The 57,671-nt window shown below is 43.9% G+C and carries 48 protein-coding genes and 1 riboswitch; of the genes, 28 read left to right on the top strand and 20 right to left on the bottom strand.

Going from position 1 to position 57,671, the window contains the following annotated elements; all coding sequences use genetic code 11:
• Positions 1-17 precede the first annotated feature (17 nt).
• The 6 genes from M1L62_RS10875 (at position 18) to M1L62_RS10850 (ending at position 10,003) form a co-directional block, all read left to right on the top strand.
• Positions 18-1,835, top strand: a complete 1,818-nt coding sequence (locus M1L62_RS10875) for an ABC transporter ATP-binding protein (protein WP_254413060.1) — start codon at positions 18-20, stop codon at positions 1,833-1,835.
• Positions 1,835-3,649, top strand: a complete 1,815-nt coding sequence (locus tag M1L62_RS10870; RefSeq protein WP_254413059.1) for a MutS family DNA mismatch repair protein — start codon at positions 1,835-1,837, stop codon at positions 3,647-3,649. The genes M1L62_RS10875 and M1L62_RS10870 overlap by 1 nt, the downstream gene beginning before the upstream one ends.
• A gap of 195 nt (positions 3,650-3,844) precedes the next feature.
• Positions 3,845-5,170, top strand: coding sequence for an RIP metalloprotease RseP (rseP, locus tag M1L62_RS10865; RefSeq protein WP_254413058.1), 1,326 nt, complete (start codon positions 3,845-3,847; stop codon positions 5,168-5,170).
• A 118-nt stretch (positions 5,171-5,288) separates the two neighbouring features.
• Positions 5,289-5,738 carry a DUF6702 family protein gene (locus M1L62_RS10860; RefSeq protein WP_254413057.1) on the top strand — a complete coding sequence of 150 codons (450 nt, stop codon included), beginning with the start codon at positions 5,289-5,291 and terminating at the stop codon, positions 5,736-5,738.
• 170 nt (positions 5,739-5,908) lie between these two features.
• On the top strand, positions 5,909-8,386 hold the full coding sequence (gene lon / locus M1L62_RS10855; RefSeq protein ID WP_254413056.1) for an endopeptidase La: 2,478 nt from the start codon (positions 5,909-5,911) through the stop codon (positions 8,384-8,386).
• Positions 8,387-8,512: 126 nt separating this feature from the next.
• Positions 8,513-10,003 (top strand): tagaturonate reductase, encoded by a 1,491-nt coding sequence (locus M1L62_RS10850; protein WP_254413055.1) that lies wholly within the window; start codon positions 8,513-8,515, stop codon positions 10,001-10,003.
• Between the two features lie 159 nt (positions 10,004-10,162).
• On the opposite strand, the gene M1L62_RS10845 is transcribed toward M1L62_RS10850, so the two are convergent.
• Together M1L62_RS10845 and M1L62_RS10840 are read right to left on the bottom strand one after the other, a co-directional pair.
• Positions 10,163-10,885: a DUF3784 domain-containing protein gene (locus M1L62_RS10845; RefSeq protein ID WP_254413054.1), complete on the bottom strand. Its 723-nt coding sequence runs from the start codon at positions 10,883-10,885 to the stop codon at positions 10,163-10,165.
• 119 nt (positions 10,886-11,004) lie between these two features.
• Positions 11,005-12,405, bottom strand: coding sequence for an alpha/beta hydrolase family protein (locus M1L62_RS10840; protein ID WP_254413053.1), 1,401 nt, complete (start codon positions 12,403-12,405; stop codon positions 11,005-11,007).
• A gap of 179 nt (positions 12,406-12,584) precedes the next feature.
• On the opposite strand from M1L62_RS10840, the gene M1L62_RS29515 reads away from it, so the two are divergent.
• From M1L62_RS29515 to M1L62_RS10810, 4 genes are all read left to right on the top strand, one after another.
• Positions 12,585-15,020 (top strand): helix-turn-helix domain-containing protein, encoded by a 2,436-nt coding sequence (locus M1L62_RS29515; RefSeq protein ID WP_305882360.1) that lies wholly within the window; start codon positions 12,585-12,587, stop codon positions 15,018-15,020.
• 45 nt (positions 15,021-15,065) lie between these two features.
• Positions 15,066-15,659: a Uma2 family endonuclease gene (locus M1L62_RS10820; RefSeq protein ID WP_254413052.1), complete on the top strand. Its 594-nt coding sequence runs from the start codon at positions 15,066-15,068 to the stop codon at positions 15,657-15,659.
• A 126-nt stretch (positions 15,660-15,785) separates the two neighbouring features.
• Positions 15,786-16,535 carry a hypothetical protein gene (locus M1L62_RS10815; RefSeq protein WP_254413051.1) on the top strand — a complete coding sequence of 250 codons (750 nt, stop codon included), beginning with the start codon at positions 15,786-15,788 and terminating at the stop codon, positions 16,533-16,535.
• A complete protein-coding gene (locus M1L62_RS10810; RefSeq protein ID WP_254413050.1) occupies positions 16,529-16,795 on the top strand; it encodes a hypothetical protein in 267 nt (88 codons plus the stop codon). Before M1L62_RS10815 ends, M1L62_RS10810 begins: the two co-directional genes overlap by 7 nt.
• An 81-nt stretch (positions 16,796-16,876) precedes the next feature.
• Here M1L62_RS10810 and M1L62_RS10805 read toward each other — a convergent pair whose 3' ends face one another.
• The 5 genes from M1L62_RS10805 to M1L62_RS10785 all read right to left on the bottom strand — a co-directional run bounded on the left by M1L62_RS10805 (position 16,877) and on the right by M1L62_RS10785 (position 22,405).
• Positions 16,877-17,551, bottom strand: a complete 675-nt coding sequence (locus tag M1L62_RS10805; RefSeq protein ID WP_256527672.1) for a bifunctional 4-hydroxy-2-oxoglutarate aldolase/2-dehydro-3-deoxy-phosphogluconate aldolase — start codon at positions 17,549-17,551, stop codon at positions 16,877-16,879.
• A gap of 127 nt (positions 17,552-17,678) precedes the next feature.
• On the bottom strand, positions 17,679-18,674 hold the full coding sequence (locus M1L62_RS10800; RefSeq protein ID WP_254413049.1) for a sugar kinase: 996 nt from the start codon (positions 18,672-18,674) through the stop codon (positions 17,679-17,681).
• A 161-nt stretch (positions 18,675-18,835) separates the two neighbouring features.
• Complete coding sequence (gene uxaC, locus M1L62_RS10795) at positions 18,836-20,263, bottom strand: glucuronate isomerase (protein WP_254413048.1); 1,428 nt, start codon at positions 20,261-20,263, stop codon at positions 18,836-18,838.
• 96 nt (positions 20,264-20,359) lie between these two features.
• Entirely contained in the window at positions 20,360-21,550 is a 1,191-nt protein-coding gene (gene uxuA / locus M1L62_RS10790) for a mannonate dehydratase (protein ID WP_254413047.1), read from the bottom strand.
• A 243-nt stretch (positions 21,551-21,793) separates the two neighbouring features.
• The gene (locus M1L62_RS10785; RefSeq protein WP_254413046.1) at positions 21,794-22,405 is read right to left on the bottom strand and encodes an RNA polymerase sigma-70 factor; all 612 of its coding nucleotides are present in this window, start codon (positions 22,403-22,405) and stop codon (positions 21,794-21,796) included.
• 284 nt (positions 22,406-22,689) lie between these two features.
• On the opposite strand from M1L62_RS10785, the gene M1L62_RS10780 reads away from it, so the two are divergent.
• On the top strand, positions 22,690-23,724 hold the full coding sequence (locus M1L62_RS10780; protein WP_254413045.1) for a LacI family DNA-binding transcriptional regulator: 1,035 nt from the start codon (positions 22,690-22,692) through the stop codon (positions 23,722-23,724).
• Here the strand turns inward: M1L62_RS10780 and M1L62_RS10775 are convergent.
• Positions 23,710-24,990, bottom strand: a complete 1,281-nt coding sequence (locus M1L62_RS10775; RefSeq protein ID WP_254413044.1) for a DUF349 domain-containing protein — start codon at positions 24,988-24,990, stop codon at positions 23,710-23,712. The genes M1L62_RS10780 and M1L62_RS10775 overlap by 15 nt on opposite strands.
• Positions 24,991-25,061: 71 nt before the next feature.
• Here M1L62_RS10775 and ettA point away from each other — a divergent pair, with 71 nt between their 5' ends.
• From ettA to M1L62_RS10745, 6 genes are all read left to right on the top strand, one after another.
• Positions 25,062-26,729: an energy-dependent translational throttle protein EttA gene (gene ettA / locus M1L62_RS10770; protein WP_254413043.1), complete on the top strand. Its 1,668-nt coding sequence runs from the start codon at positions 25,062-25,064 to the stop codon at positions 26,727-26,729.
• Between the two features lie 226 nt (positions 26,730-26,955).
• A complete protein-coding gene (locus M1L62_RS10765) occupies positions 26,956-29,232 on the top strand; it encodes a T9SS type A sorting domain-containing protein (protein WP_254413042.1) in 2,277 nt (758 codons plus the stop codon).
• A gap of 132 nt (positions 29,233-29,364) precedes the next feature.
• Positions 29,365-30,747: a UDP-N-acetylmuramate--L-alanine ligase gene (locus M1L62_RS10760; protein WP_254413041.1), complete on the top strand. Its 1,383-nt coding sequence runs from the start codon at positions 29,365-29,367 to the stop codon at positions 30,745-30,747.
• Positions 30,748-30,788: 41 nt separating this feature from the next.
• Entirely contained in the window at positions 30,789-31,391 is a 603-nt protein-coding gene (locus M1L62_RS10755; RefSeq protein WP_254413040.1) for an LOG family protein, read from the top strand.
• Between the two features lie 46 nt (positions 31,392-31,437).
• Positions 31,438-33,015, top strand: coding sequence for an OmpA family protein (locus M1L62_RS10750; RefSeq protein ID WP_254413039.1), 1,578 nt, complete (start codon positions 31,438-31,440; stop codon positions 33,013-33,015).
• Between the two features lie 110 nt (positions 33,016-33,125).
• Positions 33,126-34,337, top strand: a complete 1,212-nt coding sequence (locus M1L62_RS10745; RefSeq protein ID WP_254413038.1) for a TCR/Tet family MFS transporter — start codon at positions 33,126-33,128, stop codon at positions 34,335-34,337.
• Here the strand turns inward: M1L62_RS10745 and M1L62_RS10740 are convergent.
• Together M1L62_RS10740 and ispE are read right to left on the bottom strand one after the other, a co-directional pair.
• On the bottom strand, positions 34,334-34,960 hold the full coding sequence (locus M1L62_RS10740) for a cytochrome c oxidase subunit 3 (RefSeq protein ID WP_254413037.1): 627 nt from the start codon (positions 34,958-34,960) through the stop codon (positions 34,334-34,336). The two genes, M1L62_RS10745 and M1L62_RS10740, sit on opposite strands and share 4 nt — an antisense overlap.
• A gap of 100 nt (positions 34,961-35,060) precedes the next feature.
• Positions 35,061-35,870: a 4-(cytidine 5'-diphospho)-2-C-methyl-D-erythritol kinase gene (gene ispE, locus M1L62_RS10735; RefSeq protein WP_254413036.1), complete on the bottom strand. Its 810-nt coding sequence runs from the start codon at positions 35,868-35,870 to the stop codon at positions 35,061-35,063.
• Between the two features lie 123 nt (positions 35,871-35,993).
• On the opposite strand from ispE, the gene M1L62_RS10730 reads away from it, so the two are divergent.
• Together M1L62_RS10730 and M1L62_RS10725 are read left to right on the top strand one after the other, a co-directional pair.
• Positions 35,994-36,557: a Crp/Fnr family transcriptional regulator gene (locus M1L62_RS10730; protein WP_254413035.1), complete on the top strand. Its 564-nt coding sequence runs from the start codon at positions 35,994-35,996 to the stop codon at positions 36,555-36,557.
• 119 nt (positions 36,558-36,676) lie between these two features.
• Positions 36,677-36,994 (top strand): DMT family transporter, encoded by a 318-nt coding sequence (locus M1L62_RS10725; protein ID WP_254413390.1) that lies wholly within the window; start codon positions 36,677-36,679, stop codon positions 36,992-36,994.
• 42 nt (positions 36,995-37,036) lie between these two features.
• Here M1L62_RS10725 and M1L62_RS10720 read toward each other — a convergent pair whose 3' ends face one another.
• Positions 37,037-38,500 (bottom strand): M20/M25/M40 family metallo-hydrolase, encoded by a 1,464-nt coding sequence (locus tag M1L62_RS10720; protein ID WP_254413034.1) that lies wholly within the window; start codon positions 38,498-38,500, stop codon positions 37,037-37,039.
• Positions 38,501-38,817: 317 nt separating this feature from the next.
• Here M1L62_RS10720 and M1L62_RS10715 point away from each other — a divergent pair, with 317 nt between their 5' ends.
• The 3 genes from M1L62_RS10715 (at position 38,818) to M1L62_RS10705 (ending at position 42,793) form a co-directional block, all read left to right on the top strand.
• The gene (locus M1L62_RS10715; RefSeq protein WP_254413033.1) at positions 38,818-40,299 is read left to right on the top strand and encodes a xylulokinase; all 1,482 of its coding nucleotides are present in this window, start codon (positions 38,818-38,820) and stop codon (positions 40,297-40,299) included.
• 266 nt (positions 40,300-40,565) lie between these two features.
• The gene (locus M1L62_RS10710) at positions 40,566-41,720 is read left to right on the top strand and encodes a T9SS type A sorting domain-containing protein (protein ID WP_254413032.1); all 1,155 of its coding nucleotides are present in this window, start codon (positions 40,566-40,568) and stop codon (positions 41,718-41,720) included.
• A gap of 185 nt (positions 41,721-41,905) precedes the next feature.
• On the top strand, positions 41,906-42,793 hold the full coding sequence (locus tag M1L62_RS10705; protein ID WP_254413031.1) for an aldo/keto reductase: 888 nt from the start codon (positions 41,906-41,908) through the stop codon (positions 42,791-42,793).
• On the opposite strand, the gene M1L62_RS10700 is transcribed toward M1L62_RS10705, so the two are convergent.
• Complete coding sequence (locus tag M1L62_RS10700) at positions 42,790-43,215, bottom strand: hypothetical protein (protein ID WP_254413030.1); 426 nt, start codon at positions 43,213-43,215, stop codon at positions 42,790-42,792. The two genes, M1L62_RS10705 and M1L62_RS10700, sit on opposite strands and share 4 nt — an antisense overlap.
• A gap of 129 nt (positions 43,216-43,344) precedes the next feature.
• On the opposite strand from M1L62_RS10700, the gene M1L62_RS10695 reads away from it, so the two are divergent.
• Positions 43,345-43,626 (top strand): hypothetical protein, encoded by a 282-nt coding sequence (locus tag M1L62_RS10695; protein ID WP_254413029.1) that lies wholly within the window; start codon positions 43,345-43,347, stop codon positions 43,624-43,626.
• Positions 43,627-43,697: 71 nt separating this feature from the next.
• Here M1L62_RS10695 and M1L62_RS10690 read toward each other — a convergent pair whose 3' ends face one another.
• The gene (locus M1L62_RS10690; protein WP_254413028.1) at positions 43,698-44,627 is read right to left on the bottom strand and encodes an SAM hydrolase/SAM-dependent halogenase family protein; all 930 of its coding nucleotides are present in this window, start codon (positions 44,625-44,627) and stop codon (positions 43,698-43,700) included.
• Between the two features lie 171 nt (positions 44,628-44,798).
• Between M1L62_RS10690 and M1L62_RS10685 the strand changes: the two genes are divergently transcribed.
• Positions 44,799-46,319 carry a GH3 family acyl-acid amido synthetase gene (locus M1L62_RS10685; protein WP_254413027.1) on the top strand — a complete coding sequence of 507 codons (1,521 nt, stop codon included), beginning with the start codon at positions 44,799-44,801 and terminating at the stop codon, positions 46,317-46,319.
• On the opposite strand, the gene M1L62_RS10680 is transcribed toward M1L62_RS10685, so the two are convergent.
• Both M1L62_RS10680 and M1L62_RS10675 read right to left on the bottom strand, forming a co-directional pair.
• On the bottom strand, positions 46,314-46,919 hold the full coding sequence (locus M1L62_RS10680) for a hypothetical protein (protein ID WP_254413026.1): 606 nt from the start codon (positions 46,917-46,919) through the stop codon (positions 46,314-46,316). The two genes, M1L62_RS10685 and M1L62_RS10680, sit on opposite strands and share 6 nt — an antisense overlap.
• Before the next feature lie 49 nt (positions 46,920-46,968).
• Entirely contained in the window at positions 46,969-47,541 is a 573-nt protein-coding gene (locus M1L62_RS10675; RefSeq protein WP_254413025.1) for a hypothetical protein, read from the bottom strand.
• A gap of 203 nt (positions 47,542-47,744) precedes the next feature.
• Here M1L62_RS10675 and prfA point away from each other — a divergent pair, with 203 nt between their 5' ends.
• On the top strand, positions 47,745-48,818 hold the full coding sequence (gene prfA / locus M1L62_RS10670; RefSeq protein ID WP_254413024.1) for a peptide chain release factor 1: 1,074 nt from the start codon (positions 47,745-47,747) through the stop codon (positions 48,816-48,818).
• 116 nt (positions 48,819-48,934) lie between these two features.
• Here the strand turns inward: prfA and M1L62_RS10665 are convergent, their stop codons facing one another.
• Positions 48,935-49,495, bottom strand: coding sequence for a thioredoxin family protein (locus M1L62_RS10665; RefSeq protein ID WP_254413023.1), 561 nt, complete (start codon positions 49,493-49,495; stop codon positions 48,935-48,937).
• A gap of 149 nt (positions 49,496-49,644) precedes the next feature.
• On the opposite strand from M1L62_RS10665, the gene M1L62_RS10660 reads away from it, so the two are divergent.
• Entirely contained in the window at positions 49,645-50,010 is a 366-nt protein-coding gene (locus M1L62_RS10660; protein WP_254413022.1) for a glyoxalase superfamily protein, read from the top strand.
• 14 nt (positions 50,011-50,024) lie between these two features.
• Here the strand turns inward: M1L62_RS10660 and M1L62_RS10655 are convergent, their stop codons facing one another.
• Positions 50,025-50,942 (bottom strand): DMT family transporter, encoded by a 918-nt coding sequence (locus tag M1L62_RS10655; RefSeq protein ID WP_254413021.1) that lies wholly within the window; start codon positions 50,940-50,942, stop codon positions 50,025-50,027.
• 91 nt (positions 50,943-51,033) lie between these two features.
• Positions 51,034-51,237, top strand: a riboswitch (cobalamin riboswitch).
• Between the two features lie 60 nt (positions 51,238-51,297).
• Here M1L62_RS10655 and M1L62_RS10650 point away from each other — a divergent pair.
• Together M1L62_RS10650 and M1L62_RS10645 are read left to right on the top strand one after the other, a co-directional pair.
• A complete protein-coding gene (locus M1L62_RS10650; protein WP_254413020.1) occupies positions 51,298-53,226 on the top strand; it encodes a TonB-dependent receptor plug domain-containing protein in 1,929 nt (642 codons plus the stop codon).
• 85 nt (positions 53,227-53,311) lie between these two features.
• Positions 53,312-54,388 (top strand): YncE family protein, encoded by a 1,077-nt coding sequence (locus tag M1L62_RS10645; protein ID WP_254413019.1) that lies wholly within the window; start codon positions 53,312-53,314, stop codon positions 54,386-54,388.
• A gap of 80 nt (positions 54,389-54,468) precedes the next feature.
• Here the strand turns inward: M1L62_RS10645 and M1L62_RS10640 are convergent, their stop codons facing one another.
• From M1L62_RS10640 to fbp, 3 genes are all read right to left on the bottom strand, one after another.
• Positions 54,469-55,209, bottom strand: coding sequence for a tetratricopeptide repeat protein (locus M1L62_RS10640; protein ID WP_254413018.1), 741 nt, complete (start codon positions 55,207-55,209; stop codon positions 54,469-54,471).
• Between the two features lie 70 nt (positions 55,210-55,279).
• Positions 55,280-56,623 (bottom strand): DEAD/DEAH box helicase, encoded by a 1,344-nt coding sequence (locus M1L62_RS10635; protein ID WP_254413017.1) that lies wholly within the window; start codon positions 56,621-56,623, stop codon positions 55,280-55,282.
• A 38-nt stretch (positions 56,624-56,661) separates the two neighbouring features.
• The gene (gene fbp, locus M1L62_RS10630; RefSeq protein WP_254413016.1) at positions 56,662-57,657 is read right to left on the bottom strand and encodes a class 1 fructose-bisphosphatase; all 996 of its coding nucleotides are present in this window, start codon (positions 57,655-57,657) and stop codon (positions 56,662-56,664) included.
• Positions 57,658-57,671: the final 14 nt, after the last annotated feature.

Raw genomic sequence — 57,671 nt, 5'->3', positions numbered from 1 at the left:
TTGAATAGATTTTTGCAATGGCCAAAAGAAGAATGAGTGATGAGGGGGAATCGGGATCTCCGTTTGCAGTAAAAAAAATTAGTTGGGAAGGGCTAAAAAAAACCTTCGCTCTTTTTCGTTACATACTTCCATATAAGTGGCTTTTCATAGTTGGGATGATATTCCTGACACTCTCAACCTTCACTTCACTTGCTTTCCCAAAACTTATTGGAAGCATTGTTGAAGTGATCGAAGGAAAATCAAAATATACCATCAACCAGATCACCGTCTTTCTGGTTTTTGTTCTCGTTTTTCAGGCTGTTTTTTCCTTTCTGAGAATATTCCTGTTTACCCGTGTCAGTGAAAGGGCCATGGCCGATCTGCGCCGGGATACTTACGCCAAAATTATAACACTGCCACTGGGATTTCTGGAACAACGCCGTGTCGGGGAATTAACGAGCCGCGTAACTTCCGATGTTTCTCAGCTGGAAGGCGTTTTGTCATTCACGATTGCTGAATTTTTCCGTCAGGTCGCCACGTTGGTGGTGGGTATTGCCATTATTTCCTATACTTCATGGAAACTGACGTTATTCATGATGGGGACATTCCCGATTCTGGTGGTTGCGGCCATGTTTTTTGGAAGATATATCCGTCGTTTGTCAAAAAAGGCACAGGATGAATTGGCTGCCGCTAACGTAATTGTGGAAGAAACCCTCCAATCCGTTAATGTTGTGAAGGCTTTTACCAACGAGCATCTGGAAGTCAACCGGTATCAGACAGCCTTGGGACGCGTGGTAAAACTGGCGCTTCATGCCGCAACGTATCGTGGCGGATTTGTTTCCTTTATCATCTTTGCAATTTTTGGAGGTATTGTGGGCGTAATCTGGTTTGGAGCGGGTCTGGTGCAGTCCGGTGATATGAACCTGTCCGATTTGTTCACTTTCATCTTATATACCACGTTCATTGGAGCTTCCATCGGCGGTCTGGGTGACTTGTATGCACAGATCAACAAAACCGTCGGAGCCTCGGAACGTATTTTCGAACTACTTGCGGAAACATCCGAAGTATCCATACAGGAATCCGCGACACCTTCGGTTTCGCCTGTCAGGGGTGATATCACCTATAAAAATGTACAGTTTGCTTATCCGTCAAGAGCTGACCTGCCGGTATTAAAAGGTATTTCTTTCCACGTGAACGCCGGAGAGAAAATTGCTTTGGTTGGATACAGCGGCGCCGGAAAATCGACGATCATTCAACTGCTGATGCGGTATTACAATAACCAGTCGGGTGATATTCTCGTGGATGGCAAATCGATTTCGGAATACGGAATTTCAGAATTAAGGAAAAACATTGCGATCGTTCCGCAGGAGGTTATGCTTTTTGGAGGTACGATTTATGAAAATATTGCATACGGCCGTCCTTCCGCAACAAAAGAAGAAATTCATGAAGCAGCCCGAAAAGCTTATGCCACTGAGTTCATTGAGTCATTCCCTGAGCGTTTCGAAACGATTGTTGGTGAGCGTGGTGTGAAATTATCAGGAGGACAACGCCAGCGTATCGCTATTGCTCGTGCAATTTTGAAAGATCCAAAAATTCTTATTCTCGATGAGGCGACAAGCTCGCTGGACGCAGAGTCTGAAAAACTGGTTCAGATTGCCCTTAATGAATTGATGCAAAACCGAACCACCATCGTGATTGCACACAGACTGGCGACCATCCGAAAAGTAGATTCCATTTATGTCATTAAAGATGGTAAAATTGCCGAGTCGGGCTCACATCAGGAATTATCTCTGCTCGACAACGGCTTGTATGCAAGTCTGATTAAATTACAGTTTGAAACAGCAGAAGCCCATTGATGGACAATCACAAGGAAATTACAAACCCACACACTTTTTTCGAAACTGAACTTCAGAAAGCAAAAGCAGCGGAACAAATTGCACAGGACCGCTCCAATCTGCTTTCTATCGGAAGAGTGGTAGCTTTCCTGAGTATTTTCGGGACGTTATGGATTGGAAATAAAACAGGACAATCCGAATGGGGAATCGGTGCGCTGATCGCACTGGTGCTGTTTCTGATTCTGATGCGGTTACAACAAACGGCCAAGAGGAAGCGTAATTTCCAGCGAAATATCCAGACTATCAATGACGATGAAATCGAGCGGTTATCGTTCCGGTTCAAAAGAAAAGATACGGGAATACATTATCAGGAAAAAAATCACGCATTCGCTACTGACCTTGATATCTTCGGAGAGTACTCGTTATACCGGGTCTTAAACCGGACTCGTACCGCGGAAGGCAGCCGCAGACTGGCAAACTGGCTTAAAAATCATGCTCCGCTGGAAGAAATTCTGATGAGACAGGAGGCGGTTGAGGAATTTAAAAATAATCCGGAGTTCCGGCAGACCTGGGAAGCCACTGCTTTGTTACATGAGCATGCGGCACAGCAGGTCAGCGCATTCCGCGACTGGGCCTCGGAAACTTTACCCGATTCATTACAAACATCTTTACGCTGGCGGTTCTGGTCTCTGGCCACGTTATTGATAGCCGGACTGACTTTTGCAGGATTGATCCCTGCCTGGGTACTGATCCTGAGTCTGACCTGGCATCTGCTGATCCTGAAACGTTACAAGGAAGTTTTACAGGGGCTTACGTCCCGCACCACCGCCCTGGGACTTACACTGTCAGCCTACGCCGATCTTCTGGATATTGCCGATGCGGCAACTTTCCGCTCCCGCTGGTGGAAACAACGGCAGACCTTAATCCGCGGCGCTGCCCATTCTTTGAGAAAATCCGGTGTTTTGTTTGAACGGCTGGATTACCACAACAATCCTTATTTTCTCGTGTTTGTATCTATCCCGACACTCTGGGATCTGTATTGCCTGGCCGGGCTTGAAAAATGGAAAAAGTCGCATAAAGATGATTTAAATACGTGGCTCAATGTCCTCGCCGATATAGAAGCGATGAACAGTCTGGCGGGAAATGCTTTTGCCTATCCGGAACATACGGTTCCTCAGGTAACCTGGCAGAAAGACGTTTATATTGAGGCGACGCAGATGGGACATCCGCTTATTCCCAAGGAAAAACGGGTGAGCAATCATTTCAATATGAACGGATTGGGCCATACCATTCTGGTTACCGGCTCCAATATGTCTGGTAAAAGTACCTTTTTACGAACGATCGGACTCAATCTTGTGCTGGCTCAAATGGGCGCGGTCGTTTCTGCTGCCAAGTTTGCATGTGCGCCGGTCCGTGTGTTCAGCAGCATGCGTACACAGGATTCTCTGGAAGAAAGTACGTCGTCATTTTATGCTGAATTAAAACGATTAAGACAACTGCTGGAACTGGCTGATGAAAAAAATCAATCGCCGGTTTTCTATCTTTTGGATGAAATATTAAAAGGAACAAATTCAGCCGACCGCCATAAGGGCGCCGAGGCACTGATCCGTCAGCTGCATACGAAAAGTTCGGCAGGACTGGTTTCCACGCATGATCTTGAACTGGGGGAATGGGGCGCTACCGAATCTTATGTGCACAACTTTCACTTTCGCTCTGATGTGGAAAATGGCCAGCTAAAATTCGATTATCAGCTGCATGATGGCATTTGTAAATCTTTTAATGCTTCTGAGCTGATGCGGATGATGGGCATTGATATCGATATGCAAAATTCATAACCCATACCGTTCATAAAAGGTTTTTAAACGAAATTGTGGCTTTTGCGTAACTTTACTGTTTGAGTTTACGTTTATTTGTATTAACAATAAAAGTAAAAGTTTAATCTTTGAAATGACAAACTCTTGATCGCCTCGCGAAAAGTGGTTTGATTTTCAATTTTCCATTATCAATTTTCAATTACCTCAAAGATCTGAATGGAATACTTAGAGTACTTAATTATGGCGGGACAGCTCATTTTGGGTTTGTCTATTTTGGTGGGATTGCATGAGTGGGGGCATATGTTTGCCGCCAAGATGTTTGGTATGCGTGTGGAAAAATACTTCATCGGGTTTCCTCCCAAAATATGGAGTATACAAAAAGGAGAAACTGAATATGGAATTGGCGCCATTCCACTGGGTGGCTTTGTGAAAATATCGGGTATGATTGACGAATCCATGGATACGGATGCGATGAGCAAAGATCCTCAGCCATGGGAATTCCGTTCAAAACCAGCATGGCAACGATTAATCGTAATGCTTGGCGGTATCATTGTGAACGTAATCGTTGGGGTGATCATTTTTATAGTCATTGCTTACAATGAAGGTGAGAAGATTCTTTCCAAAGAAGAGGTTAACAAATACGGAATCATCGCCGGCGATCTTGCACAGCAGATCGGTCTGCGTACGGGAGACAAGATCATTAAAATCAACGGAAAGTCTTTCAGCGATTTTAATGAGGTGATCAGTTCAGATGTCTTTTTGGGCAGTAACAGCTCTTATACGGTAGATCGTAACGGAGAAGAAATTGATATCGATATCCCGAATAACTTTATCGAAAAACTGTCGGATCCGGAAGAAAAGGGCAATTTCATTCGTCCTGCCATGCCGTTCAAAATTGGTGAGCTTTCTCCGGGAGATCCTGCACAAAAAGCAGGTCTTAAAGTAGGAGATAAAATTGTCTCGATCAATGGTTCTCCGATTCGTTTTTACACCGAATTACAGGCTCAGCTTCCGCCATTGAAAGGACAGGTCGCTAAGATCGGTATCGACCGTGCGGGCCAGCAGCAAATCATCGATGTTAAAGTTTCTGACGAAGGGACCATCGGTATTGGTGCAGAAAATCTGCTTGTTTTTACCACAATAAATTACACTTTGGGCGAGGCTGTGCAGGAAGGTACTAAAAATGCCTTTGCCGTGGTGTTTAATAACATCAAGGGTTTTGGTAAAATTTTCCGCGGTGAAGTTTCTGCTTCCAAAGCACTAAGCGGCCCGATCGGAATTGCCAGAATGTTTGGCGGTGTTTGGGACTGGGCGCGTTTCTGGCAGCTTACAGGTCTGCTTTCGATGGTATTAGCCTTTATGAATGCGTTGCCGATTCCTGCTTTGGATGGTGGCCATGCTGTTATTCTTTCATACGAAATCATTTCAGGCCGCAAACCATCAGACACTTTCCTTGAAAATGCACAGAAAGTAGGGATGGTTTTACTTCTGGGCTTAATGGCTTTTGCAATTTTCAACGACGTTTGGAAAGCTGTTTTCTAGAAAATATTCATTGACCGGCTTATATGATGTAAGCCGGTCAATTCAAAATACTGTTACATCTTCTTAAAGGTTTGCATTGAAGATCAACCATCTCCTCTTCCTGATCATTATCTTTTGCTTGTCCAGCTCATTTGCGCCCAAACATCAATATCATGTCAGCGTAACGCAGATGCAGTATAACAAGCCTGCCAAATCTTTTGAAATAAGCATACGAATTTTTACTGACGACCTTGAAAAAGGTATTTCGGAGGATAACAGCAAGCGTATTTTCTCGATCAAAAATAATGATCAGAATAATCCGTTTGTAGAACGTTACATCCGGAAACATTTTGCGTTAAGCAGTGCGCAAAAGAAAGCGGAAGTTCATTACCTTGGCAAGGAAGAGGAAGCAGATGCAACCTGGATATATCTTGAAGTTCCTTTTTCCGATAATCCGGAAGGCTGGAAACTTAAGAATACGATCCTGATGGAAATCTTTGACGACCAGGTCAATATGACAAATCTCAAATATACATCGGGGCCTAAAACATTTTTGTTTAAGAAAGGACAAACCGTTCAAACGCTTTAAAAAGGATTTATTTACAAATAGCCTGACAATAATTCCATTGGCACGGCAATTTTGTTTATATATTCCCTTTCTTTTGAAAGTCATTATTTATAAATTGGGAAAAGATTATCTGTCATTATGACAGAATGCCTATGAAATTTGAACCTTCTGACCTCTATAGTCGGCTACTTATGTCCGATTCGGATTTAGATAGCCTAGAAATTGTCCCCCTTGGTGGTCCTGAGGGCTCCGATGAACCTTTTGAAGTACCTAATGAACTTGCCATTTTGCCAATCAGGCAAACTGTACTTTTTCCGGGCATGGTAATTCCTGTCACCGTTGTGCGCCAAAAAGCGATACGGCTGGTGAAGAAAATCTACCGGAATTCGGATATAAACATGCGAATTTTAGGCGCTGTAACCCAGGCCAAACCCAATAAAGAAGATCCTACTGCCGACGATCTGCATAAAATCGGGACGGTTGCGCATATCCTGAAAATGATAACGCTTCCTGATGGAAACGTGACAATCATCGTACAGGGACGCCAGCGTTTTGAAATCAAAAAGATTTTAAGCGAAGATCCTTATCTAACTGCGGAAGTAGAGGCCATCGAAGATTCGTTCGTGGCACCGACTAAGAAAGAGTCAAAAGCACTTTTGCAGTCACTCCGTGACGGAGCGCATAAAATTATGCGTTTGAACCCAGAGATCCCTCAGGAGGCAAGAATTGCGCTGGACAATATTGAAAGTCCTGTATTCCTGATCCATTTTCTTTCTTCAAATATTAACGTTGAAGTTGCCGACAAGCAGAGATTACTGGAAGAAAGAAACGGACATAAACAGGCTACGCTTCTGCTTCAGTACATGATGCGGGAAATTGAAATGCTTGAATTGAAACGTGAAATCCAGTCGAAAGCAAGTTCGGATATCGATCAGCAGCAACGTGATTATTACCTGCGTCAGCAAATCAAAGTTTTGCACGACGAGTTGGGGATTGATAGTCCGGAGCGCGATATGGACGACATTCGTGCCAAAGCAAGTCAGAAAAAATGGTCTGACTCTACGCGTGCCCATTTTGATAAGGAACTTGCCAAATTGCAGCGTATCAATCCGATGGCACCAGAGTATCCGGTAACACTGAATTACCTGGAAACACTGGTTGATCTGCCATGGGGTGAATATACCAAAGACAATTTTGATCTTGTAAGAGCTCAGAAAGTTCTGGACTCCGACCATTTCGGTTTGGAAAAAGTGAAAGAGCGGATTATTGAATACCTGGCTGTTTTGAAACTGAAAGGTAATTTAAAAGCGCCGATCCTTTGTCTGTACGGACCTCCCGGTGTTGGTAAGACTTCTCTAGGAAAATCCATTGCAAAGGCGTTGAACCGTGAATATATCCGTATGGCCCTTGGTGGTGTGCATGATGAAGCCGAAATACGCGGACATCGTAAAACATACATTGGTGCTATGCCGGGAAAAGTGATCCAGAATATCAAAAAAGCTGGTTCTGCCAATCCTGTTTTTATTTTAGATGAAATTGACAAAGTAAGCTCCGACTACCGCGGCGATCCTGCTTCTGCTTTGCTGGAAGTACTGGATCCGGAACAAAATTCTTCTTTCACAGATAACTATCTGGAAGTGGAATACGATCTGTCGCGTGTATTGTTCGTTGCAACAGCCAATGCGCTTGATACGATTCATCCGGCGCTTCGCGACCGTATGGAGATCATCGAGATGACGGGTTATACGATTGAAGAAAAGTTACAGATTGCCAAGCGTTATCTCGTGCCTAAACAGCGTAAAGATCACGGACTGAAAGCAACGGATGTAAAAATTGATGACGCAGCGTTGCTTCGCGTGATCGAAGGATATACCCGCGAATCAGGTGTGCGTAATCTGGAACAAAAAGTAGGAACACTGGTTCGGAAAATCGCTAAATCGGTGGCGATGGATCAGGAATATCCTAAAACGATAAAAGTTGAGCATGTAGAGAAATTCCTGGGCGCAGAGATTTTTGATAAAGACCTGTATCAGGATAATGACTTTGCCGGTGTGGTTACAGGCCTGGCCTGGACTTCGGTGGGCGGAGAAATTCTGTTTATTGAGACGAGTTTGAGCCGTGGAAAAGGCGGACTCACCTTATCAGGACAACTTGGAGATGTGATGAAAGAATCGGCCATTACGGCACTTTCATACCTTAAAGCACATTCCGACGAACTGGATATTGATTACAGGATTTTCAACCATTACGATCTGCACGTACACGTACCAGCAGGCGCGGTTCCAAAGGATGGTCCATCTGCCGGTATCACGATGGTGACGTCGATGGCTTCAATCTTTACCCAGCGCCGAATTCGTCCGTTTTTGGCAATGACAGGAGAGATTACTCTACGTGGAAAAGTACTTCCCGTTGGAGGTATCAAGGAGAAAATCCTGGCAGCAAGAAGAGCGGGTGTGAAAGAAATCATCATGTGTGTGAAAAACCGCAAAGATGTTGAAGAGGTACCAGCCAACTACATTCAGGATTTGAAATTCCATTATGTGGATAAAGTCGATGAAGTACTGGCGATTGCGCTTTTACCGGAAAAAGTTAACAATGCTACCACCTTCGTTTTTCCTGACGAAAAGAAAGAAAAAGAAGAAAGCGGATTTGTTACATTGAACGCATAAAAATAATTTCCCTGATTTCAGGATCAGGAAATACAATATCAAAAGAGGCATCCTAATCGGTGCCTCTTTTTTTAGGGGTTGGATTCGGGAAACGGCGTCATGATTATAAACAAGAACCTTACAAAAATGACTGTATCTCAGCTTTCTCCGGAATTACTCGAACAACGTCCTGAATTATATCCTGACCACAAAAAACTTCTGGCTTTACCTGAAAAAATTATTCAGTTTGGTACCGGCGTGCTTTTACGCGGGCTTCCTGATTTTTTTGTCAATAAGGCCAATCAGCAAAATATTTTTAACGGCCGGATTGTTGTTGTAAAATCAACGTCACAGGGTGGTGTTGATGCTTTTGGCATTCAGAAAAACATTTTCTCACACAGTATCCGTGGTATTGAAAATGGAAAACAAATTGACGAAACGGTTATTAACAGCGCCATCAGCAGAACACTTTCAGCCAGCAACAACTGGTCGGAAATACTGGAATGTGCCCATAACCCGGAAATGAAGATTGTTATTTCCAATACCACCGAGGTAGGAATCCAGTTTGTGGAAGATGATTTACAGGCTTCCCCACCCGTTTCTTTCCCTGGAAAACTGACAGCCTTTTTATACGAACGTTTCAAAGCCTTTGACGGCTCTGCCGAATCGGGTCTGGTGATCGTACCTACTGAATTAATTGTTGGCAACGGAACGAAACTGCGTGAAATTGTACTAAAACAGGCCGTACAACATGCGCTGGGTGATGATTTCATCGGTTGGCTCGAACAGTATAACCAGTTCTGCAATTCACTGGTAGACCGTATTGTTCCTGGAAAACCGGACGCCGAAACAGTTGCCGAGCTGGCCGAAAAGTCAGGTTATAAAGACGACTTGTTAATCGTTTCAGAAGTTTACAGTCTGTGGGCCATTGAAGGCGACGCACATGTGAAATCGGTGTTGAGTTTTGCGCAGGCTGATAAAGGTGTCGTCATTGAACCAAACATTGATCTTTTTCGCGAGTTAAAGCTGCGTTTGCTGAACGGCACGCATACGCTGGCTTCCGGTTTATGCTTTTTACACGGACTGAATACCGTGCGTGAGAGTATGGAAAATGCTGAAACGGCTGATTTTATCGCTGGGGTAATGTTAAACGAACTAGCTCCGGCAATTCCCTATGAAGTAGACCCGGCGCGCGCGCAGGAATTTGGAAATCAGGTGCTTGACCGTTTCAGAAATCCGTTTATCCGCCACCAACTGATTGATATCACGGTGCAGTACACGGCGAAAATGAAAATGCGTAACATCCCGACGCTGCTGAATCATTACCAGAAAACCAGTGAAGTTCCGGCGCTCTTTGCCAAAGGATTTGCCGCATTTTTATTGTTCATGAAACCGGTTCAACTGGTTGACGGAATTTATTCTGGCGAGCGCAATGGTGAAACGTATCCGATTCGCTGCGACTCCGCTGCCTATTTTGCAGAAAAATGGGAGAAAGCAGAGTCTTCAACAGATCTGGTTCAAAAAGTATTAGCGGACGAAACGCTTTGGGGCGCTAATCTTGCAACGCTGCCTGGGTTTGAAAAGGCGGTTACAGAAAATATCAAATTGTTGTCAAAACAGGAAACGGTTATTGGTTAACCAGCTCCAAATGAAGTTAAAAATCCCTTTTCAGATTATTGGAAAGGGATTTTTATTTTCGCTACGATTTCTGTCGCCCTTATTTCATAAGGCCGGTTTTTAATCAACTTTAATTTAAGCTCCGGTACAACGATGACGCAGTCGAACGGGATTATTGATTTATAGTAATCCCCGCCATTTTTGAATCTCCCGCAACAGATCTTCCGAAGACTTTTCTGATGAACTAAAATATATTTCACCTTCCGTTGTATTAAGCAGCAGCATCGGAGTTTCCTGTTTGTTGACAAAAAGCCGCACAGTTTTTCGATCCTTCGTTCGAAAATAACCTTTACTAAAATCACCTGCGGCAAACCCATCTGACTTCATCGTTATTTCCGGTAAACTGTTCACCAGTTTCACATCCAGGATTTTCGCCCGCTCAAATTTCTTGCCATACATTCCCGTTATTTCGAGGCTGTTTTTGTCAAATACGATTTGGCTGTTCTTAAATCCTGCATAAGATAATGCTCCTACGAAAAGTACAGTGGCCCCCAGAATCGCAAGAGCAATGACCGTACTTTTCTTTTCATTCCTCACTTTCGAAAAATATTTCCGGCTCTTGACTATAAAATAGCCATAGGCCAGCAAAGGATAGGTTCCCATGATAATGCCTGCCAAATTTTTACTGATCAGGCCCGTCAGCAAAACCAGCAGCAGAAGCGAGGAGCTCAAAATGAGATGAAACCGCTTAAAAAAGTGTAAATAACCGTCAATGTCCACCATGGCGCGCTGCGATTCAGACATGGTATTATAACCGGACAGCAGGTACCTCGCATTTTTCTTTGTGACGGTAAACGCAATTAAACCAAATACACCAGAAATGAGCAGTGTTGGAATAAGCATAGCAGTTTTTTTTAAAAATTATTAGTGTTGTGTTTTACAACTTTAAAATACACAAAATCCCGGATCTCACTATGGTATGGAGAATCCGGGATTTTAGTGCAGCTATATTTGTGAATCTGCTACTTTGCGATATTCTTCACCCAATCTGAAATTTCGACCAATGCGGTTGGTGAAAACGTTTGTTCAATTTTTCCGTACTCGGCTGGCGAGCCAGTAGTGCATTCCTGAAAAAGATGGTTTAACCCTGGCAATTCTTTCACCGTCACGTTTTTATTCCCACCCTTTTCCAGGGCTCTTTTTATTCCTTCCAGGTCTTCCTTGGGAGGAACCTGCAAATCTTTTTCTCCATTTAAAGCCAGCACAGGGCATTGGACTTTTTCCAAAGCCAGAGTCGGATCATAAGTAATAAAAAACTGGTACCATGGCGTCGCCACCGAATTGATCATCTGTGATATAACCGCCTCCCGCTGTTCAGCGGGCAGCTGCTGCTCTACCGGCGCTTTATTATGGTTTTCTTCGAAAATTACTTTCAGCTTCGCTTTCGTCTCGGTAAGACTGGATTGTTGTTTCAATACCGAGTAAATCTCTTTATTCATCTCCTCCGTTTTATCCAAATCGCCATCGCTTATCCCATTGGCTCTTCCAATCAGACGTCTCTGTCTGGTCAAAATTTCGTCACCCGGAAGACCAGGACCAGCAAGCAAAACGATAAAAGCGATGTCTTTCGAATCCGCTGCAACCATGGGCGCTATCAATCCGCCCTCACTGTGGCCAACCAAACCGATCTTCCTGGCATTAATTTCTTTCCGGGTTTTCAGGTAAGCAACCGCCGATTCCACATCCGAGGCTAATTCCTTTGAGGTGGCCGCATTAAAATCACCAGTCGATTGAGCCGTGCCCCGATCGTCATATCTCAAAACCGCTATTCCATTCCGGGTTAAATGATCTGCCAAAACAAGAAATGGCTTATGATCCATGATCGCCTCATCACGATCCTGCGGTCCGCTGCCCGTAATCAGAATCACGGCGGGATAATTTCCTTCCTTCGCCGGCAATGTCAATGTCCCGGCCAGCGAAATTTTATCTTTTGTATTATCAAACTTTACATCCTCCGAATAATAAGGATATGGTTTCACAGGTTCCTGCGGCCTTACCACTCTTACTTTTTCAATAACCTTCCTGCTTAAATCCAGCGGGAACGTCATCCCGTTTTGTTTGAATGTCCCTTTGAAAGTATTATCGGCTCCCAAAACGGCCGTGTACTCAGCATTTAAGCTCGCCATGGCCAGTTTTAAATTGCTGTTTTCAAAGGCAACCGCATTCACAGGAATTCCCTTGGCACCCTGGTCAGGACTATCCAGTGTTCCGCTATACCCGCCATCCGTCTTCACCAGGTTGGCCACCAGCCGGATTTGTGCTCCGGGAAGTTTTAAAATCCCGTTCCACTGACCCGAGATATCCTGGGCCTTTGCCGAAAAAGATATGAGTAAAAGGAATGTAAATAGTAATGTGTTTTTCATTGTGATATATTTGTGATAGCGTGACATTCACCGGACAAGCGGTCGCTTCGATGATTGGTGGGTAATTACGTTTAAAGAAAAATAAAAGCAAATAAGAAAGTGATAAACGGAAAGTTACTTATCTGATTTTGTATTTTAAAACAGAACGGTTATCATTTCGGAGGAATCAATTTATCATCATGGAGCAAAACACACAACTGGAACTTGCCGCTCAATTCGTTCATAACACCAATAAAAATATCTTTTTGACCGGGAAAGCAGGAACCGGAAAAACGACCTTTTTGCACAACCTCAAAAGGACCCTTCCCAAAAGAATGGCCATTGTGGCTCCCACGGGTGTGGCCGCAATCAATGCCGGCGGCGTCACGATCCACTCATTTTTCCAGCTTCCCTTCGGACCTTATATCCCCGAAAGTAATGCCAATGAGCAGCGTTACAGCCGTTTCAATAAGGAAAAAATAAACCTGATCAGGAGCCTTGATTTGCTGGTCATTGACGAAATCAGTATGGTCCGTGCTGATATGCTGGACGGTATTGATGAAGTTTTGAGGCGCTACAAAGACCGGAACAAACCGTTTGGCGGTACACAGCTGCTGATGATCGGCGATTTGCACCAGCTTTCCCCTGTGATCAAGGATGAAGAGTGGAGTATGCTGAAAGCATATTATGACACGGTATATTTTTTCAGCAGCAATGCCCTAAAACTAACCGACCCGATCCGGATTGAGCTGAAACATATTTACCGTCAATCGGATACCTTTTTCATTGATATATTAAATAAAGTAAGGGAAAATCAGCTGGATAAAGTGACATTGGACGCCTTAAACCAGCGTTATATACCCAATTTCAAACCCGCCGACGACGAAGGTTATATCACATTAACCACCCACAATAACGCCGCGCAGGAGATCAACAGGATTAAGCTGGATGATCTGAACGGCAAAACCAGATCTTTTCAGGCGCAGATCCTGAATAACTTTCCGGAATACTCCTACCCTACCGAACAGGATCTGGCATTAAAAGTCGGGGCTCAGGTGATGTTTGTAAAAAATGATTCGTCACGTGATAAACTTTATTACAACGGCAAAATCGGTACCATAACCCGGTTTGAAGACGATACGATTTATGTAAAATGCAAAGGTGATTACGTTGAGATCGACGTGCACCCGGCCGAATGGCAAAATATTAAATACGAACTCAATCCGCAGACAAAGGAAATCGATGAACAGGTGATCGGTAGTTTTACGCAATATCCGCTTAAACTTGCCTGGGCGATCACCATTCACAAAAGTCAGGGCTTAACCTTCGAGAAAGCCATTATTGACGCCAATAATTCATTTGCACACGGACAAGTGTATGTCGCGCTGAGTCGCTGTAAAAGTTTTGAAGGCATGGTGCTAAGCACGCCGATTTCGTCCGGCAGCGTAAAAACCGACGGCACCGTTGCGGCCTATGTGAAAGAAGCCAGTGCCAACGAACCTGATTCTGATAAACTAACGGATTCAAAAATCACTTTTCAGCGGTCACTTTTATTTGAATTATTTGATTTCAGCGAAATTAAAAATACTTTTTTCAGGTTAAACCGGGTTGCCGAAGAAAATGAAAATGTGATCAACAAATCCCTCAGCACAACGTTAAAATTAATCAAAGCGGCTGCTGATCAGGATATTTTCAACGTTGCAGACAAGTTTAAAAATCAGCTAAACCAGTTTTTTGCCGAAGCAGGGCTGCCCGAGGAAAATGAAATACTCAGCGGCCGTGTGCAAAAAGGCTGTGTTTATTTCTTTGAAAAGATCGAGCAGTCCATTTACCCGGAGAGCAAAACACTTGAAATCGAGACCGACAATGCAGCCGTAAAAAAAGTGGCAGACCAGGCTCTGGAAAATTTCCAGCGTGCCGTTTTTGTCAAACGAGCCGTGATGCTTTCCTCCAAAGAGCTGTTTAATACCAGCACGTATTTGCGGTCAAAAGCGGATGCGGAAATAGATTTCAAAGTGGCGACAAAAAGTCCGGTTTCCAAAACGACTGCCGTTTCCAAGAATATCCCGAATGCTGAACTTTATAATACACTTAAAAACTGGCGGAATAATCTGGCGACAGAAAACGATGTTTTCGTGTACATGATCCTGCCCCAAAAGGCGATGGAAGAACTCGTAACCAAGTTGCCAACCACTTTGGCAGAACTGGAAACCGTCAAAGGGATTGGAAAAGCGAAAGTAAAACAGTTTGGAAAGGAAATCGTTGAAATGGTGATCGCCTATTGTGAAGACAACCAGATTGATAAGGGTGTGATCGAGATTCCGCTAAAAAAGGAGAAAACCGACACCAAGAAAGTCAGTTTTGATATGTTTCATGCCGGCAAAAATGTTGAAGAAATTGCCGAAGAAAGAGGTTTCGCGGCCTCCACGATTGAAACTCACCTGGCACATTACATCGGTACCGGCGAGCTGGAAATCTTTGATATTTTTCCGAAAGAAAAGATCGGTAAAGTCATTGACTACTTTCTGGAAAACAAACAAGTCACTTTAAACGAAGCAAAAGCCGCATTACCCGACGATGTCACCTACACCGAATTGCGGGCGGCTTTGAAACATCTGGAGTTTTTGGGCGCTTAGGAAAGTGGCAATAATTGTCTGTGTTTGTTATATTTGATAAAACATATGGACGACGGTATGATCATTCCCTTGAATTTTCCAACCCTTGAATCTTTTACGGATGACGAATTGGTAGCATTTAGCCTGGCCAATCCTGATTTGTTTGTGGAACGTAATGAACAGGGGCAATTATTCATAAAAATGACACCAACATTTGCATTAAGCAGTTCCAACAACAGCGAGTTAATCGGAGAGCTCGTTATTTGGAATCGCCGTCAAAAATCGGGGAAGGTACTGGAATCCAACGGAGGTTTTTTCCTCTCCGATTCTTCCATGCGCGTACCTGACGTGGCATGGATAAAACTGGATCGATGGAATGCACTTTCCATGTCCGAAAAAAAATCTTTCCCACACCTGGCTCCCGATTTTATCATCGAATTAAAATCAGAAACAGATAGTCTGAATGACTTAAAGGCTAAAATGCAAAAATGGATTGAAAATGGTGTGCGTCTCGCATGGTTAATATCAACAGAAGCTCAGCTTACCTACATCTATCGCTCCGGACATGCCTTGACTACCTGCACTTTTGACGAATTTCTCTTCGGTGAAGATGTCCTGACAGATTTTTCAGTCAGGTTAAGTGATATTCTTGAATACTGATTTTTCACCGTTCCCTCATTATATTCACAATTTTAGTTTAATAACTCATAAACATTTTGGTCGTTTTGGACACAAACGGTTACTTTGCGGTGAAACTATATTTCTCACCCAAAATTCTCGACGTTTATGAAAAAGAATTACGTTTCTCTCCTGCTCCTTTGGCTGCTCCTTAGTGTTTCCTTTATCAGCTGTACAGACCACGATGTCTCTCCACAGCCATGGCTGAATGATCTCGAAACCCTTTTGGGCCAGGGTACAAAATCAACCGTGGAAAGCTGGATCAGCGCAGGACTTGACGAAGAAAAAACGAAGGAAGCTTTCAACAAATCTGGTAATAAGTCGGCCCTGTTCAATAGCCTGAAAACGGCGGTCAGCATTTACGATCAGCGCGTTTTCATTGAAGACTGGGATCACATTCCGGGCATCGAAAAAGGAAATTATGTAGCTAACGGGTTAAAATCCGGCGTTACCAATCCGGCGTGGGCCAGCACCGATCTTGACTTATCTGCTTCAGATGCTGCCAACTTTTCCGATGCAAAAGCAGATGAACTGCCGGCAGGAACAAAAATTTATCGTGTTACCGGCGGAAACCCGGCTGGTGGATACTGGACGGCACAAATCCCTGCTTCGGTGGGTGACGTTATCGGCGGAACGGCCGTGCGTCCTGCCTGGAATAATTTTTCAAAATTCTATGTTTACGAAGTTCCGGCAGGCCAGACATTAAAAGTATGGCGCGGTACCACCGCAGCGCAACAGATTGCCGACGGCGTTATCAATCCATTTCTTCCCGGAAAAGCTGAGCAAATCTTTATCCCTTTTGTCGTAAGAGATGCTACCTTTAAGGCACTTGTTAAAGAAATCCCGCTACCATGGTAAACGAATTATCTCAAATTGATCACTTATTTACGGAACTGATAACGTTGTTATCAATTGAATCACAGTCAGATCCGTACAATGCTCAGTTTCTAAAATATGTAGAAGAGAGACGAGCACTGGTCAAACAGGCGAATGCGGATCAGGCCAAAGAAGCGATCAGAGGTATAAACCGCTATTCAGACGAGTTCGCTTTTTCAGATGCTCATGCTAAAAAAATCAAAGATATTATTGATTCGCTGTATGATCTGGTAAACCGCTAGACTGAATTTTGGCAAAATAAAACAGGAAAGCCAACCGGAAATGATTTCGGTTGGCTTTCCCGTTTTAAATGATTTATCAGATCAGGCTTTCGCTCTGAATTCCTTGATCAGACTGATGCTTTCTGCAACTTTTTCTTCAATCCAGGCATAATTCCCTTCACTGATAACGTTTTTCGGGAAAAGGTTAGAACCCATTCCAACGCCATAAGCACCAGCACCAAACCATTCTTCAATGCTTTCTTTAGTTGGCTGTACACCTCCTGTCACTACGATTTTCACATGCGGCATCGGGCCCTTAACTGCCTTGACAAAAGCAGAACCAACCACTTCGCCAGGGAAAAGTTTTACCACTTCTGCGCCGCCTTTCAATGCGTGGAAGATTTCGGTCAATGTCGCAATGCCCGGGATCCATGGGATATCTGCGTTTTTACAAACTTCGCCCACCTCTGGATTGGTAAAAGGAGCAACCACAAAATCAGCGCCTGCATCGATGTATTTCTGCGCAGTTTCCGCGTCATAAACCGTCCCTATCCCCAGAGCAAGTCCAGGCAGACTTTCCAGCGCGTACGCTACAAGCTCCACAAAAACTTCATAGGCATTTGCACCACGGTTTGTAAATTCAAATGCACGGGCTCCGCCTTTATAACTTGCGGTAAGAACCTGCTTCGCAATTTCCACATCAGCATGATAAAAAAGCGGGAGTATCCCGGTTTCATTCAGCAAAACGATTGTGGTATTTTTATCTATTGTTGCCATAATTTTAATTTTCCTGCCTTTCCTGTTTCGGCGCTCTGCACCTTCTGCCAGGCTCGATGAATGATTTAATATCTACGCGCGGCGGACCGCAAATATCCAGGTGCTAAGCACCGGCTTTGATCACGGTCTATCTTCTGATCCTGCCCGACGTTTCGCCCTGACGGATCGCCTCTACTTCGGCAACCGTTGAAATCAGTGCGTCACCTTCAATGGTGTGTTTCAAAGCAGAAGCTGCCACACCAAATTCCAGCGCTTTTTGTTCGTCATTAAACGAGATCAAACCATGAATCAAACCGGCAATGAAGGCATCTCCTCCACCCACACGGTCAACGATTGGGTTGATATCAATATCGGCTGTTTCAAGCACACGTTCACCGTTCCAAAGATAAGCCCGCAACAAATTGTGTGTTGCGCTAATAGAAGTCCGTTTCGTATCTACAACCCTGCTAACCTGAGGGAAAGCCTTCTTCAAATTAACACAGGATTCAAGGAAATCGTCTCCTTCAATATTGAATATCTCCTTGATATTTTCGCGGTTGGCAATTACCACATCCGTACCCGCCGTAAGTGCCGGAAGTACCTCCGATGGTTTTTTGCCATATTTCCACAAATTGGCGCGGTAGAAAATATCCCCTGAAACAGTAATACCTTTTCTGCGTGCCGCTTCAATCCCGGCCAGACAAGCGTCTGCCGCTCCCTGAGAAAGTGCAGGCGTAATACCAGCCCAATGAAACCAGGTAGCATCTTTTAAAATTTCGTCCCAGTTCAACTCACTCGGATCAATGGTTGCTAAGGAGGAATTTGCACGGTCGTAAACAATCTGACTGGCACGCAAGGCCGCACCTGTTTCCAGAAAATAAACAGCCATTCTTGGTCCGCCATATAAAATATTGGAGATATCTACCCCGTGAAAATGGAGATATTGTGCCGCCGAACGCCCGATAGGAGAATCCGGGAAACGGGTCACGTGCGCAGTATGATGCCCCCAATAAGCCAAGGCAGAAGCCACATTTGCTTCGCCCCCTGCATAGGTAACGTCAAGTTGTCGTGCTTGTTCAAAACGGGAAAAACCTGGTGTCGACAGGCGCATTAATACTTCTCCGAATGTTACTACTTTAGACATAATTACTAAGTGAATTTGAATCAGATATGGTTAGGATGGCATTCATTTCCAATGCCGGAATAGCATTTAAATTACAGCCTGCTAAGTTATACCAAAAGCCGGCCGATTTCCAAAATCAGGCCGGCTTTCTGCAATAAGGTTTTAAAAACAGTTACCTACCATTAAAACCCAAAATAATTTTTGGCGTTATTGTATGAAATATCCTGAACAAGTTTCCCAAGCCATGGAAGGTCATTTGGTAACTCGCCGTTTTCAACATCGTTACCAATCAGGTTGCAAAGAATCCTGCGGAAATACTCGTGACGCGGATAAGACAAGAAACTTCTTGAATCGGTTAACATACCAACAAAACGGCTTAAAAGTCCGATGTTTGAAAGTGCGTTAATCTGTTTTTCCATACCGTCTTTCTGATCCAGGAACCACCATCCGGAGCCAAATTGCATTTTTCCTGGTATCGTTCCGTCGTTAAAATTCCCGGTCATTGTTGCCAGTACTTCATTATCACCCGGATTGAGGTTATACAACACCGTTTTTGCCAGCTGATCTGTTGAATCCAGCTTATTCAAAAACTTCGACAACGCCTGCGCCTGGCTATAATCTCCGATGGAATCCCATCCGGTATCCGGCCCAAGCTTGTTTAACATCCGGGAATTGTTATTTCTCAATGCGCCCAAATGAAACTGTTGCGCCCATTCCTTGCTATGATCCATTTTAGCCAGATCATACAACAAAACGGATTTGAAAGCAGTACGCAATTCAGCCGAACTTGTTTTGCCCGACAACGTCTCAGCCAAGGCAGTACGCGCGGCAGTTTCGTCAAAAGAAGCATAGATATGTTCCAATCCGTGATCTGACAAACGGCCACCCATTTCAGCGAAAAAGTCGTGACGGCTTTTTAGCGCGGCCAGCAAATCTTCATAAGTGCTGCCGCTTGTTACACCGGCTATCTCAAATAACTTATTCAGATACTGCTGAAAATCGGCGGGTGAATCAATCAGTAACATCGCCTTGTCCGGACGGAAGGTCGGTAATACCTTTATTTCAAAACCGCTGTCCTTGATCTGCTGGTGATATTCGAGCGAATCAGTCGGATCGTCGGTTGTGCACACCACTTTCACATTCATACGGCGCAACAAATTGCGGACGCTAAAATCTTTCTGTTTCAGTTTCGCAGAGCATTCGTCATAAATCTCACGCGCCGTATCTTTATTCAGGATGACATCAATATCAAAATACCTCAGCAATTCCAGATGCGTCCAGTGATAAAGCGGGTTACGCATGGTATAGGGCACAGTTGCAGCCCATTGCTCAAACTTCTCCCAGTCGCCTGCATTTCCGGTACAAAATTTCTCGTCAATGCCGTTTGCACGCATCGCGCGCCATTTGTAATGATCTCCATAAAGCCATATCTGCGTCAGGTTTTCAAACTGCCTGTCCTCAGCAATCTGGTCTGGCGGAAGATGGCAGTGGTAGTCGATAATCGGCATTTCCTTCGCATAATCATGATACAATATGCGGGCGGTTTCTGAGCGTAAGAGAAAGTCTTCGTCAATAAACGTTTTCTGGGCGGTGGTATTTGTAGCTATCATTGCTAAATAAAGTAATATCGTTTTAGGCCACTGGACTATCTTATCCTTTTCAAAATATCAGACGATAATTTAAGGCTGTTACCCGACGAGAATTTGCTATTTCAATCCTCTTTCGATGCCCATCTCCAAACCACGAAGTTCTGCCAGACCACGCAGCCTGCCTATCGCGGTATAACCCGGATTCATCCTTTTCGTAGCCGTAAGGTCATCCAGCATTCTATGTCCGTGATCGGGGCGGAATGGCATTCTCAAATCAGCTCTGCCATCCGAAATCCTTCTTTTTTGTTCGACGATCAACCCATGCATCACTTCGTACATATCCACATCCCCATTGAGGTGATCTGCTTCATAAAAACTTCCGTCCGACTCCCGGTGTGTTGCCCGCAAGTGAATAAAGTTGATCCGGCTCCCCAAACGGTTCACCATACCGGAAAGGTCATTATCAGCACGTACGCCATAAGAACCGGTACAAAAACATAACCCGTTGGATTTGCTATCGTAAGCATCCAGCAACAAATTCGCATCATTTTCGGTACTCACTACGCGCGGTAAACCCAGGATCGGATAAGGAGGATCGTCCGGGTGAATCGCCAGATTGATTCCGGCTTCTTCCGCAACAGGCGCTATCGCCTGAATAAACTGGTACAAGTGCGTACGTAATTCCAGATCACCGATATTTTTATAGGTACTTAATACTTTACGGAATTCTTCAATGGTAAAACTCTCCTCAGAACCCGGCAAACCTGCGATAATATTTCTGGTCAGTTTATTTACCGCATCGCCGTCGGCCTTTTCAAGCCAGTTTAAAGCTTTACTTTTTTGCTCCTCGGTATATTGATTTTCTGCGCCCTCTCTTCTTAATATATAAAGATCAAAAGCAGCAAATTGCGTAGCATCGAAACGAAGGCCGGTCGAACCGTCGTGCATAGGTGCGTCGAGATCCGTTCTTGTCCAGTCGAGGATCGGCATGAAATTGTAACAAACCGTATCAATGCCGCATTTTCCAAGATTGACTAACGACTGCTGATAATTCTGAATGTACTTCTCAAAGTCACCCGTCCGTGTTTTGATCGCCTCATGTACCGGGACACTTTCTACAACCGACCAGGTCAAACCCGCGGCTTCAATAATTTCTTTACGAGCTAAAATCTCGTCCACTTCCCAGACAATACCGTTGGGAATATGATGTAATGCGGTTACAATACCGGTGGCTCCTGCCTGCCGGATATCCTGCAACGAAACAGGATCATTTGGGCCAAACCAGCGCCAAGTTTGTTCTAAGGACATAGATTAATGGCTGTCGGCGTTCAGCTATCGGCTATCGACCGCCAAGCTTCCGGCTTTTCAGCGGATTTAGTTATAATAATATATTGAGCTATTTGCACCGTAAGTGTCTCACTTCCGGCACTCCAAGATAATCTCAACTCAGATACTTTCTATAAATTATTTCTTGTTTCTGAAACAGAATGTTCACAAGGATCTTTATTCGCTCAGCCAGCCGAAAGCCGACCGCTGACAGCCGAAGTCAAATTAGGCAACCAGCCTATGCTCCGGTACGCGCTCACGCAATACCTTTAATGCCCGGCTCATTTGTGTTTCAACCGTTTTAACAGAAATCTGCAAACGTTCAGCGATGTCACGATAACGCAGGCCTTCTTCCCGGCTTAACCTGAAAATTACCTGACATTGTCTTGGCAAATCCTGGATACAACCTTCAACGCGTTCGTAGAACTCGTTAAAAGCCATTTCCTCAATCGGTGTATAATGATCTGCATGTGTAAGATTCCACTGCACGGAATCAAGCGATTCGCGTTCGTACTGGCGGTGAATGCGCAATTTCAAATAATCAAGTGCCTGGTTGCGTACCGCTCTATAGATATAAGCCTGGAAAGAAGTATGCACTTCTATTTGTTCCCGGTTTTTCCAAAGTTTTACAAAAACATCCGATACCACTTCCTCGGCAATTTCCCGGGTCACAACCACCCTCATCGCATAATTACACAGCGACCGGTAATGATGTGTAAACAACTCACGAAAAGCATAATAATCTCCATTAGCGACTACTTTACCAAAAAGATTCTCCAAAACGCTTTTCTGAGAATATGCAGTCGGTAATGCATTAGTAAATGATTTCGTTTCCATTAAACTTTGGATAGGTTGATATAGAAAAATTCCTTGATTATTGCACGCACCAGTCAGTGCAACTAATGCAATCATTCGTCTAGTTTAGTGATTGGTTCGTTGATATACAAAAATTAATCTTGAAAAAAATCAATATATTTACGCAACCGTTCCCGAAACCGTTCCCGAATTCGCATTTTTTCCCGGAACAGATTAATTTCAGGTGACATTAGCGACGAATACCTTATTGGATCATTTATACGACTTATGCCAGCGATTGCACTATTTTAATATAAACCCTACTTATGAGAAAAGCTTCGATTACGATTAAAGAAATTGCACGTCAATTAGATGTTTCCAAATCGACAGTTTCCCGGGCGTTAAGGGATAGTTCGGAGATTAGTGAGGAAACTAAAAAAAGAGTAATCGAACTGGCAGAATCATTAAATTATTCTCCCAACCCCATTGCATTAAGTTTACTAAGAAACCGTACACAAACGCTGGGCATCATTGTGCCTGATATTGCCAATCCATTTTTCTCCACGGCCATTGGTGGTGTTGAAGATATCGCGTACAGCCGCGGGTATCACACGATGATTTATCAAAGCCACGAATCTTATGAAAGGGAACTGGCAGATACGCGGCACATTGCCATGCGGCGTGTGGACGGACTGATCGTGTCTATTTCCAGCCAGACTGAAAACCATGATCATTTTATAGAATTACAGGAGCAAGGCATTCCTGTTGTATTTTTCGACAGGGTAAGTGAGTCCACGCCAAGCCACAAAGTACGTGTAGATGATTACAAGGGAGCTTTTGAAGCGACAGAACACTTGATCAGCCGTGGCTGTAAGAATATTGCGCACATTGCCGGCCCGGCAAATTTGTCTATCAGCAGGAACCGCTTAAGGGGATATCAGGACGCGCTGACGCAGCACGGGATAGAACTCCGCGACGAATGGGTCGTCAGCAGCGAATACAATCAGGCTGGCGGAACGGAAAGGGCTTATCAGCTGATGGCACTTCGAAACCGGCCGGACGGAATTTTTGCAGCCAGCGACCGGATCGCGATTGGCGTACACTGGGCTTTGCGGCAACTGGGTTATCGTATGCCGGACGATGTGGCTCTGGTCGGTTTTTCTGACCTTTCCATTTCTTCGTTGCTCGACCCGCCTCTGAGCTCAGTGGCGCAGCCATCTTTTGAAATGGGTCAGTTGGCGGCTACCTTATTACTGGACCTCATTGAAAGCAAAGGCACCCCGGCCGCTTTCGAGACCAGGGTGCTTACTTCAAATCTTATTATAAGGAAATCTTCGATGAAAGATTTAGTTGGTAATTGATTTCAACTTTCTTTCAAACTCGGACAATATTCTTTCTTTCATCGCAACCTTGCGTTTCTGAATATTAATGCGTCCCTGTGCTTGTTTATCTTGCTCAGGATCGCCTGTTGCAGTTCTGTCAAACTCGATAATCGCGAATTCAAGATCGCTTTTCTCGCGTTTGGCAAGCCACTCCAGTTCTCTGAGTTTCGTACGAAGCTGCTCTTCCTGACTTTTTAATTCAAAAGCAGGATACTTGCGGCTGATCACACGAGCCAGATAACTTAATTCAAAAATCTTGTCACAAACAGAACGGAAACGTTCAGCAAGCTCTTTGTCTGCCAGTTTGAATGGAATTTTAATTTCCTTCCATTTACTTAGCAATACTTTCGCTTCCTGCGATGCTTCAACGATATCCTGCTGTCTCAGTAATGTTTCGGCACGGGCCAACAGCGCCTGCTGTTCAGCGATACGCGGGTCAACGCGTACTTTCGGCTCAATACCTTTAGCGAGGTTATATTTGTCATAAAATAATTTAAGGAAATGGCGGTAAGCCTTGTTAACCTTAAAGAATCTTTTTGGCGGAACCTCTCCCACATTGTTCCAGGCCACACGCACTTCACGCGCTTTGTTATAAGCATCGTCAAGATCCCGTGAATAACTCAGCGTTTTGGTAATTTTGATCAAACGCTCGTATTCATCGATACGCTCCTGGTTAATTTTGTTCTGCTCATCGAAATAATCCCTGCGTCTCTGGAAGAAATTATCCAGAATTTCCTGAAAAGTAATTTCAACTTCATCCTGAAATTCTTTTTCAACCGGACCCGTACGGATCCACTTTGCTTTAATTTCCTGAATCTGATCAGTAGCCACAGCGTAATCTTCGATCGCCGCTGCTTCTTTTACATCTTCAATCAGTGCGCGTTTTATCTCAAGATTTTTTAATTGATTGACCTCAATTAAACCTCTGAGATATTCTTCTTTTCCCTGAAGTCGTTCCAACAAAGGGACAAAATCCCCTAGTGCGTCAAAACTTATCAGTTTCCGTTGCAACTGTATAAGTTTAGTCAAGTAAGAACCTTTGTTCAGCGCTTCATCAATTTCAGATTCCAGTTGCTCTACCTTATTAAGTACGATAGAAAACCGATTTTTGAAATAGTCGATCGCTTCTTGCTCTGTCCTTTTTACTTCTCCAATTTGCCGGTCTGGGTACTCCAAATACCCTTTTAAAAATACTTTGCTGTCTTTAACATAGCCGTATTCGTCATTCAATGTGGCATTTTCCATTCTTTCAAATTTTTTATCTGCTAAGTGTAGGGATATATAACGATATTTGCTAAGCACAAATTAACTAAAAAATGAGTAACGAAACCATTATTTTCTCAATGTCGGGAGTTAACAAAATCATTCCCCCCAACCGACATATCATAAAAAATATTTATTTATCCTTTTTTTATGGAGCTAAAATTGGTGTACTAGGGTTAAATGGCTCTGGTAAATCTACACTTTTACGCGTCATTGCAGGTATAGATAAAGACATTCAGGGGGACGTTGTGTTTTCTCCTGGCTACTCTGTTGGCATGCTGGAACAGGAACCGAAGCTGGATCCGACCAAAACCGTTCGCGAAGTTGTTGAAGAAGGTGTACAGGAAATTGTAGATCTTTTGAAAGAATACGACAAAATCAACGAAGCATTCGGAGAAGAAGATGCCGATTTTGACAAATTATTAGAAAGACAAGGTGAAGTTCAGGAAAAACTGGACGCTACCGATGCCTGGAATCTGGACAATCGTCTGGAAATAGCCATGGATGCTCTGCGTTGCCCTGCATCTGACACCTTGATTTCTACACTTTCAGGTGGAGAAAAGCGCCGCGTGGCTTTATGCCGCTTGCTGCTTCGTCAGCCCGATGTATTGTTGCTGGATGAACCTACCAACCACCTTGATGCAGAATCGGTGCTTTGGCTGGAAGAACATTTAAGACAATATAAAGGAACGGTTATCGCAGTAACGCACGACAGGTACTTCCTGGATAACGTAGCCGGCTGGATCCTTGAACTGGACCGCGGCGAAGGAATTCCATTTAAAGGAAATTATTCTTCGTGGCTTGAACAGAAACAGGAACGTCTGAAAAAAGAAGAAAAAACCGAATCCAAACGTCAGAAAACATTGCAGCGTGAGCTTGAATGGGTTCGCATGGGCGCAAAAGGCCGTCAGGCCAAATCAAAAGCGCGTTTGGGTGCCTATGAAAGATTGCTTGGTGAGGAATCCAAAGAAAAAGAAGACAAATTGGAAATCTTCATCCCGGCAGGACCAAGACTTGGAAATAAAGTTATCGAAGCCCATGATGTTTCCATGGGATTTGGCGACCGTCTGCTTTATGAAAATTTAAATTTCTCCTTACCTCCTAATGGTATTGTCGGAATTATCGGGCCAAACGGCGCGGGTAAAACCACTTTATTCAAATTAATTACGGGGCAGCTTAAACCCAATAGCGGTCACTTTGATGTAGGCGATACGGTGCAGCTGGCTTATGTGGATCAGGAACACGATAACCTTGATGCCAATAAAACTGTTTATCAGAGCATCGCAGACGGAAACGACTGGATCATGATGGCTGGTAAACAGTCCAATGCCCGTGCATATGTGAGCCGTTTTAACTTCGGCGGCGGTGATCAGGAGAAAAAAGTGGGAACGCTTTCAGGTGGAGAACGTAACCGTGTCCATCTGGCAATGACTTTGAAAGAAGGCGGAAACCTTCTCTTGTTAGATGAGCCTACCAATGATCTGGACATTAACACGCTCCGCGCTTTGGAAGAGGGTTTGGAAAACTTTGCGGGTTGTGCCGTAATCATTTCCCACGACCGGTGGTTCCTGGATCGTGTGGCGACACACATCCTCGCTTTTGAAGGAGATTCTCAGGTTTACTGGTTTGAAGGAAACTTCTCTGAATACGAGGAAAACCGTAAGAAAAGACTGGGAACGGAGGCTACACCAACCCGGATCAAATATAAAAAGCTGGTTTAAAAAATAACCTGACTTTGTCCTTGAAAGCGGCTCATTTTCTAATGAGTCGCTTTCTGCATTTTACGCCCATCGCAAGCGCTGAGGCCAAATTATGGCCGTCAAAAACCAAAAATATAACCCTCGGGCACACATATCGGATACTAACAATTAAATAATAGTACTAATTCTACTATTATGTAGTATGTTTAGAATTGAAAATACACTCCTGACCCGAAATTTTCAATTTATGAACAGAAAAAACGACCGATCCGAATCTCTTGCATTTTTCCGGAGATTAAAGAAATTACAATCCGGTGCCAAAATTTTTCTATTACTTCTGCTGATGCACGCGGGAAGCCTTTTTGCACAAACGGAGCTCATTATTAATACGACGGGTTATGGGTTTAACAAAAGTGAGGCAAACGGTATCAATGCCGAACAATGGGAGTATATCAAAAAATTTATAAACCTGTCATATAACGGGCAAGACGCCAGCGTTACGGCGGTTCGTCTGCACATCGAATGGCATCAATACGAACCAACGCCGGGAAATTATCAGCGTAAACAAATCGTTGAAGCCGTCAAAGCTATTTTAGCGCTAAAACCGGGGATGAAATTTGCGCTCCATTTCCCTTTCCAACGGCCTGGTTACTGGAATGACAGTTATTTTTCAACCGATGATATCGCACAAACCAGATACGGGGCTTTTATAAGGAACGAAATTGCCTACGCATGCCCCTCAATGTATTCAGATTATGCCAAAACACGATTTTACGCGTTTGTAGATGATGTTCTCACCCAAATTTCAGCGTATTATCCCAAAATGCTTTATGTGCAAATGGGCAACAGCCCGGCCGAAGAATTTGCGATGCCATTTAATAATGGAAATCCGGAACCCGGATTGTTCGAACAAAAAGCGGTACAGGCATGGAGAGCCAAATTTCTGCCCTTACGATTCCCTAACAAAACAAAGGCTAAATGGGGAACCCAGGAATATGAAATAAAAAGTGCGCCTCAACCCATGGACGGCAACTGGAATTCCGAGATGGGCAAAGACCTTCACAGATTCGCAGGATGGGGACTTTTGAAAACATTTGAAGGTTTTTACAAAGTTGCCAAAAGTCATAGCTCATCTATTAAGGTATTATATTTTGTCTCCGATTTCGGCTCACAGCAAGGGAATTTGAGACACCTACACAACAGTACAATTCCGCTCGCATTGCAACTGGCTGACGGAATTTACAGCTCCGATGGTACAAACCAATATGATATCTGGCGAAAAATTTCGGTGGCTGATATGGTAAAAGGTACCAACATCAATAAAATCGCGGCTGTTGAATTTGATCCGGAAGATTTGGGAGAACCCAGAGGCGGAAATGGAATCGATGGAACAATTCCTCAGGAGTGGCTGCCCAGAGCCTATAAACACGGTACAGATTATGTGCATATTGCCATGCATTTTACAGATGGGGAGATTATCCAGCTCACACCCGCGCTGGCCAAATGCCGTGCGGAATTCGTTAACCCGACTTACCGCGCACCAGCCCGATCTGCGCCAGTTGCCGTAAATATATTCCCGAAGGTATTTACAGAAGAATATTTATTCGAATCGTGGAAAACCATTGGCGGAATGGACTGGGGAACCACAGACATCACGCCAAAATCAATCAAAATGTCCGATAATGGGTACTGGGATAACCTTTGGGACTCTGCAAATCTCCTGCCCTGCACATTCACGATTCAGGCTTCATCGTCGAATATCAAACCTGAACCAGGAGATAAAATGACTTTGTCCGTCAATTGCAACGGGCCTGAATGTGATGGCGCCACCTATTTATGGAACGGTCAGGGTGTTACCAATGCCAGCGGTTCATCGATCCAGATTCAGGCTCCCAAAGACCTGGGAAATTATGTTTATACTGTAAAAACAGCCCGAAGCGGGTGCACCCCTAAAGCTGCTACCACTTCTCTGTCCGTCGAAAATCCTTTGCCGGTTACACTGACTAAATTTACCGTGACCAAAGAGGACAAGACAGCCCTGCTCAATTGGCAGACAACCTCGGAAACGAACAGTGACCGTTTTGAAGTGGAACACAGCACCGACGGAAAGAAATGGGGCACAATTGGAACTGTGAAAGCAAACGGAGAAACTTTGCAAACAGTTTCAAACTATACTTTTACAGATAACGAACCTGCATCAGGAGAAAATCTTTACCGCTTAAAGATGATCGACCGTGACGAAACTTTCGCGTATAGCTTAATTCGCAGTGCGAGTTTCGCCGTTGAATCCATGGTGGCCACCTACCCTAATCCGGCAACAAATAAATTACTGATCAAAACTGACAATTGGAATAAGATCAATAAAGTACAGATAATCAGTCTTGCAGGCAATATTGTATACGAGTCTGACAATAAGTCGGGACCCGAAATAAATATCAGCGGGTTGGCTCCTGGTTCTTATTTAATACGTCTCACGACAACAAACGATTCCGTGGAAACATTGAAATTTGTAAAAAAAGGATAAACGGTATCAACTGTGAATGCTTGTCTTTATCTTAGGGGATTAAGTATTTTTGTCGAAAGCGATTTCGTGGTCATTTGCCTAAAGGTCAATTCTTGCTAACTTCGCTCCGAATCAGTCATTCCGATTATAATAATGAGTCAAAATTCTTTATCCCGAAAAATACATTTTATCTCCATAGGCGGTAGTGTGATGCACAATCTTGCCATAGCATTGCAACAAAAAGGTTTTACCATAACCGGATCCGACGATGAAATATACGAGCCATCAGTGAGCCGTTTGAAAAAACATAACTTACTCCCTGCCGAAATGGGATGGTTCCCGGAAAAAGTTACCACCGATCTGGAAGCCGTTATTTTGGGTATGCATGCAAGGGAAGACAATCCTGAACTGAAAAAAGCGCAGGATCTTGGCATAAAAGTGTATTCTTATCCTGAATATATTTTCGAGCACAGTGTAGATAAGCAACGTGTTGTTGTTGCCGGAAGCCATGGCAAAACGACGATCACTTCGATGATCCTGCATGTGCTGAATTACAATAAGCGGGTTTTCAATTATCTGGTCGGTGCGCAGATCGAAGGTTTCGAAAACATGGTAAAACTTTCGGACGAAGCTCCGCTGATCGTTATCGAAGGTGATGAATATTTCACTTCTCCGCTGGACCGCACCCCCAAGTTTATGCACTATCAGCCACATGTTGCGCTGATCAGCGGTATCGCCTGGGATCATTTTAATGTATTCCCTACCTGGGAATCTTATGTAAAACAGTTTGAGCTGCTCGCTGACTCCATTCCAAAAGCAGGTGCTATCGTTTTTGACGAAACGGACGATATGCTCGATGTGATTGGTCAGAAAGAGCGTGCGGATGTGGTAAGCACTCCTTACAAGGCACATCCGTATAAAATAGAAAACGGAAAAACTTTCCTGACAACGGCTGAAAATGGCGATATCCCTGTTCTTGTTTTTGGAGAACATAACATGAAAAACATCAGCGGTGCAAGAGCAGTCTGTGAAAGACTGGGCATCACCGATGAAGATTTTTATGCGGCTATCCAATCTTTCAAGGGCGCTTCAAAGCGTATGGAATTGTTGGGAAGCAACAGCGAAATCAATATTTACCGCGACTTTGCCCACGCGCCGTCAAAAGTTGAAGCGACAACATCAGCAGTTAAGGCACAGTTTCCTGACCGCACATTGGTTGCTGTTGCTGAGCTGCATACTTTCAGCAGTCTCAATAAAACTTTCCTGAAACAGTATCGCAGAAAAATGAATACTGCTGATATTGCTGTGGTTTATTATAATCCGCTGACTGTTGAACATAAAAGACTGGAACCCATCACAGAAGCTGATATTAAAGAAGCTTTCAAGCGGGAAGATCTGCATGTTTTTACAGACAGCAATGCGTTGCTTAATTTCCTTAAAACGCAAAACTGGCATCAGGCGAATCTATTGTTAATGAGCTCTGGTACCTTTGGAGATCTGGACTTGAAAGGTCTTGCCGACAGCATTATTAAGTAGTTACTGGTTTACCAAAGCAAAACCATTTAAAATAAAATTCAATGCAATCCATCGTAGTATATTGCGGATCAAATTTTGGTAACAAGCCGGTTTATAGCGAATCGGCTTATGAGTTAGGTTTAGAATTGGCGAAGAAAAACATAAGGTTAATCTATGGTGGCGGCAACATGGGCCTGATGGGGCGCGTGGCTGATGGCGCTATGGAAAACAATGGTTTTGCCACGGGTATAATTCCCAACTTTTTAGCAAAACTCGAAGTTGCCCATAAAACTTTGACGGAGCTGCATTTTGTCGACACCATGCATGAGCGGAAAGCCAAAATGGTTTCGCTTTCCGACGGCGTTATCGCTTTGCCTGGCGGCTTCGGGACACTTGATGAATTATTTGAGATTTTGACCTGGTCGCAGCTGAAAATTTTCCACGGACCTATTGGTCTGCTGAATATTAACGGGTTTTACGATCACCTGATTGCACATCTTGACAAAACCGTGGAAGAAGGATTTTTGCATCTGGAAAAACGTGATCTCTTAATTGTTTCGGACAATGCGGCCAACCTTCTTGAAAAGATGCAGGCCTATCATGAAAGTGAGAAAGAAAATAAGCCGCTTGATACATCGTTGTATGTGAAAAATATAGAAAAGTAAATTTCGTTTTCTATTTATTCATAACACACCATATCCTCTGACAAAAATGCGTTTCCCTCTGTTATTTGTTTTTTGTACGCTGATCAGTTCATCCGCTTGGGCGCAGCTGGAAAATCTTGGAAAGACGGTCAATACCGAATTCAACGAAATTGCTCCGATTATTTCCCCGGATGGGAAAACAATTTATTTTTCGAGAATAAGCCATCCGCAAAATACAAACGGCACGAAGGGAAGCCAGGATATCTGGTTTTCTGAGCTGAAAAACGATAAATGGTCAGCCGCGCGCAGGCTGCCTTCTCCCTTAAATAAGGAAGAATATAACAGTTTGTACAGCATTACGCCCGATGGCAACACGCTTTTACTGAAAGGCGCTTACAAAAGCGGCACCTACGAAACCCGTGGTTTTTCATTAAGTAAAAAGACGGCACGGGGATGGTCGGCTCCCAACAAAATTGAGATTCCGGGTTATGCCAAAACCAGCAAAGGACAATTTGACTGCGGTTATTTGTCTACCGATGGTAAGGTGCTGGTGATGTCTTTCAGCGAAAAAAAGAACAGCAAGGTGGATGATCTTTATGTGAGTTTCAAGCAAAAAGACGGTTCCTGGTCCAAACCGATGAACCTTGGAAAAGAGATCAATACCGAGGAGTTTACGGAAACAACGCCTTTTCTGGCACCGGACGGGGTTACGCTTTATTTTTCTACGGACAGAAAAGGCGGACAGGGAAGTAATGATATTTATTACAGTAAACGTATCGACAAATCATGGAAACGGTGGAGCCGCCCTGTCAATCTGGGTTCGGCTATCAATACCGACGGATATGATGCGTATTATACCATTTCGGCAGCCGGCGACTACGCTTACATGGTTTCATTTAAAGATACGGAAGGCAAAGGTGATGTGGTCCGATACAATTTGCAGCCGAAAGTCGAGCCGGGTGACACAACCAAAACCCAGCCTAACGTACCAACCTCCGACCCTGTTGTGATGATCAGTGGCAAGGTTATTGATTCCAAAACGGGCAAACCGATTGAAGCGACCATCATTTATGAAACTTTGCCGGATGGTGAAGAGGCAGGTACCGCCACAACCAACCCGACAACGGGCGAGTATAAAATTGTCCTTCCTTATGGACAAAAATACAGCATGCGTGCCGTCGCACCCGACTTTATAGCGGAAGGAGAAAATATCGACCTTACGGATTCAACGACCGCAGGCGGAGGTAAAAACTACAAGGAAATTACCAACAAGTCGCTAAAACTTATCCCGATTGAAGAGGGGCAAATTGTGCGCCTGAACAATATTTTCTTTGCTTTCGGGAAAGCAACACTCAGCAAGGAATCATTCCCGGAGCTTGACAGGATTGCGATTACGATGAATGATAACAAGAAGTTATTCATTGAAATCGGAGGACATACCGATAATATTGGCGGCAACGAAGCCAACCTTAAACTTTCTCAGGATCGCGCTGACGCTGTGAGTGAATACCTCATTGGCAAAGGAATAGAACCCGACCGCGTAGCAAGCAAAGGGTACGGAGAAACCAAACCGGTAGCCAAAAACGATACACCTGAAGGCCAGCAAACCAACAGACGGGTTGAGTTTAAGATTTTGAAGAAGTAAGGAATTTAGCTCAATCATCTTCCCCTACTAAAACAAAAACCAATTAACTAACCATTTTTTAATCGCTCCGACTTGATTTTAGCCGTACATTTGGGGATTAATTACTCCTTATGACTTCTAAGAAATCTCCGGCAATCGGATTTATATTTATTACGCTGCTAATTGATGTGATGGGCCTCGGAATTATTATTCCGGTTATGCCAAAGTTAATCAGTGAACTTGTTGGTGGCAGTTTGAGTGACGCAGCCCGTTACGGCGGCTGGATCCTTTTTTCCTATTCCTTCGTGCAATTTATCTGTGCTCCCATTGTAGGCGGCCTGAGTGACCAGTTTGGTCGCAGACCCGTTTTACTGGCATCCTTACTCGGTTTTGCACTGGACTATATGTTTGTCGCCTATGCGCCAAGTATCATCTGGCTGTTTGTCGGACGTATTATTGCCGGTGTGATGGGTGCAAGTTTTACAACCGGCGCGGCTTATATCGCCGATGTCAGCACGCCTGAAAAACGCGCGCAGAACTTCGGATTAATCGGGGCAGCATTCGGACTTGGATTTATTATTGGCCCCGTTCTCGGTGGACTTTTAGGCCAATACGGTTCACGCGTACCGTTTCTGGCAGCGGCGGGATTATCCATGTTGAATTTCGTCTACGGATTGTTCATTTTACCGGAATCGTTAAAAGTCGAAAACCGCCGCAAATTCAGCTGGGACCGTGCTAATCCTATTGGTGCGTTAAAACATTTACAGAAATACCCGGTTATTTCCGGCCTGATCATTTCCCTTGCATTGTTATACATTGCCATGCATGCAGTACAAAGCAACTGGTCGTATTACACGATGGAAAAATTCCATTGGGATGAACGAATCATCGGTTATTCACTAGGCGCCATGGGGCTATTGGGTGCCATTGTGCAGGGCGGGCTCATCCGGCTTATCATTCCAAAGCTAGGCCAGAAAAGAGGCGTTTATCTCGGCTTGTTCCTTTATTCTTTGGGGTTTGTGCTATTTTCCTTCGCACGTGAAACCTGGATGATGTTTGCCTTTATGGTTCCTTATATCCTTGGTGGGATCGCCGGTCCGTCGCTCCAAGGGATTATTTCCACGCAGGTTCCTTCCAACGAGCAGGGGGAATTACAGGGTGCACTGACCAGTTTGATGAGTCTGACTTCCATCATTGGCCCTCCGCTGATGAGCAATCTGTTCTATTTTTTCATAAAGTCCACGGCACCGGTTTACTTCCCGGGCGCTCCTATGCTGATGGCAGCTGTGCTCACATTGCTGAGTGCATACCTGGCCAGAAGAAGCCTGAAAAAAGGTTTTTAATACGTATTAAAAAAACTGAGTGAAAGCAAAAGCAGAAACACAATCACCCAAAGGACATCCACAAAATGCCAGTAACGGGTGATAAGTTTTAGTTGTAAACGATTGGGAGGATTGACACTGTAAACAAAAGCATCCACATAAGTCCTGTTTTTCAAAGCTTTACGAAAAATAATCCCCATGTATACCACCCCGATCAGGATGTGTAACAAGTGCAAACCCGTAAGCAGATATATAAAACCAGACGAAGAATTGATGTTATTAAAACTTCCGTTTTCAATCATTTCAATCCAGCCGCCTCCCTGCAATAACATGAAGGTAATACCGAGCGTTAGAGTTGCGGCAAGGAAAATACGATAGTGTAAAAAGCGTTCCTGAATAAAGGCAAGATTGGCTTCATGCAGCGTAATACTGCTGAACAGAATTACCAACGTGCTCAGCCAGAACATATCGGGAAGGGCTACAAAGCGCCAGTTTCCCCCATCCATCCGAAGCAGATATTCGATAAAAATAACGGCGAATAACAACGAACTACCAATAACCCCTAACCAAAGCATGAACCCGAAAGGCTCTCTTCGCTTCGTAAAAGGGTTTTCCTTGTATTTGGTAGAGTGTTTGGGACTCATTATTTCTGTTTTCTTTATATCAAAATAGGAAGATTACACGAGACTATAAGTTTTTATAACGACAATTTTTTCATTTTATATACAACGGGGTACACAAAAATTATTTTAAGGTTCCCTGCCATACTTTAAAGTTTTTAAAAAGGGTCGTTAAATCTGTTTCCTCTTCAAAAATACCAAACAAAGTTGATCCTGAGCCACTCATGGCCGCATATCCGGCCCCGTGTTTGTACAACGTCTCCTTGATCTCACCGAGCACCGGAAACTTCGGAAAAAGAGACTTTTCAAAATCGTTTTTCACCTGATCTTTCCAGGTATTAAGGGGTTGTTTTAATAACTCCCTCAGATCCGCCTCTGACTTTTCGGGTTTAATTCCGGCATAGGCTTCAACCGTCGAAATATGCAATCCTGGGTTAACCAACACAATCCATTTGCCTTCCAATGTTAGACCCATTTTTTCAAACTGGTCACCTTTATCATAGCAGTAAACCGGTTTATTCTCAATAAAAAAAGCACAGTCGCTGCCTAATCTACGTGCATAGTCCTGCTGTTTTTCCAAAGAAATACCCAGCGAAAACATTGTGTTCAATGCGGTAATCGTAAACGCTGCGTCAGCCGAACCTCCGCCAAGCCCTGCTCCAATAGGAACAGCTTTTAACAAATGAATGTTCACAGGAGGCAGGATATAATCCTCGGCAAGCAACTGATACGCTTTCGTGCATAAATTGTCAGATGGATTGCCGGGAATCGCTATCCCGTCAGCATGGAATGTAAAGTTCTCCGCCACGGTAATTTCCAGCGCATCGGACCAGCCAACCGGATAAAAACAGGATTCAATATTATGAAATCCGTCCGGCCTCTTTTCTACTATGTTGAGTCCTATATTAATTTTTGCGTTTGGAAATACAATCATGAAAATGGAAATTTTACCTGCAAATATCCATAGTAATCGTCCGAAGTTAAAATGCGGTGCAACAAATAAATATTAAAATTTATTTACTGTAACTTATCCTGAATTCTGAACAAACTTATTCCCTTGGAAAACACAATCAAGAAAATCCTGTCACTCGGTTTGAAGGAAGAATCGTTGCCAAAACTGCTACCGTTGTTTGAAAAAGCAGAATTCCCGAAAGGTCATATGCTGATTAAAGCAGGCAGAACCGAACGCTCAGTTTACCTGCTGGAAAAAGGAATTGCACGTGCATTTTGCCACAAAGATGATAAGGAGATCAATTTCTGGCTGGGTGCAGAATCCAATATTCTACTTTCCTACAACAGCTTTTTTCTGAATACGCCGGGTTACGAAAACATTGAATTGCTGGAAGATTCCGTTTTGTACAAAATTTCACACAACGCCCTTCAAAACCTCTATCTGACCGATCTGGAACTGGCAAACTGGGGAAGAAGACTGGCAGAATCCGAACTGATCAAAGCAGAAGAATGCTTCATTGCCCGTCAATTCAAGACGGCGAAGGAATGTTACGAAGACTTCATCACAACCAGCCCTGATATACTGCAAAGGGTACAGCTGGGGCACATCGCCTCTTACCTTGGGATAAGTCAGGTGACTTTAAGCCGCATCCGGGCCGAAATCAGATAACTTCGTTTTTTAACATTTGTAAAATTTTCTTTCAAGAAACAGGGCGACCTTTGTAAGGTTAACGGTCAGCAATTGATTTCAAAACGACCGGTTTTTATACTTTAACAAAATTCGAAATGATATCCTGGCTTTTTCTTTTGATCGCGGGTGTTTTTGAAATAGGTTTTACAACCAGTCTGAAACTCTCCGATAACTTCTCAAATTTCAAGTGGAGTTCTGCCTTTTTTGTTTGTATCACTTGTAGTTTTTTATTCCTGAATAAGGCTATTCAGACTATCCCGCTGGGAACTGCCTATGCCGTCTGGACGGGGATTGGTGCCGTAGGAACGGTACTTATGGGGATTTTCTTTTACAAAGAACCATCCGATTTCTGGCGTTTGTTCTTCGTTTTCCTGCTGATCGGATCGATCGTAGGACTAAAAATGGTCTCGAAATAACATTTCGAGACCATTTCTAAAATTCAATATTGATCAGAGCGATCACTCGCCCCATCTCCACTCCTGCCCGATTACAAGCTCCTGTTTCAAGCCCTGAGAAATCAGGTAATCGCGGGTTTTGGTATCAGAAAGTTTACGCCCTTCCAGTTTTTTAGCATCTGCAAGTGCATACAAACACATGGATGCGATTCTTACCGTATTTTCTAATTGCTGCTTGTTCACCAACTGAAAATCATCGCAATCTGCGTGGTAACACTGGATGACGTCAGGTGCAAGTGTTCCGGATAAGCCCGCAACGGGAATCCCTTCGAGCATAAATGGCTGATGGTCACTATGTAATCCGGCTCTGTTAGCCTGTTCATTTTTATAATTGGCGTCAACATGATGAATCGCGTCGCCAACGCCTTTGAAAAAATCTGTCATTTCCGTTTTCCCAAAAGCGTTAATGCCTTTGGGGTCGTTGGTCATGTCGAGGTTCATCATGTAACCCACTTTGTCAATCGTTCCGGTGCGTTTCAATTCGCTCACGAAATGTTTTGAGCCCAGTAATCCCTGCTCCTCGCCCATAAACAATACAAACTGGATCGTGCGCTCCGGTTTAATTTTCAGAGCTTTGAAAGCCCGGGCAATATCCATTACAGCAAAAGATCCAATTCCGTTATCGATCGCGCCCGTTGCCAGATCCCAGGAATCGAGGTGGCCGCCGATAATTACTTTTTCATCTGATTTTCCTTTCAGCGTGGCAATAACATTTCTGGCCTTGATCTGTTTCGAGATGTTATGCATGTCGATGTGCGCCTGTAAAGGGCCTTCGTCCTTGATCCAGCTGCGAATTTCCGAACCGCTCTCATTGGAAACACAAACGGCTGGAATGGAAATAATAGCCCCCGTAACAGAGGCAGTTCCTGTCAGTAATATTTTGCCCGGTGCCTGATTGACCATCACAATGCCATTGGCGCCGTACCGGATAGCCAGTGCAGTTTTTTCGGAACGATGCAGGTTCTTTTTACCCGTCACACCCACGAGGCCAATATTGGCAAGTACAATTTTACCTTTTACCTTATCTTTCAGCGCTTCAAAATCTTCTTCAAGTCCGTTTCCAACATCTACAATTTCCCCTTTCAGGTTAGATTCCACCGGCGAATGCGCCAGAGACACGACCGGTACATCCCGAAAATTATCGCTGCTGGATGGCACAATGCTTAACGTTACCGTGTCGCGCATCCAGGCTTCTACCTCAAAAGGCTGGTATACCACGTCGGTAAAACCATAACTTTTCAACAAATTAAAAGCATACTCTTCGGCCTTTTCACCATTCGCACTTCCTGTCAACCGGTGACCTATACTTTCGGTTGCACTTCCCAGCGTTTCGTATGCTTTGCTATTCTTTCTTACTTCGGTATCAAGACGTGTAAAAGTTTTTTCCCATTTCTTATCATCTGAATTAAACCCCGCGGCTAAAAACAATAAACCGCCAGCTACCGCAACCAATATTATTTTTTTCATAATTTCCTTAAACAGGACGATGTAGATTTACGAAAACTAAGTTAGCAAAGAATTTCATTTTTATTGTCTACGGCTAATAACTTAAACTTAACTTAGTCTCTCAGTGCAAACAACATACTTTTCTAAATCATTTAAAAATGCACAAAATATTTTAAAAAATTATCCAGTGGTAATCATGTAACAGGAATATAAAGTGTAATATATACACTTATTCTTTGCGGTAATCTGCTGTAAATTCAACATTTTTGTATTTCGAAATTTTATCTGTTAATAATCATAATTTTTCGATCAAACCGACTAACCTCAAAACAAAAAATATGTATTTCCTGGGATTCGATTTAGGCAGTTCATCTATCAAAGCGTGTCTTTTGCATGCCGACACCGGACAAGTAGTTGCTTCGGCTTTTTATCCGGAAAAAGAAATGGCCATTGCCGCGCCCAAGCCTGGTTTCGCGGAGCAACAACCGGAACAATGGTGGGAGAATGCCTGTCTGGCCTCCCAGGCTGTCATGAAACAATCCGGCGTTTCGGCTGACGAAGTGGGTGCCATTGGTATATCCTATCAGATGCACGGCCTGGTTGTTGTTGACAAAAATCTGAATGTACTGCGTCCATCGATCATCTGGTGCGACAGCCGTGCGGTTGAAATAGGAAACAAGGCGATGGAAGCGATCGGAGAGAAAAAAGTGCTTCCTCACCTTCTGAATTCTCCTGGAAACTTTACCGCTTCCAAATTAGGATGGGTAAAACAAAATGAACCGGAAGTTTTTGCTCAGGTACATAAATTCATGCTTCCCGGTGATTATCTGGCAGCAAAAATGACCAATGAGGTGGTGACGACGCCGTCCGGCCTATCCGAAGGGATTTTCTGGGATTTCCAGGATGAAAAGCCAGCAGATTTTCTGTTGGATTACTTCGGTTTTGATAAAAATCTGATTGCAAACGTCCTGCCAACTTTCTCAGAACAGGGAAAACTGACCTCCGATGCAGCTGCGGCGTTAGGTTTAAAAGCGGGCATTCCTATCACCTACCGCGCAGGTGATCAGCCTAATAATGCTTTTTCGCTGAATGTTCTGGAACCGGGTGAAGTGGCTGCCACGGCCGGAACGTCCGGGGTGGTTTATGGTGTGAGCGAGCAAATTAAATTTGATGAAAAATCGAGAGTAAATACATTTTTACACGTAAACCACACCGTGGAAGCTCCACGTTATGGTGTGCTTTTATGCGTAAACGGAACAGGCAGCCTGAACAGCTGGCTGCGTAATACGCTGTTACAGGGCAATATATCATATCCGGCTATTAATGACCTGGCTGCAAAGGCACCTGTCGGTTCGGACGGCCTGCTTTGTCTTCCGTTCGGTAATGGCGCTGAACGCATGCTTGAAAACCAGGATCCGGGCGCTAATTTCCAGGGACTTCAGTTTAGCCGACACGGTATCAATCACTGGACGCGCGCGGCGCAGGAAGGTATTGTTTTTGCATTGTACTACGGTATGGAAGTGATGGAAACGCTGGGTGTATCACTGAAAAATATAAGAGCTGGTGAAGCCAATATGTTCCTGAGCCCGGTATTCCGTGAAACTTTCGCCAATGTTTCGGGCGCTACGGTTGAGCTTTTCAATACGGATGGCGCACAGGGGGCAGCCCGTGCAGCCGGTTTAGGACTGGGATATTACAAAAGTCGTGATGAAGCATTTGTGGGACTTTCAGCATTGCGGACTATTGAACCGGATTCTTCACTGGCCGAAGCGACCAAAGAAGCTTATGGCAGATGGAAAGAGGCTTTGCTGAATGGGTAGATAAAATATCTTGTCGAAAGTTTTCTGATCAATCTAAAGAAGTCAAGTTTTGAAAACTTGACTTCTTTTATTTTTCCGCCAATTCTCCTCCGCCCGACGATCAAAATAACCTTCAAAAAAGCGCTTAAAACGAATAAAATATGCGCATTAAGAATACCGTAATCAAATATTGAGTAAACCTGATCTAATATTCAATATTACTATTTTCTGCATTTTCTTTTGGTTAATTTCATTCCGTTAACCACTAACATTATATACACACTATTATGAAAAAAATTTACTTTAAACAGTTTCTACTGTTTACGATCACCGCATTGCTGCCGGTCCTGTCTTTCGCCCAGATCTATCAAAATTCGTTTACCGGTGCTTCTGCCTGTCCGACGGCAGGTAATGTGCCAGTCATGGATGCGAATGCCACCGGTACAGCGGCAACCCGGAGCACGATGACCTGCACCATGTTCGCCAATGCCTTCAACTCAACGACACTGAACAATACAGCTGCCATTAACGACAATTCCTATATTGAATTTTCAGTAACGGCGGCACCCGGTTATCAGCTAAACCTTACCTCATTAAGTTTCTTCCGCCAAGGCAGCGCCTCCGCGCCGAATCAGCTGGAAATTCGTTACAGCACCGATGGTTTTGCCACTTCAACGAACTGGGGAGCAGCGCCCAACACCACCACAACACCAGGCGCAACAACGGTCTGGGATTTCGCAGACTTTTCTACCGCACTGGGCGCCACCATAACTTTTAGAATTTATCCTTATGGCACACAGCGGTCAGACCTTGGAGCGGCCAGAGCGTCCACAGGCGGTACCATAAGACTCGACAATATTATTATAAACGGAACTGTGAGCAATCCAATGCCGGTCAAACTAATTTCGTTTGAAGGAGCTATTGAGGAAAATGTAATCGCTCTTAAATGGTCGACGGCCTGGGAAGAACAGAATCAGGGTTTCGAAATTCAGAGAAGTAGTAACGCGGTCAATTTTGAAACGATAGGTTATGTCGATGGAAAATCAACCGTGAAAAACAGGTCTGATTATAGTTTTAAAGATACCGATGTCCATCCGGGACAAACGTATTATTTCCGTCTGAAACAACTTGATCTGGACGGGAGCTTTGAGTTTTCACGGATTATTGCCGTTAACGCTGATCCCGGAGAAGATTCCTTTATATTTCCCAATCCAAACACAGGAAATTTCACGGTATCAACATCAGGTAAAATATCAGGTCATTTTAAGCTTTATAATGCCTCCGGTGCAGAAATCCCCATTGACACCCCTCTTTCCGGAAAAACTCCCAATTCTTTTGTCATTAGCCCCAAAGGCCTAATCAGGCCTGGAATATATCATTTGAAAGTAATTAGTACGGATAATTCATCGACTTCAAAACCATTTAGGGTGGTAGTCGAATAAACGTCGTTCCGTCAAAATACAACCCTTAATCAGAAGCTCCGAGGTTCTTGAAACAGAATCAGGAGCTTTATTTGTCCATCGGGCATTTGTCATAACTTTATTCAAAACAGCCAGTATCTCAAAAATTGGATTGCTATTTTTAAAATTAGGGTATTTTTGCACCTTGATCCAACCAATACCACCGAATGAAAAAAGTTAGTTTAAGTGATTCTGGCCCAAAAGTATCTGAAGCAATTTACGGTTTCTGGAGATGGAAAGATGAAGGTGCGGCAACGACTACATCCATTGAAAAAACGGTTAACCTGTGTCTGGAGCTTGGTATAAATACCTTTGATCACGCCGATATATATGGTGATTTTACAGTGGAAGAGCATTTCGGTAAGGTCATCAAAAACAAATCTTTCAAAAGAGAAGATATTGTTCTTTTCAGCAAATGCGGCATCCGTAAATCGGATGATGGCAGCTTTAAATATTACGACACTTCCAAAGATCACATCGTAAGCAGTGTGAATGGTTCGTTGAAAAGACTGAATACCGATTACCTGGATATTTTTCTTTTGCAGCACGCCGATTTTCTTGCTGATCCTGAGGAAACTGCCGGAGCGCTTGCCGAAGTAGTGAAATCTGGTAAAGTGAAACACATCGGTGTTGCCAATTTCTCAGTTTTTCAGCATCAGCTGCTTGCGTCATTCCTGCGCATCCCCATTGTTACAAACCACATTGAGCTTAACCTGATGAACACAACGGCCATCGAAGACGGCCGTATTGATTTTATCAAACAGTGTTTCAGCAAACCATTGGCCTGGGCGCCATTGGCAGGTGGACGGATTTTGGACGGGACCGATGAAAAAGCAGTTGCTTTACGTGCCAAACTGGAAGAAATCGGGAAAAAATACGATGCCAATATCGAGCAAACCGCGGTTGCATGGCTGATGAAGCTGGGCACTTTGCCAATTGTCGGCTCTTTGTCTGAAACAAGGATCAGAAATGCGGCGAGCGCATCTGATATCAAACTCACACATCAGGATTGGTATGAAATATATCAGGTAACCGGAAAAGTAAAACCTGACTAAACTCCGGGCTGTTTCCAATACCAGATGTACAGGCCAAGCCAGATCGATCGCCAGAGAATAATCAGATCCATGACGATAAGGAACCAGAGAAAACCTTTATCCGCACTGAATCTGTGATTGGGGTCCATGTAAGCATGGTATTTCGCGCTATACTTGACGGTCGTCATGGAATCGATCTTCGCCTGCCTGAACCATCTTTTGCCTGCATACACATAAATCGGGATCACGCCATGCCTGATCCCGATTTTATTGTCTCTGCTTTTATGCCCCAATCGTTTATCGATCACCTGCACGCGAATGTCCTGGCTGCTATCCCAGACTTCACGCTCTCTTTTACAGGATTCGTAAAATAGAAAAATACAATAAGTCATGGCTGCAAAAAATACCGGCCAGCACCAAAATTCGCGTTTTTCATTCTCCATGGCACCAAAAAGATTAAAATTGCTCTTTTAATCGAAATAAGAATAATTATTAACCGGTCAGATAAACTTATCCTCAAAGTTTCTCGTTGTAATCGCAGTATGTAACTATCTAAAAACACACAAAAGAACATGAAAAAATTATTTATTTTCGCTGCTTTGGTATTAGCGGTAAGCACTGTTTCTTTCGCACAGAATTCGGACTCTACCAAAACACAAAAAGCAGTTGCTGCCACAAAAGCCACTGCAAAAAAAGTAGGCGCTGAAATTAAAAAAGATGCAAAAATAGTGGGTAAGGGAGTGAAAAAAGGAGCCGAGAAAGTGGGTGAAGGAGCTGAAAAGGCCTACGACGGCACCAAAAAAGTAGCCAATAAAGTGGGCGCCGAAGTAAAGGCAGAAGCCAAAAAGCTATAATATTTTTGAAAAGAGTTTTGAAAACCTGTTCCTCGCGAACAGGTTTTTTCTTTACAGAGTGCCTTTTGCTTTTATTTGCTTAAAACAACGCGCCACGTATTCCCGCTCATAACTTTATATTTTTCTGAGAAGCTGGCCATATTTACGCCCAGTGAAAAATTAAGCAGACTGTTAAAATACCCCACATCGGCCCCTTCCTTCACTTCTCCGAAGGTATTGACATACTTAACGGTACCTTCATAAACTTTGTCAGTTCCGTTAAATACCTGAACTTTTATAACATCGCCAATTTTAATTCCCAGCTGGTTAAAAAGTTTTTTATCGATGTCCGTCCACACGTTACCATACTGAATATCAAGAATGGGAATTGTTCCCTTTACTTTTCCCTGTTCGAAAGAAGGTTTCTGATAAGGTATCATCACAACCTGATCCGGCAATTTCGGCCCCACCTGCTCATAGGTTATGGTTTTCGAAGCAAGCCTCGCACCGGTAAAAGCATACACATCACGTCCATGAAAGGTGTAAGATTCGTTGGAATTTTTCCGTCGGTTTTTCGCTTCATCAATTTCCCGTACTTCCTGAATACCCAGTTGCTCTGCAATTAAGGTAAGCGTTCCGTTATCAGGCGTGACAAAATAATGCCCTGACTTGGTCAGCAATACAACCGATTTGCGGTCCGTGCCCACACCAGGATCACAAACGGAAACGAAAACGGTACCTGCCGGCCAGTAAGGTGCCGTCTGAACAAGACGATAAGAGGCCTCCCAAATATTATAAGCAGGAATCTCGTGCGTAACATCAAACAATTTGAGATCCGGAGAAACGCCCATCGCAACACCTTTCATCGCAGAAACCGCGCCGTCCTTTAACCCGAAATCGGATTGGAAAACGAGGATGTTGTTTTGCGCAAACGTGTTAAAAAAAGTCAATAACAAGAGGATAAAAATCCCGCAGGCTTTTTTTGTCCTGTCAGAGAAAGAAGAAAAGAATATTGCCGTCATAGTGTTTTCCGCATTGGGTTGGTTGCATTATGTAAAAACTCGCTTCGCAGCATTGCCGTAAATTTATTATTAAAAGGGTTATGGCCACATTCCTCTTGATAAATCTATCACTGGCACAGCTTTTTAATCTGCTGCGAGTATTACCTACTCACTTCAAAAATTGAAATTCCCATGGCAGTTATTGGCGAGCTGATCAAAAAAGCGATTGACCTTTCAGGTTATATTATGAGCGATCCCGATCCAATAAAGGATCAGGCGGAAGTTTTGAAAGATTTACTTGAAAAGGCAAAATTCACCGCATTTGGCAAGGCTTATCATTTTAAGGAAATACTGACTGGTGAGGATATTATTTCCTCCTTTCAACAACAGGTGCCCGTACACGACTATGATAAAATGAACGCCGATTGGTGGCATTATCTGCTCAAAGGGCATCAGAATGTGACCTGGCCGGGCGGACAAAAATATTTTGCATTAAGCAGCGGCACCACAAGCCACAGCAAACATATTCCGGTGACCGATGAGATGGTTGACGCCATCAGAAAAAACGGCATCCAGGAAATTATGAACCTTAATGTCTTCAACTTGCCGGCAGACTTTTTTGAAAAGCAAATCCTGATGCTCGGCAGCAGCACAAATCTGATTGAAAAAGACGACCATCTTGAAGGTGAAATCAGCGGAATAAGCGCAAGTAATATCCCGGGCTGGTTCAGTGGATTTTACAAACCAGGACGTGAAATTGCAGATATCAAAGACTGGGACGAAAAGGTTAAAAAAATTGCAGAACAGGCTGCTGACTGGGATATTGGTTGTTTATCCGGCATTCCTGCCTGGGTCGAGCTGATGCTGAAAGAAATTATAAAATATCATAAGCTGAATAACATCCACGAAATATGGCCCAATCTTCAGGTCTACACAACCGGCGGCGTAGCTTTTGAGCCATACCGGAAAAGTCTGGAAAAATTATTGGCTCGTCCATTGATTTACATCGACACCTATCTCGCGTCCGAAGGGTTTATTGCGATTCAAAAAAGGCCTGAAACCTCATCCATGGCACTTTTTACCGGAAACGGTATCTTTTTTGAATTTGTGCCTATGAATGAAAACAATATTGACGAGGACGGTTTGGTAAAACCTGACGCCAACATTTTCCATCTGGGCAATGCGGAGGAAAACGTGGAATATGTTCTGCTAATTTCCACGGTAGCCGGTGCCTGGCGTTATATGATCGGAGATACGGTGACGATCACAGATAAATCACGCGCTGAAATAAAGATTACCGGTCGAACAAAACATTACCTGAACGTAGTCGGCGAGCAACTTTCAGTCAATCAGATGAATGATGCCATCCGCGTTTTGGAGCAGGATTATGATGTGGTCATGACCGAATTTATCGTCGCGGCAATCCATAAAAATGATGAATACATTCTCAAATGGTATATCAGTTCCGACAAATTCCCTGATTCCGCAAAAGTTTCCGAAACATTGGATGACGCCTTACAAAACACAAATAAAAATTACAAAGTGGCACGGGGCAAAGCTTTGAAAGGGATCGAAGTCGTACTGATTCCCGAAGCCATTTTCCATCAATGGAGTGAGGAAACCAAAAAACTCGGCGGGCAGGTGAAAATTCCAAGGGTGATGAAAGAAGCCGATTTTCTGGAATTCGAGGCATTTGTGCGGCCCAAATTATAATACCGGCCTCTGCGTTTCCAATAATTTTACCTGTTCCACAATGTCATCCGGCGAAAGGTACAAACGGGCAATTTTTTGTTTGTAATGTTCGGGCAGTTCGGCGTGGTTCAGTATAAAGTTTTTAGTTTCAATGATATAATAACCCAATCCGTGCATGACCGCAAAAGTATCGGCCACTCTCTCGGCCCGACGGATATATTTTGTCGAGAAAAGATAACCGTACCCAAAACGGATCATCCCGAAGAGATTACGGCGATGATAATCCATAATATGTCCCAATTCATGCCCAATCCATCCGATCATAATGTCCGTCGGGATATGGTGAATGGGGATGGCGGTATGCGTCAGCTTGAATAAAGCACTGATATTAATCTGGTAAGCCCACTTTTCTTTTCGGAAAAACATTGTCCCGATTTGCGGCTGCGCCTGCATAACCGACTTTTTAATGTTTTGCTTGAACACAAAATCAATCGGTACCTTTTGCAGCTCGGGATAAAAAGAAAGTGCTTTTAATATTTCATTCTCAATCACTTTCGGGATTTTCTTGTTTTCCCGAAAATGATCGAAATTTTCTGTTACCGGTGAATTTGAGGCAGTCATAACGAAAGCAATTTTGATTCAGTCATTACGCCAACAAAAATTGATCCAATCAATCTTTTAATTTTTTTACATCCACTTTTCTCAAAACCTCCTTTTTGTCAAATAATAACCGCCATAGCGCAAAAGAAGGAATCTGGTCTCCCAGGCAAGCCTTGCAAATTTTCGGGTCAGCCGGCAGGTTGTACACCACCAGCGTATCATTCAATGGCTGCACGTTATCGCTCAGCGGCGAATTGTTTTTGGCACTGTACAAATAGGCATCCAATAGCTCCTGCTCCTTTTTATCCAAGCCTGGATTCTTTGTATCGCCGGCACTTAACAATGAAATTTTGACACCATACTCCTTTTCCAAAGCACCGATAATCGGAATCTGGGATAGATTTTTACACAATTCACCAGCCTTTTCAGGATTCTTTGTTAACGCCTCGTCCAACGATTTTTGTGCCAGTTTTGAGATTTTTTTGCCCCATTCATCCACAGTGTAAATAAGCTGCGTATTGGTCACCCTGACTATCTTGGAAGCTTTGATCTCATTGGACAATTCCTTGGTATTTTCCACACGCTTATTATTACACCCCGCCAGCAATAGGCAAAAAATCAGGCAACAGATAAAATGGTTCATTTTCATTATTAGTAAATTACAGCCCACCGGGAATTTGAAAAGGTATTTTTCAGGAAAAAGGGTCAAATATGGCGTTCTTTCTCTCAACATTATTTACAACTTTCTAATTCAAAACAGACAACGAACCTACGAAAAACATTCTTCAACCTAAAATGCGTATCTTTGTCGCCCGAATATGCAATGCCAAAAGACATTAAAGCGATATGCAAGATAAATTAGAAGCCATAAAAGAACGTTTCGAAGAAGTTTCGCAACAAATTATACAACCTGAGATCGTTTCCGATTCTTCCAAATATTCCAAGCTGAGCAAGGAATACAAGGATTTGGGCAAGATTGTAGAACAATATGCAATTTATCAAAAGCTTCAAAAAGATATTGCCGGAACGAAAGAAATGATTGTCACTGAAAAGGACGAGGAGCTGCGTCAGATGGCGAAAGAGGAATTGGATGACCTTCTTCCAAAGATGGAAGAAATGGAGCTGATTATCAAAGAATTGCTTATCCCGAAAGATCCGAACGACAGCCGTAACATTATTCTGGAAATCAGAGGCGGTACCGGTGGTGATGAAGCGGCGATTTTCGCGGGTGATTTGTTCCGTATGTACCAGCGTTTCTTTGAAAAAATGGGATGGAGATCTTCCATCATGGACTTCACAGAAGGAACCAACGGGGGATATAAAGAAATTATCTGTAAGGTTGAGGGGGAAGATGTTTATGGAAAAATGAAGTTTGAATCCGGTGTTCACCGTGTTCAGCGTGTACCACAAACAGAATCTCAGGGCCGTATCCATACTTCGGCTGCTTCGGTAGCGGTTTTACCGGAAGCAGAAGAGGTTGATGTTCAGATCAATATGAATGATGTCCGCATTGATACCTTTATGTCATCAGGTGCGGGTGGACAGTCAGTTAACACGACATATTCGGCGGTACGTCTTACCCACATTCCTTCCGGATTGGTGGTGAGCTGCCAGGATGAACGTTCACAGTTGAAAAACAAGGACAAAGCCTTAGGCGTTTTGCGCTCACGTCTTTATGAGATCAAGTTGAAAGAGCATAACGACGCAGTAAGTTCTCAGCGTAAATCGATGGTAGGAAGCGGTGACAGGTCTGACAAGATCCGTACGTACAACTACCCGCAAAGCCGTATTACAGATCACCGCATTGGTCATACCGTTTATAATTTACAGGCGGTAATGGAAGGTGATATTGGCGATTTTATCGAGCGTTTGCGTATCGCGGAAAATGCGGAGAGAATGCAGGAAGGTGAAATGATCTGATAGTTGCTATAAACAGGATATCCCTTGGGGATGATGAGTCGGATTCCTGATCAATAAAAAATGGGGTAATTGATGGCAAAACCCATCAATTACCCCATTTCCTTTTTGTATTTTAATTACTTGCCTGTATAAATCGTTTTGTACGTTTTTGCTTTGTAATCTTCAAACGATTCTTTTTTATGAAAATTTTCACCAAAATACGTGATCACTTCATGAAATTCTTTTGACTTCATGTAACCCGGCAAAGGCTGGATCATTTGAAATTTATCATCCAGAAAAACGGTTGTCGGATAACTCGGCTGATTGTTCGTCAGTGCCAGTGCTATCTGATGCACACCTTTTTGACCCTGTGGCAAAAATTCAAATTTCTGTTTCCCGATCGTTATCGCTTCCGGTTGTTCGGCGTTGAGTTTTACAGCATAAAACTTTTCGTTGATATAACGGATCACTTCCGCATTTTTATACGTCTCGCGGTCCATCACTTTACACCAACCACACCAGTCGGTGTAAATATCAATAAGTACCTTTCTCGGCTCCTTCTGGATTTTCGCATACGCCTGTTCAATGGTCAGCCATTGAATCTCCTCTCCTTTCGCTGGTGTAGAATCCGTGCGAAAACCGGTTAATCCCGTAAACAGAATACAGGAAAAAATAAATGTATAAGTAAGTCGTTTCATAGTTGGTCTGTGCGTACTGCTAAGGAACGAAGATTTCTGCTAAATAATTTTTAAAGACGAAATATTACGGCAAATTTATAAGTGAAAACGATACAGGAACGCATCAGCCGGAATAAAACCAAACTGGTTATTGCACAACACGATTCCCTATGGAAGCCAGCAAAGTAATACCGCTTATCCGGATTTTCGACGAAGCAAAAGCAATGGAATTTTACATTGACTGGCTTGGCTTCAATATCGACTGGACGCACCGATACGGTGAGAATTTCCCAATATACCTGCAAATATCCAAGGGCGCTATTGTGCTTCATTTAACGGAACACCATGGTGACTGCACACCCGGTAGCAAGGTTTTTATCGAATGCACGGGTTTGCGAGAATATCACAAAGAATTGCTCGAAATGAATTACCGGTTCAACCGGCCCGGACTGGAAGACGCGCCCTGGAATGCCAAAACAATGGAGGTTACCGATCCGTTTGGGAATAAATTGCTTTTTAGCGAAGCCAATAAATGATCGCGGATAACCGGTTATTTTTGTTTAGATAAAGAAACGAGTAACCCTCCGCTAATGATCAGCACCATGCCAATCATGATGGGAATAGTCGGCACAGCTTCTCCCATCCATAACCCAAGGAACAACGCAAAAAGTATATTGGAATAACCCACCGCTGCTACGCGACCCGCTTTATCGAACGTGAAAGACTGGGTCATCATGATCTGGCCGATCATGGCCGTAACACCCAGCGCAAGAAATCCCACCCAATGTGCCAGTGTCACCGGCCATTTGAAAGTCCCGATCAGGAAATCCAGCCCGTCATGCGGAAAGTAAGTTCCGATCACCATCGAAAATATTGGCAGGACAATCCCGCTTAACATGAAAGACAAAACGATGGCTCTGGTATCATAGACCTGACCGAGCTGTCGTATCGCCAGATATGCAATAGCCGTCAGCAAGGCATTTCCCAGTCCCAGCGCGTGATTTTTCAGCGACATCGAAAGGTCCGGACGAAATACAAATAATATCCCCGCAAAACCCAGCAGGATGGCAATCCACTCTCTGGCACTTAATTTCTCGCCCAATAATAACCAGGAAAGGAAGGCCAGGAAAATCGGGTAAGTATACTGGTAGGTGGAAGCGCGCCCCAGTCCCAGCGTACGGATCGCGTAAAAAAGCAGATAAAGGGAAAGTGTTCCGACCACACCGCGAAAAACGAGAAGCCCCAGCTTCCCTCCTTTTTGCTTCATCGGCCTTTGCAAAATACTTGTTCCGATAAAAAGTACGCCGACAATATTCCTGAAGAAAACGAGTTGTACGATATGAAAATCGCGCCCCAGCCACTTGGAAATAGCCGACATCAGCGCAAAGAAAAATGAAGCTCCCAACATGAGAAGAACACCTCTTTGCGGGGCTGAAAGCAATAAACGGGTGGTTGCGCGACTTGACAAATTATCGAAATTTTACGCGAAGATAACTTATCCGGTTGCAAGTGAAGTATCTACTTTAAGAATGTCTGGTGTTTGGACCACAATAATTATTTACCTTTGCAATGTTTTTGGTGCCAGAAGTTGCTTCGAATCAACCTTATGGCTTAAAAGGGAATCCCGCGAAAAACGGGAGCTGTCCCCGCAACTGTGAGTCTTATACCAACATTGATCTCAATCTGCAATGCCACTGTCACAAACGGGAAGGCACAAGATCAACAAGACGAGCCAGGAGACCTGCCAGAAATAATTCAACGTTTTGATTTTCGGAGGAAAAGTCATTTAATCGTTTCGGCTATGGTTAATTTATTCTTTCAAGGTGCTTAACAGACAACTCTTTTTTTGTCTGATCACCGGACTTTCTGTATTTCTTGCTGCTGCTGAAAAGGTCGTTGCTCAGAAGGATTCCGTCCATCTGGAACCGATCACAGTCTACGGTTTCGCACCGGAAAGATTTATGAGCGGGCTCAAAATCCAGAAAGTAGATTCGGTGACAATGGAACAATTTCGTTTCCGGAACATCACGGATTTGCTTTCTTTAAACACACCCATACTTTTAAAAAATTACGGCCCCGGCCAGCTGGCAACCGTGGCATTTCGCGGGACTTCGGCCAACCATACGGCTGTACTTTGGAATGGATTAAACATTAACCTGCCAACGCTCGGACAAACGGATTTTTCGACAATCCCGGTGGCAGGTTTCGATCAGCTTTCTGTTCAGTATGGTTCCTCGGCGAGCGTTGTCGGAACCGATGCGGTCGGCGGGAGTATTATACTGGGAAGTTCAAAACCGCAGGCAGGTTTGCAGGTAATGATCGGTCGGCAACAGGAAAGTTTCCGCAACAACCAGACTCTGGCAACCTTAAAATATGGCACCAGTCTCAACAGTCAATGGAGCTTTTCGGGAAAAACGGCAGTGTATGACGGCCGAATGAATAATGATTACCGCGAGACGCTTCGGCGTGGCATTGAAATTATTCGTTCGAAAACATTTCAGAAAGGCCTGGTACAGGATCTCTTTTTTACCAGTAAAAAACATGAATTGTCGGCGCACGTCTGGCTGACAGAAAATACTTTGACCACCAATCCCCAAAACCTGGCGGGCCGGGAACTTACCAGAATCAAGTCGTCCAGAACCATGCTCCGCTATCAGTTTGAGGATTGGGTTGTGCGGACTTCGTGGGTCCGGGATGTGATTGATTATGCCGTTGGCGATTATTCCAAGCTGGATCACGCAGTTACGGACCGCCTGGGAATTCGGGGAGAGCGTACATTGGAATGGAAAGTTGGCTCATCCGGCAGCAGTATTCAGGTTCAGACCGGCGGTGAATTCACGCACTATAAAACGCAGGTGGAAAACTACCAGCGCCCCGTGATCACTGAAAACCGCGGAGATTTATTTGTATTAACCCGCTGGCAAATTTCCCCAAGGTTATTAACCTCCGTAAATCTGCGACAGGCATTTGTAACGGGTTATAATCCGCCATTTACGCCTTCCTTTGGTGTCGAGTATCGTTTGGTTCAGGACAAACCCTATACAATTAAATTAAGAGGATCGGTTGGCAGAAGCTACCGTGTACCGACGCTGAATGAGCGGTATTGGAAGATTCTGGGAAATCCGGATATCAAACCGGAAAGCGGGTTTAACAAAGAAATCGGAGCAGAGAGTGTTTATCGTCTGAATAAAATTCATTCGTTCACTGGTAATATCAGCGTTTATCATAACAAAATTGATAACTGGACTTACTGGAATCCCGCTAATAACTTCAACGTTGAAAATCTCCAGATGGTCATTGCAAGCGGTGCTGAACTGCAACTGGGCTGGAAGGGTAATTGGGAATACTGGAAGTTTGGAAGCAATATCAATTATGCGCTTACCAAGACATCGCAGGAAAAAGTATACGACGCTTACGCCGTGGACGTTGTTGGAAAACAGCTGCCGCACATTCCGGTTCACTCCGGCAATATCACTATGTTTGCCGGATACAAATGGTTTCGTATCACCAAACAGTTTCAGGCTGTCTCCAAACGGTATACAACGGCTGACCATATTCAATCAACCGATGGATATGTGTTGGGAAATCTGATTCTGGAATCAAATTTCAGCTGGTCTTTTGCCAATGCTTCTTTACAGGGCAGAATCAACAATATTTACGATACTTTTTACCAAACCATTAACGGAAATTCCATGCCCGGACGTAGTTTTGCCATCAGCCTGGTACTATCGGCCAAAACGCCGGAAAAGTAAGACAGGGAATCCTGCGCGGATTAATCCATTAAGACCAATAACGCTAACAAAATCACTTTCAATCGATTATTTTAATACCGTAACAATGAGAAAACCACTAACAAGAATTTTAACCGTAACACTTATAGCTGCGATCGCATGGTCATGTAATCAAAGTGATCCTGCGCCGAAGGGTACTTATGTACAGGGCGTGTTTGTAGGAAATGAAGGAAATTATTCACAGAACAACGGAAGTATTTCTTTCTTGTCACGAGAAAAAAACATTGCCGACATCGACGTATTTTCCCTTGTCAATGGCAGTAATTTTAAAGGAGGTGTTCAGGGTTATGCTGTGGCTGGTGACCACGGATTAATTCTGGTCGACAATTCGAACCCCGGTTCGGATAAAATCGAAATTGTAACCGCCAATACTTTCGTAACCGAAGGATCAATCGGTGCACCGGATATTGAAAATCCGCGGGAGGTAATTTCGGTTGGTGGCACCAAGGCTTATATTACCAACTGGGGTACGCTTAATTCGGATTACAGTTATCCTGTTGGTTATGTTGCCGTGGTAGACCTGGCCACCAAAAAGGTTACTAAAAAAATCAATACGGATAAGGGGCCTGAAAATCTGGTTTTATACAAAGACAAAGTTTTTGTCGGCGACTACCCATTCAGTGGCGGAAGAAATCTCTCGGTGATCAGCACCACCACCGATGCTGTAACCAAAACCATTACATTCAAATCAGAACCGAACCCGATTGGAATTGATATCAATAATAAATTATGGGTGCAGGCAGGCCTAGAGTTATTCAGACTTAATGCCGATACCTATGAAATTGAAACGACTTTGTCGATAAGCAACAACAAGGCTAAAACGGCAGGCCATTTTGCCATGGCCCCCGATCTTAAAACGATATATTTTGTGCTTTCCTACGATTACGAAGCACATGGTGAAACTTACAAATTCTCCATTACCGATACGCAGGTAAACATCACAACACCTTTTGCAAAGAGAGTTTTTTCCGGATTGGCCGTAGATCCTCTGCAAGGTTTGATTTATGCCGGTGTGGCGCCAAGTTATACACAATCCGGTTACACACTTCGTCTCCGTTCGGACGGAACCCTGGTTGATTCGGTGAAAGTAGGTATTGCTCCGACCAGTTTTTATTTCAGATAGTTCAGGCAAAAAAAAGAGAAGTCAAGTTTTGAAAACTTGACTTCTCTGAATTACTTCGCTAAGCTTGATTATTTATTCTATCACTTAAAAAATCCCTGAGGATCAGGAAGTTTAGCTTTAAGTAATTCTATAAATTCAAAATTGATCTGGTTAAAATCCAGCATTCGCCCCTTATGCAGGTGCTCCCAGGATTTCTCCGGCTCATTTCGGTTGTAATGCACCAACGCCAGATTGTACTGCCCCAAAGCATACGTGGAGTCAAGCGCCACCGCATCTTCAAGTAATTTAAATGCCTCATCCAGTTCCTCCTGCCGCTTGTTAATGGCATAAAGTTTCAGATCTACCGTGGAAAGGTCCACCAGTAAAGGCACATTATTTGACTGAATACTCACTCCGCGACTTAACATCCGCTTGGCATCGACCCAATTTTCTTTTTGGTAACAAACAACACCAAGTCCCCAGTAAGCCTCTACATTTTTATCATTTAATAAATTGGCCAGATTAAAACGGTAGCACGCCGTGTCCAGAGATCCTTCCTGAAGATATTCCCAGGCACGCGCTGAAAAAAAACTACTTGCTTCAATTCTGCTGCTAAAAGATTTATCGCAATCACTCAGAAAGCGTATCTCTTCATCGATCTGTTCGGAGTTTTTACTTTGTTCTCCAAACAGTGGTAACACACGTTTCTCTTTTAATTCAAGCGGTCGTCTCTGTGAGATATTGGTATCAGACATCGGTGCCGCGCTTGCCAAATGTTTCTCCTGAGCTAACCCAAGAGCAGGGATTAAAAGAGCAAACCAAATAACAACGGATTCTTTCATAAATTAAAAAATAGAGAAACAGGTTTTTCTATTGTCCAAGTTAAACGGAAATATTGGATATCGTATTGTATTATTTGCGTTTAGTTCGCTTTGTAGCAGTTCTTCGACGGCCCGTGTCTTTGGTCTTCGACGTAGTTTTAGCTTTGAACAGATGCGCATTCTTTTTTTCATGAAATGCCCCCAAAAAGGTGGGATCTTCCTTCCTTTTCTGGTTATCAATTTCACGAAGCATCATCTGCCGCTCATCTACTGGTGTCTTGGCAATTTCCAGTTCGTCGGGAAGTTCTTCGCGCGGAATTTCCATACGGATCATCTTCTCGATTTTCGCGATGTGATATTCATCGGCGATGGTCATAAAGGTTATCGCCTGGCCTACGGTATTGGCACGTCCCGTCCTTCCGATCCTGTGCACGTAATCTTCGTAGATCAGCGGCACATCAAAGTTGATCACGTGGCTCACTTCGGTAATGTCGATACCTCTGGCCACCACATCCGTTGCTACCATAACACGCACCGAACCTTCCCGAAACGCGTCCATCGCGTTGGTCCGGGTGTTCTGGCCTTTGTTGGCATGAATCACGCGAAGCTCATTTTCCTTCACGACCGTATTCAGCAGATAACCATGCACCTGACCAGCCACCTCCCGGCTTCTTGTAAAAATAAGGACCCGGTTAAACGTTTCCTCATCTTTCAGCAGGTACGTAAGCAAATTGATTTTCGTGCGGAAGTTCGGCAGTTCGTAAAGCACCTGGGTAACCCGCTCGGCTGTTGTTGCCTGCGGTGTCACTTCAATTCTGGTAGGATATTCGAGAAACTCAAAAGAAAGACGCTCAACCTTATCCGAGAAAGTTGCCGAGAAAAGCATATTCTGCCGTTTGCGGGGAAGAATTTCCAAAAACCTGCGGATCTGAGGCATGAAACCCATATCCATCATTTTATCGGCTTCATCCAGAATCATGACGTTGATATATTTCACAACGATTTCCTCTTTCAGATACAAATCCATAAACCGGCCCGGTGTAGCTACAATAATATCTACCCCTTTCCGGATAGCATCAATCTGCGCTTTCGGCCCAATTCCGCCAAAAAGCACAACCGTACGCATGTCGGTATATTTACTAAGCTGAATAATAGCCTCGGATATCTGCATGGCGAGCTCCCGCGTCGGGGCCAGAATTAAGGCACGCGGATGCTCTCCCTGCGCATACTTGATACGCATGAGTAAAGGCAATGTGTAAGCGGCGGTTTTACCGGTTCCTGTCTGCGCGATCCCTAAAATATCCTGTCCGGCAAGCGCCAAAGGTATTGCCTGTTCCTGTATTGGTGTAGGCTCCGCGTAGCCTGCTTCTTCAATGGCATTGAGTAATTGACGGTTAAGCTTGAATAGCTCAAATTTATTTTGCGTAGTTTGCATCGCGCAAAGGTACGAAAACAAAAATGAGCTTCCATAACTTACGCCTTTATAGCTTCATCAACCATCGCGACAGAACCTACGTAAATAGGTGAACGCTGGTGAAAATCGGAAGGGACAATATCCAGAATCTCCCGGAAACCATCACTTGCCCTGCCACCTGATTTCTCCGCAATAAATGCCAGCGGATAACATTCATAAAGCAGGCGCAGCTTTCCTTTCGGGTCTTTTTTAGTAGACGGATACAAATAAATACCGCCTTTCAGCAGATTCCGGTGAAAATCTCCAACCAGCGACCCGATGTACCGGGCACTGTAAGATTTTCTCTTGCAGTCGGTTATATAATTTTGTGTCGACGCCGGATAGCTGTTGTAATTCCCTTCGTTGACGGAATAGATAACCCCGTTAACCGGAGAAATAATATTTTTATGTGATAGAATAAATTCGCCCAGCGAATGATCATAGGTAAAGCCATTTACCCCGTCACCGGTGGAATACACCAGCATGGTCGAAGAGCCGTAAAGAATGTACCCAGCGGCTACCTGCTTGCGACCACCCTGTAAAAAATCGTCGATGGTAGCAGGAGAATCAATGGGAGTGACACGTCGGTAGATAGAAAAAATAGTCCCGATCGAAACATTGACGTCAATGTTGGAAGAGCCATCCAGCGGATCCATAGCCACTACATATTTTCCATGATCGTTGCCGGTATGAATAATATCCTCATCCTCCTCGGAAAGAATGGCACACACCTCTCCCCCGTTTTTCAGGGCACGGATAAATCGGATATTGGCAATAATATCCAGCTTCTGCTGATTTTCACCCTGCACATTTTCTGTCCCGTTCGCTCCGGTCACATCAATGAGCCCTGCCTTATTCACTTCACGGTTGATGATTTTACCCGCGAGCGCAATATCCCGCAGCAACTGTGACAGCTCTCCCGTTGCATAAGGAAAGGCACTCTGACTGTGCATAATAAACCGGTCCAGTGTAACACCCACTGGCAAAGCCAGTTCCTGAGCAGTTTTTGACTCCATAACACCCATTTTTC

It is taken from the genome of Dyadobacter diqingensis (genome assembly GCF_024220585.1).
Lineage (GTDB): Bacteria > Bacteroidota > Bacteroidia > Cytophagales > Spirosomataceae > Dyadobacter > Dyadobacter diqingensis.
This window is presented reverse-complemented; position numbering and strand designations above follow the sequence as displayed.

Bases quoted from the DNA above. Each gene is read 5' to 3' on its own strand.
- M1L62_RS10640 (WP_254413018.1), bottom strand. From the start codon at position 55,209: ATGAAAGAATCCGTTGTTATTTGGTTTGCTCTTTTAATCCCTGCTCTT.
- M1L62_RS10635 (WP_254413017.1), bottom strand. From the start codon at position 56,623: ATGCAAACTACGCAAAATAAATTTGAGCTATTCAAGCTTAACCGTCAA.
- M1L62_RS10720 (WP_254413034.1), bottom strand. From the start codon at position 38,500: ATGAAAAAAATAATATTGGTTGCGGTAGCTGGCGGTTTATTGTTTTTA.
- M1L62_RS10660 (WP_254413022.1), top strand. From the start codon at position 49,645: ATGGAAGCCAGCAAAGTAATACCGCTTATCCGGATTTTCGACGAAGCA.
- M1L62_RS10755 (WP_254413040.1), top strand. From the start codon at position 30,789: ATGCAATCCATCGTAGTATATTGCGGATCAAATTTTGGTAACAAGCCG.
- M1L62_RS10700 (WP_254413030.1), bottom strand. From the start codon at position 43,215: ATGGAGAATGAAAAACGCGAATTTTGGTGCTGGCCGGTATTTTTTGCA.
- uxuA (WP_254413047.1), bottom strand. From the start codon at position 21,550: ATGTCCTTAGAACAAACTTGGCGCTGGTTTGGCCCAAATGATCCTGTT.
- M1L62_RS10785 (WP_254413046.1), bottom strand. From the start codon at position 22,405: ATGGAAACGAAATCATTTACTAATGCATTACCGACTGCATATTCTCAG.
- M1L62_RS10760 (WP_254413041.1), top strand. From the start codon at position 29,365: ATGAGTCAAAATTCTTTATCCCGAAAAATACATTTTATCTCCATAGGC.
- M1L62_RS10850 (WP_254413055.1), top strand. From the start codon at position 8,513: ATGACTGTATCTCAGCTTTCTCCGGAATTACTCGAACAACGTCCTGAA.
- M1L62_RS10870 (WP_254413059.1), top strand. From the start codon at position 1,835: ATGGACAATCACAAGGAAATTACAAACCCACACACTTTTTTCGAAACT.
- M1L62_RS10665 (WP_254413023.1), bottom strand. From the start codon at position 49,495: ATGAAACGACTTACTTATACATTTATTTTTTCCTGTATTCTGTTTACG.
- M1L62_RS10845 (WP_254413054.1), bottom strand. From the start codon at position 10,885: ATGCTTATTCCAACACTGCTCATTTCTGGTGTATTTGGTTTAATTGCG.
- M1L62_RS10875 (WP_254413060.1), top strand. From the start codon at position 18: ATGGCCAAAAGAAGAATGAGTGATGAGGGGGAATCGGGATCTCCGTTT.
- fbp (WP_254413016.1), bottom strand. From the start codon at position 57,657: ATGGAGTCAAAAACTGCTCAGGAACTGGCTTTGCCAGTGGGTGTTACA.
- prfA (WP_254413024.1), top strand. From the start codon at position 47,745: ATGCAAGATAAATTAGAAGCCATAAAAGAACGTTTCGAAGAAGTTTCG.
- ispE (WP_254413036.1), bottom strand. From the start codon at position 35,870: ATGATTGTATTTCCAAACGCAAAAATTAATATAGGACTCAACATAGTA.
- M1L62_RS10820 (WP_254413052.1), top strand. From the start codon at position 15,066: ATGGACGACGGTATGATCATTCCCTTGAATTTTCCAACCCTTGAATCT.
- rseP (WP_254413058.1), top strand. From the start codon at position 3,845: ATGGAATACTTAGAGTACTTAATTATGGCGGGACAGCTCATTTTGGGT.
- M1L62_RS10715 (WP_254413033.1), top strand. From the start codon at position 38,818: ATGTATTTCCTGGGATTCGATTTAGGCAGTTCATCTATCAAAGCGTGT.
- M1L62_RS10775 (WP_254413044.1), bottom strand. From the start codon at position 24,990: ATGGAAAATGCCACATTGAATGACGAATACGGCTATGTTAAAGACAGC.
- M1L62_RS10780 (WP_254413045.1), top strand. From the start codon at position 22,690: ATGAGAAAAGCTTCGATTACGATTAAAGAAATTGCACGTCAATTAGAT.
- M1L62_RS10815 (WP_254413051.1), top strand. From the start codon at position 15,786: ATGAAAAAGAATTACGTTTCTCTCCTGCTCCTTTGGCTGCTCCTTAGT.
- M1L62_RS10840 (WP_254413053.1), bottom strand. From the start codon at position 12,405: ATGAAAAACACATTACTATTTACATTCCTTTTACTCATATCTTTTTCG.
- M1L62_RS29515 (WP_305882360.1), top strand. From the start codon at position 12,585: ATGGAGCAAAACACACAACTGGAACTTGCCGCTCAATTCGTTCATAAC.
- M1L62_RS10690 (WP_254413028.1), bottom strand. From the start codon at position 44,627: ATGACGGCAATATTCTTTTCTTCTTTCTCTGACAGGACAAAAAAAGCC.
- M1L62_RS10705 (WP_254413031.1), top strand. From the start codon at position 41,906: ATGAAAAAAGTTAGTTTAAGTGATTCTGGCCCAAAAGTATCTGAAGCA.
- M1L62_RS10750 (WP_254413039.1), top strand. From the start codon at position 31,438: ATGCGTTTCCCTCTGTTATTTGTTTTTTGTACGCTGATCAGTTCATCC.
- M1L62_RS10805 (WP_256527672.1), bottom strand. From the start codon at position 17,551: ATGGCAACAATAGATAAAAATACCACAATCGTTTTGCTGAATGAAACC.
- M1L62_RS10685 (WP_254413027.1), top strand. From the start codon at position 44,799: ATGGCAGTTATTGGCGAGCTGATCAAAAAAGCGATTGACCTTTCAGGT.
- lon (WP_254413056.1), top strand. From the start codon at position 5,909: ATGTCCGATTCGGATTTAGATAGCCTAGAAATTGTCCCCCTTGGTGGT.
- M1L62_RS10800 (WP_254413049.1), bottom strand. From the start codon at position 18,674: ATGTCTAAAGTAGTAACATTCGGAGAAGTATTAATGCGCCTGTCGACA.
- M1L62_RS10645 (WP_254413019.1), top strand. From the start codon at position 53,312: ATGAGAAAACCACTAACAAGAATTTTAACCGTAACACTTATAGCTGCG.
- M1L62_RS10675 (WP_254413025.1), bottom strand. From the start codon at position 47,541: ATGAACCATTTTATCTGTTGCCTGATTTTTTGCCTATTGCTGGCGGGG.
- M1L62_RS10745 (WP_254413038.1), top strand. From the start codon at position 33,126: ATGACTTCTAAGAAATCTCCGGCAATCGGATTTATATTTATTACGCTG.
- M1L62_RS10710 (WP_254413032.1), top strand. From the start codon at position 40,566: ATGAAAAAAATTTACTTTAAACAGTTTCTACTGTTTACGATCACCGCA.
- M1L62_RS10680 (WP_254413026.1), bottom strand. From the start codon at position 46,919: ATGACTGCCTCAAATTCACCGGTAACAGAAAATTTCGATCATTTTCGG.
- M1L62_RS10740 (WP_254413037.1), bottom strand. From the start codon at position 34,960: ATGAGTCCCAAACACTCTACCAAATACAAGGAAAACCCTTTTACGAAG.
- M1L62_RS10695 (WP_254413029.1), top strand. From the start codon at position 43,345: ATGAAAAAATTATTTATTTTCGCTGCTTTGGTATTAGCGGTAAGCACT.
- uxaC (WP_254413048.1), bottom strand. From the start codon at position 20,263: ATGATAGCTACAAATACCACCGCCCAGAAAACGTTTATTGACGAAGAC.
- ettA (WP_254413043.1), top strand. From the start codon at position 25,062: ATGAGTAACGAAACCATTATTTTCTCAATGTCGGGAGTTAACAAAATC.
- M1L62_RS10810 (WP_254413050.1), top strand. From the start codon at position 16,529: ATGGTAAACGAATTATCTCAAATTGATCACTTATTTACGGAACTGATA.
- M1L62_RS10765 (WP_254413042.1), top strand. From the start codon at position 26,956: ATGAACAGAAAAAACGACCGATCCGAATCTCTTGCATTTTTCCGGAGA.